This is a genomic window from Adhaeribacter aquaticus DSM 16391, from assembly GCF_000473365.1.
In the GTDB taxonomy this organism is placed as follows: Bacteria; Bacteroidota; Bacteroidia; order Cytophagales; family Hymenobacteraceae; genus Adhaeribacter; species Adhaeribacter aquaticus.
In genome coordinates this window covers 2,368,518-2,426,188 of record NZ_KI421517.1, presented here as the reverse complement: position 1 = coordinate 2,426,188, position 57,671 = coordinate 2,368,518, and the positions used below count along the sequence as shown (strand labels likewise).

Here is a 57,671-nt window from a genome sequence, read left to right as displayed (position 1 = left end):
CGGTGAATTCCATAATCCTATTGAAAAAATAATTCTTACTGCTTCTGGTGGGCCTTTCCGGGGTAAAGATCTTGCCTTTTTGCAAAGTGTAACCAAAGAGCATGCCCTTAAACATCCTAATTGGGATATGGGAGCCAAAATAACCATTGATTCAGCTTCTTTAATGAACAAAGGCTTAGAAGTAATAGAAGCAAAATGGCTTTTCGGGCTTCAGGATAAGCAAATTGAGGTAGTGGTGCATCCGCAATCTATTGTGCATTCGCTGGTGCAGTTTGAGGATGGTTCCATTAAAGCACAGCTGGGCTTACCAGATATGAAACTGCCCATCCAGTACGCCTTAAGTTACCCAGACAGACTAAAGTCTGATTTTCCGCGTTTTAGTTTTACTAATTTCTCCCAACTTACGTTTGAAGAGCCAGATATTGCTACATTCCGGAATTTAGAGTTGGCTTATAAAGCAATGGAGCAGGGTGGTAATATGCCTTGCATCTTAAATGCAGCAAATGAAATAGCCGTTCAAGCTTTTTTACAGGATAAAATAGGCTTTTTGGCCATGTCTGATTTAATTGAAGATTGCATGGCTAAAGCTTCTTTTTTAACGCAGCCCGCCTTAGAAGATTATGCCTTAACCGATGCAGAAACGCGTAAGATGGCAAAAGAATATATAAAATAAATTGTTTTAAACCAAAGCTAGGTGAGATTGTTCTATAAATTGATTTAATTGCACCTACATACAATAAGCGCTTAATAATTTTTGATGGATATTTTAGTAATGGTTGGCCAGTTAATTCTGGGCCTAACAATATTAGTTGGATTACATGAACTCGGTCATATGCTAACGGCCAAGTGGTTTGGGATGCGGGTTGAAAAATATGCTATTGGGTTTCCGCCTAAAGTAATTAGTAAACAAATCGGCGAAACAGAATACATGATCGGTGCCATTCCGTTAGGGGGATTTGTGAAAATTTCCGGAATGATTGATGAATCCTTAGATACGGCTGCTATGGGTCAGGAACCGCAGCCATATGAATTCCGGGCTAAACCAGCCTGGCAGCGCCTGATTGTAATGATGGGCGGCATTATTGTAAATGTTATCACGGGTGTAATCATTTTTATTATCCTTACCAATATGTATGGCGAGCCTTACTTGCCAGCTAAGGAGGTAAAATATGGCGTTGTACCTAATGAGTTGGGCAAGCAAATGGGTTTCCAGACCGGAGATAAAATTGTAAAGATCAACGGGAAACCGTTTGAAAACTTTGATGACATTTATGAACCGGATGTATTGCTTTCTAAGAATGGTTATTATACCGTAAATCGGAATGGGCAGGAGGTAAATATTCCTATTCCAAACGATTTGATGGATAAAATGGCAGACAACAAAGATCAGATGCGCTTTGTAGAAATTATTCTGCCTTTTGAAGTAGGAAGGGTTCTGGCTGGCAAACCTGCCGATAAAGCAGGTTTAAAACCAGGTGATAAAATTGTAAAAGTAAATACGCTTGAAACGCCTTATTTCCATAACCTGCAGTTAGCGTTACTGGCTAATAAAGGCAAGCAGGTTAACCTAAGTGTCGATCGGGCCGGACAAATTATAAACTTAACCGCAAATATTGATGAAGACGGTAAATTAGGGTTTGAACGTGCCCCATTGCTACAGTATTCTATGCGGGATTATACCTTGGCAGAATCAATTCCGGTGGGTACGCAAAAAGCATTTGGCGTTATTACGGCTAATATTAAAGGGTTTGGGAAAATTTTCCGGGGCGAGGCTTCTGCTTCTAAGTCTTTAAGCGGCCCTATTGGCATTGCGCAGGTATTTGGTAGCACCTTTAGTTGGCAAAACTTCTGGTTTATAGTAGGTATGCTTTCTATGGTATTGGCCTTTATGAACTTCTTACCTATTCCGGCTTTAGATGGCGGGCACGTTTTGTTCCTGACGTATGAAATTGTTACGGGGCAAAAGCCTTCTGACAAATTCCTGGAGAATGCCCAAAAGGTGGGTATGGTTTTATTGCTGGGTTTAATGGCATTTGCTATCGGTAACGATGTATTTAAACTGATATTCTAATAGAAATTGATAATACTAGATAACAAGAAAGGGCCGGTACATTTTACCGGCCCTTTCTTGTTATCTAGTATCTTTTCACTCCTTTATCAGTTTTACGTCCTTTAGTTACCACCTTGATTTGGAACCTGACCGGGCGGAGTCTTTGGCTGAATTATCTTGAATTCCACTCGTCGGTTTATCTGTTGATCTTCTTTTGTTTTCTCTTCTTTTAAAGGCATAGAACTGCCATAGCCCCAGGCCTCTATGCGGTCTTCAGGTATTTTGCCTTTATCCATTATATATTTTTTTATTGCATCAGCCCGCTTTTGTGATAAATCCAAATTAAGGTTTGGATCCCCAGTGTTATCGGTGTGGCCCTCTATTTTTAATCCAAACGTTGGATGATCTACCAGAAAATAGATAATTCTGTCCAGGATACCTTCCATGTTGGACTTAATCCTGGCTTTCCCTTCATCAAATTCAATATTTTTAAATATAAGCGGAATGCTATAATCTATAACTGACGTCATGATTTTGAAGATTGTATCCTGTTTCAAGTCGAACTCTTTTTCAATACTAAAGAAGTCCGGGCTTTGAATAATCATCATGTACCGGTTATTGTCAATTAAATCAAAATCAAACGAGCCATCCTCCCGGAGGTATTTAGAGGCAACTTCAACGCCATGATCTAAATCAATAATAGAAATAATGCCGGATAGGGGTTTGTGAGAGGCAGAATCAACCAGGGTGCCTTCTACTTTGGTAACAGCCAGCGGATGTGCTTCCATAGGGAGAGGAAAAGAAAATAGATCCAGGTTTTTAAGATCATTTTCTTCGGAGCGGGCGTAGTAGAGGTTCCTGGAATTGCTGTCAATGGTAAAATAATATTCGCTGCCCTTGCCATTTACCAAAGGGCCTATATTACGGGGTTCCTGCCAACGACCATTAACACGGTACGTTTTATAAATGTCAAAATCACCGTTATTTAATAATTGCCCTCTGGAGCTAAAGTACAATACCTGGTACAGCGGGTGAAAAAACGGGCTAACTTCGCTGTCGCGGGTATTAATAATCGGTCCCATGTTTTGAGCCGGTGCCCATTGACCATTCTTTAGTTTATAGGTAAAATAGATATCTGACATGCCAAAGCCGCCTAACCGATCAGAAGCAAAATATAGGGTGTCTTCGTTTTTTGACAAACTGGGATGAGAGTCCCAGGCTTTGCTGTTTACATTAGGACCCAAATTCCGAATATTACCCCAGGAGCCATCCTTCAATTTTTTAGCCATAAATAAGTCGCAATTGCCATGGCAATCCGGGCATTCGCAACGGGTAAAATATAAGGTTTGTCCGTCTTTGCTCATGCAGGCCGAACCTTCGTTGTACACACTATTGATTGGTTTTGCAAATGGTTTGGCTTCTTCCCAGGAAATGCCATTGTACTCCGAATAAAAGAGATCCTCATTAGCGGTACTATTCATGCCCTTACGGCGTACCCGCTTAGAAGAGAAAATCAGCCGATCATTATTAGGCGAAAGAATGGGCGCATAATCTTCGTATTTGGAATTTACTTCCTGCCCCATATTCAGGTAAATACCTCTTGGCGGATGAAAAGTGTTGATTGATTTTCGATATTCAACCAGTTCGTAATAATGTTTTAGCGGCACATATAAGGTTTTGTTTTTTGCCTCCAGCGAGTCGTAATACAGCTGTATTTTCCGGATGTCCTGCCGGTGGTGTTTTAAAACTAACCGGTAATAAGCTTTGGCTCGGTCTTCGTCGCCTACACGTTCGTACAATTGGGCTAACCGCCAAAGTAAAGGCGTGGTTTTATAAAAATTTTCAACGCCAAAATTTTTGACATATTCTGCTAAAAGGGGTAGTGCTTTTTGCCAGTTATGCCGGCGCTCTAGTTTTTCAATGGCCCGGAGCTTTTTCCGGTCTTCATAAAAAGGAATTTTGTTTACATTCGGGAAATCAATGGCAACTTCCGGTTTAGGGGCAGTTCTGTGGGCGGCGGTGTCTGTTTGTATTCTTTTACTTAAAATTATTTGCGGTTCTTTGGGTGCCTGGGCAAATGAAACAGAAGGCATCCATAGCCAGAAGAGTAAACCAAGTAGCAGATTATTCTTCATTACCGATTTATTGTATTAAATTTATAGTCACCATTCCTAACCCAAATTCAAATTTATCCTTTTTTATCGTATCTCGTTTTATAATCTATTTGATTTTTGAAAGAATAAAGCTAAATTTTTTAAATTTTATATTTTAGTTAACTTTATCCCTTTGACAGTAAATTTATTATTGGCACGGGGCTTGAAATATTATTTGGTTCACCTGAATTAGGCGTGACTTTGATTTATTGCTGCCATTTTGGCACCTATCATATTATATGAATTATACTCTAAACAATTTTCTTCATAATCTTTTGTTAACTGATTTAGCGGGGGAGGATACGGAAGACCTTATTTCAATCATTACCACTGATCCGAATGACGATAATGAGGAAAAAGAAGAGCCTACTACTTTACCCATATTGCCGGTTCGCAATACAGTACTTTTCCCGGGCGTAGTATTGCCGGTAACTGTTACCCGGAAAAAATCCATCCGCCTGGTTAGAAAAGCCTATCGGGGTAATAAAATTATAGGAGTAGTTGCGCAAAAAAATATTACCAGCGATGATCCTGCCGTGGAAGATTTGTATAAGATAGGCACCATGGCCAAAATATTAAAAATGCTGGTATTGCCGGACGGAAATACTACCATTATTATTCAGGGGCAGAGCCGTTTCGAGATAGAAGAGGTTGTGCAGGATATTCCTTTTTTATCGGCTAAAGTAAAATATTGTACGGAGACTTTTCCTAACAAGAAAAGCCGGGAAGTAAAGGCCTTGGTGCAGTCGCTGAAAGATGCGGCGGCCAAAATGCTGAAATTGAATCCTGAAATTCCACAGGAAGCCCAGATTGCTTTAGATAATATAGATAGCCCAAGCTTTTTAACCCATTTCTTGTCTTCCAACATTAATGTGGAAGTACAGCTTAAGCAAAAGCTACTCGAAATTAATGATGGGGTTGAGCGGGGTACTACTTTGCTGGAGCTTATGATGAAGGAAATTCAACTGCTGGAAATTAAGCAGGAAATTCAGACAAAGGTTCATACAGATATTGATCAGCAACAGCGTGATTATTTTCTGCGGCAACAAATTAAAGTGCTCCAGGATGAATTAGGTTTTGACGGGCCCGATCAGGAACTTGAAAAGTTGCGGCAGACCGCAGCTAAAAAGAAATGGCCGGAAGTGGTAGCAAAACATTTTAATAAAGAACTGGATAAACTTTCGCGTATTAATCCGGCAGCGGCCGAATACCCGGTGGCGCTGAATTACGCCGAGTTTATGCTGGAGTTGCCGTGGGGCGAGTACACCAAAGATAACTTTAACCTGAAGCGTACCAAGAAAATATTAGATGCCGACCATTATGGGCTGGAAAAGGTAAAAGAGCGGATTATTGAATATTTAGCAGTATTAAAGCTAAAGAACGATATGAAAGCACCTATCTTGTGTTTATTTGGGCCTCCGGGTGTAGGTAAAACTTCCTTAGGCCGTTCTATTGCTAAATCGTTAGGCCGTAAATATATACGTATGTCCTTAGGTGGGGTCCGCGACGAAGCAGAAATACGGGGGCACCGCAAAACCTATGTAGGAGCCATGCCAGGCCGGATTATTAATAATATTAAAAAAATAGGCTCATCCAACCCTGTTGTGGTGCTGGACGAAATAGATAAAATCAGCTCTGATTTTAGAGGCGATCCTTCATCCGCCTTATTAGAAGTATTGGATCCGGAGCAAAACAGCACCTTTGTCGATAATTATCTGGAAGTAGAATATGATCTGTCTAAGGTGTTATTTATTGCTACGGCAAATGCCCTGGATACCATTCAGCCCGCCCTCCGCGACCGGATGGAGATTATAGATATTACCGGGTACACCATTGAAGAAAAGGTAGAGATTGCGAAGAAGCACCTGGTGCCTAAGCAAAAAGCAGAGCATGGATTGGATGTAAAGGATGTAAATGTATCTACGCCAGCTATTCAGAAAGTAATAGAAGATTACACTCGGGAATCAGGTGTGCGGAATCTGGAGCGTAAATTGGGAGCTTTAGTGCGGAATATTGCCAAATCCAAAGCTCTGGAGGAAGAATATAAAAAGACACTGGAACCGGCTGATGTAGTTAAAATATTAGGCCCGGAAATCTTTGATAAAGAGTTTTACCAGGATAACGAAACCGCAGGTGTGGTTACTGGTTTAGCCTGGACCTCGGTGGGTGGTGATATATTATTCATTGAATCGCTGGTAAGTCGGGGCAAAGGCAAACTAACTTTATCGGGGCAGTTAGGTGATGTTATGAAAGAATCGGCTGTTACCGCAGTTTCTTACTTAAAGGCCCACGCTGAAGATTTACACATCGACTACCGTCTTTTCGATCAGTACGATTTACACATTCACTTCCCGGAAGGAGCCGTGCCTAAAGATGGGCCTTCGGCGGGTATAGCCATATTTACCTCTATAGCCTCAGTGTTTACGCAACGCAAAGTACGTTCGCATTTGGCTATGACGGGTGAAATAACTTTAAGAGGTAAAGTTTTACCGGTTGGAGGTATTAAGGAAAAAATCTTGGCCGCAAAACGGGCAGGTATAAAAGATGTAATTCTTTGTGTTAAAAATAAAAAAGACATTAGTGAAATAGCAGCTGAATATTTAAAAGGTTTAACTATTCATTATGTAGATCGGGTGGAAGAAGTATTGCAAATAGCTTTATTACCGGAAAAAGTTAACAAGCCGTTACAGCTAACAATTCTGGATCAACAACCGGCGCCTGCCAATCCTAATGTAATAAGTTTGTAATAAATTACTGCTGGCGTTAAGTGAAATATGCCAAAATACTGGATATTGTTCTTTTGTTTCCTTCTTGCGTGGCCAGTTATGGCCCAGGTAGGAGGCAAAAGAACATTTCAGGCTTTACACTTACCGCCCAATGCTAAAATAGCCGCTTTAGGTGGCGTAAATATTTCTGCTACTGGTTCTGAGGTAGGTATGTGGCAGGCAAATCCGGGCTTACTTCATCCGGATATGGAGGGCCAGGCTGCTGTTAGTTACACTGATTTTGTTTCAGATATCTCTCAATCTTCTTTTGCTTATGCTGCTCGTTTTAAGAAGGCGGGGTTATGGGCATTGGGCTTAAACTACTTTAGCTACGGGCAGTTTGTGCAACGTGATGCCACCGGGCAGGAAGAGGGAAAGTTTTCTATTAATGATTATGCGCTTAGCCTGGGTCATGCCTCCAGCTTAGGTCCTTTTACCTTAGGAGCTACCGCGAAAATAGCGGTAAGTGGTATAGCAGAATACAAAGCTATCGCCCTTCTCACCGATGTTGGTGGTATATTTAAACATCCGGATCAGGATTTTACCCTTGGGTTAGCTATTAAAAATATAGGTTATCAGGTAAAAGCCTATACAAACAAGAAGGAAGTAGTGCCATTGGATGTACAAGTAGGTTTGACCTACAAGCCGGAACATATGCCCCTCCGGTTTTTTTTTTCAGCCCATCATTTACAGAAGTTTGATATCGTGTACCTGGATACAACAGGGACTGCTGCTTTAAAACAAATAAGAAATAGCTCTCCAACTAAAAAAAGTATAGGAGATAAAATTGCCCGGCATTTTGTAGTGGGTGGGGAGGTCTTACTAACCAAGAACTTTAACGTGCGGGTGGGGTATAATCATTTACGCAGAAAAGAGCTGGTTCTGGAGAATGCCGGCGGAGCAGCCGGATTTTCTTTAGGTACTATGATAAAGGTAAAAGGATTTCAACTGGATTATGCCAGAGGCTTTTATCATTTAGCCGGAAACAGTAACTATTTTACCCTCACCAGTAATTTGCAACGCTTATTTAAAACAAAATCACGCAATACCAGTACTGACAAATCGTAAAGATTATTAGCAACTTGTCAGTTTCATTACCTTTGGCATATTGTATGCTCCTAAAAGACTTTGCCATTTACGCTTTTTAAGATATTATTTCAAAATTGATATTTTCAGCCTGGGCTGAATACATTTTAGAATATGTTAGAACCTACACAATACTTAACTCCGGCTCAGATAGTAGCTGAACTCGATAAATATATCATTGGCCAGCATGATGCAAAACGAAATGTGGCTATTGCGCTTCGTAACCGCTGGCGTCGGATGCATGCCGCACCCGATATGCAAAAGGAAATTGTACCAAATAATATTTTAATGATTGGGGCTACCGGGGTAGGTAAAACCGAAATAGCCCGCCGTTTGGCCAGTATTGCCGATGCGCCTTTTACAAAAGTAGAAGCCTCTAAATTTACCGAAGTAGGATATGTGGGCCGCGATGTAGAAAGCATGGTGCGGGATTTGGTAGAGCAATCCGTGAACATGGTTAAAATGCGGAAGAAGGAAGAGGTAAAAGCCCAGGCCGTGCAGGTAGTAGAAGATATTATTCTGGATGCCTTGATACCGCCTGTTAGTACGGCAGGTTCAAAGCCAGTGGCTGATTATTCTTTAGATGATAACCGTATTCCGGATTCTGATCAGGAGCTGAATGAACGGACCCGGGAAAAGTTTAGGCTTAAAATTAGAAGTGGGGAGCTGGACGACCGAAAGATAGATATAAAAGTGCAGCAAACAGGTTCTCCGGGCGTGGGAGTTATGGGGCCTGGTATTGATGAGGCTTCCATGATGAATATCCAGGAGATGCTGAATGGGTTGATGCCTAAAAAAACCAAGAAACGGAAAGTAACCATTGCTGAGGCTCGCAAAATTTTATTGGAAGAAGAAGCCGTAAAACTCATTGATATGGATGAGGTAAAAGAAGAGGCAATTCAGAAAGCTGAAAATGCGGGGGTAATTTTTATTGATGAAATAGATAAAGTAGCCAGTTCCAGCAATAAAGCCGGCGGGCCGGATGTAAGCCGGGAAGGGGTGCAGCGCGACTTATTGCCTATTGTGGAAGGCAGCACTGTAAGTACTAAATATGGGGTGATTAATACCGACCATATTTTATTTATTGCTGCTGGTGCTTTTCACGTGGCCAAACCTTCTGATTTAATTCCTGAATTACAGGGTCGATTCCCGATTCGGGTTGAATTAAGCAGTTTAACCAAAGAAGATTTTTACCGGATTTTAAAATTTCCGAAAAATGCTTTAACCAAGCAATACGAGGCTCTCTTAAGTGCCGAAGACGTGGAACTTACTTTTGATGATGAGGCCCTGGAAAAACTTGCGGAAATTGCTTTTGAAGTAAATAATGAAGTAGAAAATATTGGAGCACGGCGTTTGCATACAGTAGTAAGCCGCTTATTAAATGATATTTTATTTGATGTTCCGGATAAGATTGGGGCTAATGCTCACATCCAGATTACCAAAGAGTTGGTAGAGGAACGTTTATCGCCAATGGTGAAAAACCGGGATCTAAGTCAATATATTTTATAAAGCTTTTATGCCGATAAAAAAGCCTGAACGAGATTAAACGTTCAGGCTTTTTTGTTCCGTATCAGTATTTAAAAACTGATATTTCGGCTGCGCGTATTAATTATTATAAACAACAACTATGAATTACTATTTTATTACCGGCACCAGCAAAGGTATTGGCAAAGCTTTGGCAGAAGCTGCTTTAGAAGATCAGAACACAATTGTTACCGGTATCTCCCGGAATGTGTCCATTACCCATGAGCGATACCACCATCTGCACCTGGATTTGTCGGATATAACCGCTTTGCGAAACAATATTCATAAGGTGTATCCGGAGTTGCGCGAGCCAGACAAAATTGTGCTCATTAATAATGCCGGGGTAGTAGGCGAAGTTAGTTATATTGGGAGCCAATCCACTGATAATGTAGAGTTTGTTTTTGATGTGAATGTAGTGGCTCCGGCTATGTTTATGGATACGTTTCTGAGTGCGTATCATCATCATAATTGTCCTAAAATTATTATTAATATGAGCTCGGGAGCGGGTAAACGCCCTGTTGATGGATGGGCGGCCTATTGTGCATCTAAAGCGGCTTTGGATATGTTGTCGCTTACCTGCCAGAAAGAACAGGATTTGCAGAAAACCAATGTAAAAGTCTTTGCCTTATCTCCGGGAGTAGTAGATACGGCTATGCAAACACACATCCGGGAAGCTGAAGCGGATCAGTTTAGTGAAATTGAGAAGTTTCAAAAGTTAAAAGAAGAGAACGCGCTAGAGCAGCCTGATAAAGTTGCTGCCAAAATAATGACTTTAGTGAATGAGGCTGATTCCTTTAATGAAGTAGTTTTTAGAATAGACCTGATTAAATAAGAAATGATTTTTTGCTAATAATGCTTTAAATGCTGCTTACCAATTTTTCCAAATTTTGAAGGAGCGCGGATAAGTTAGGCTAAGGCTTATGGCTTAACTATTTAATTTTATAATAATAATTGCCGGTTTAGCTTGTAAAGAAACCTTAAACAATCCTAATCACAATCAAGCGCCTATAGTTAGTTCTGCATTTGGAGTAGAGTTGATGCAACCAATCCTATTTATTTAAAATCTTTAGAAAAAGGATTATAAGAAGCTGGTAATTTCTATTTTATTAGAAACATAACCATATTTATTTTTATTTAACCAATATTTTCCTAACTTAAAACTATATTCAGGGCAAAAGTTTTTTCCAGTTTAAATAAGTGAATGCAATTTAAATTTACCGGGTACTGTATTACATTGCTTTTTTGCCTTTGTTCTTTATCCTTATATTCTCAAAATATAACTACAGTTAAGGTTAGTGGTAACTATAGGAATATTCCGCTTACACAGGTTTTTGAGGAATTGCAGAACAACCATAACCTGCAGGTATATTATAAAAAAGAATGGATTGATACCGTTTTTGTAACAGCCAACTTTCAGCAGGCGGAGTTATCAGCTGTTATGCAAACATTGCTGCGTAAAACCACCCTCACCTATATTCTCTATAATCCGGTTACAGTTGTTATAGTGCCTGCCGACTCTACTGATAAACAACAGGAAAGTCCAGAAAAACCAAATCAAAACAAGCTTGCTTTAGGGGCAAACAAGCGGGTGGTGGTAAAAGGGATAATTAAAGATGCCAGGACTGACGAACCAATAAGCGGCGCCAGCATTTTTTCAGAAGCATCAAAGGCCGGCACCATCTCAGATAAAAATGGTTTCTATGTTATTACCTTACAAGCCGGACAAACCAATTTGGTTGTTACCTACCTGGGTTATGAGAAAGAGAAAAAGGAATTAAACCTGGTACAGAACACTACTCTGGATATAGGTTTGTTTAAAACATCGGCACAATTGGCCGAAGTGCAGGTAACTGCGGGCCGTAAAGCTGATAGCAATGTTTCTGGTGTACAAACCGGGGTGAATAAATTAGAAATGGTTGCATTAAAAAAACTGCCAACTTTTTTAGGCGAAGCCGATGTGATCAATAACATTAAGTTGCTGCCAGGAGTAACATCGGTAGGTGAGGCGGCTACAGGTTTCAATGTTCGTGGAGGTAATATTGACCAAAACCTGATTTTATTGGATGATGCGCCCATTTATAACTCTTCTCATTTATTCGGGTTCTTTTCTGTTTTCAATCCCAATGCCATTAAAGATGCGACCCTTTATAGGGGTGGAATTCCGGCCCAGTTTGGGAGCCGGGTTTCGTCGGTTCTGGATGTAACTCAAAAAGAAGGTAATCTGCAAAAGATTTCGGGTAATGGTGGTATTGGCTTAATCACGGGCCGGTTATCGGTAGAAGGACCAATTGTAAAAGAAAAAACTTCTTTTATTGTAGCGGGCAGGAGCTCCTATTCCAACTGGTTAATGCACCGCCTCCCCAATGCCAGTTTGCGGGAAAGTCAGGCTTCCTTTTACGATTTATCGGGTAAAATTTCTCATGCTATAAATGCTCAGAACAAAATAACTTTATCAGCTTACCAGAGCTCCGACAATTTTGGGTTTGCGGTAGATACGCTTTATAAATGGACCAGTAGAACGGCAAGTTTAAAATATACCCATTTTTTCACCAATAATTTTTTAGTAGATGTTGGGGTTAATTACAGCAATTACAAGTTTAGTTTACTGAATAAGGAAGAGAATAGTGCCTTAGATTATTCTAATGGAATTGCTTCTAAAAATGTAAAAGCAAATTTTATTTATTCTTTCCCCCGGCAAGAATTTAATTTTGGTGCTTCTATTATTAACTATGGGTTTCAACCTGGGCAAGTAGAGCCAATCTCTGAATTTTCGCAAATTACCTCTACCCAAATCCAACGCGAACAGTCCCTGGAGTCGAGCATCTATTTTAACCACGAATATGAATTTACTCCCCGCCTGACGGTAATCTATGGTTTGCGGTACTCTATGTTTAACAATTATGGTAATACTGCTGTTTTTGTGTACGAACCAGGAGTTCCTAAAAAACTAAGAACCATTACCGACACCCTTAGTTACACCGGCTTAAATGTAATAAAAACCTACCATGGACCCGAACCCCGTATCTCAATTAAATATAGTTTATCCGATCTAAGTTCAGTTAAGTTTGGGTTTAACCGGATGCGGCAATACATTCATTTAATTTCCAATACCGCAGCGGCTTCGCCAATTGATATTTGGAAAACCAGTAACACTTATATTAAACCCCAAATAGGTGATCAGGTAAGTTTAGGATATTTCCGCAACTTCTCCCAAAATAAGTACGAAGCCTCCATTGAAGGGTATTACAAGCAAATTAGTAATATTCTGGATTATAAAAATGGAGCTACGTTATTTTTGAATGAGGCCATTGAAGCTGATTTGCTGCCAGGAATAGGTAAAGCCTACGGGGTAGAAATGATCTTAAATAAGAATGCCGGCCGGTTAACAGGTCTGGTTAGTTATGCCTATTCCCGGACATTACTAAAAATAAACGGACCCACCGAAGAAGAGAAAATAAACCGGGGCGAATGGTATCGGGCCAATTACGACAAACCGCATGTTTTTAATATGGTAAGCAGTTATAAGGTAAAAAAAAGAGTTACTTTCTCCACCAATTTTACCTATAGTACCGGGCGGCCGGTGTCAATTCCGTTATCGTATTACATTGTGGGACCGTTTAAAGTGCCTAATTTCGGTGACCGGAATAATTACCGTTTACCAGCCTATCACCGGTTAGACTTAGCCGTTTCGGTTTTAACCAATCATAAAAAAGATAAAAAGTGGGAAGGAAGCTGGAATGTGTCGGTATATAATGTGTATGGCCGTAAAAATCCGTATTCAGTATTTTTCAAGCACATACCGGGTGCGCCCCCGCAAACTTATCAATTGGCCGTGGTAGGCGTTCCGCTACCTTCTGTTAGCTACGAGTTCAAATTTTAAAATTCATTCTGTCATGAAAAAACTATACAGCAGAATAAACCTTTTGTTTTTGTTTTTAATAGCAGGATGTATAGAGCCTTTGGAGGTAAAGATTGATCAAAAAGATGAAAGATTAGTGGTAGATGGCACCATTAATGATGAGCCAGGGCCTTACACCATTACCTTAACCAAAACGCAACAGGTTCCTTATACACCTCAAAAAATTCCGACGGAAGATAAAGCCCAGGTTTCGGTTACTGATGATTTAGGAAGAGTTTATAACCTGCAGCAAACCGGGCCGGGTACTTACCAGACGCCAACTGGGTTCAGAGGGCAAGTTGGCCGTACCTATACCCTAAATATTATTACTGCTACCGGAGAAAGATTTGCATCAGAACCGGAAACTTTACAAGCGGTACCCGAGATAGAAAATATTAGCTACGAAGTAGAAAAACGTATTGCCCTGGACAAAAATAAACAACCGCAGGAAGTATTTTGGCTCAATGCCTACATTAATACCAAAGATCGGGCTGCAGAGAAAAATTATTATAAATGGGAATACGAAGTGGTATACCAGGTAGAAACTCAACCTTGGGATTATTGTGAACCGGCACCATTACAGATTTCCTGTACTCCGCGGCCTAAAAGATGTTGCCAGACGTGCTGGGTTACGATGTTAAACGATGTTATCAGTATTCAGAACGACCGACTGGTAGATGGTAAAGAACTAAAAAAACAGCTGGTAACTAAAATCCCTATTAATAGTCAAACATTTGGCACACGTGTTTATTTAGAGATAAAGCAATATTCGGTTTCCGAAAAGGCCTACGACTTTCTGAACATTCTTAAAACCCAGTTAAATAGTGTGAGTAGCATTCAAAGCCCGCCACCAGCAGCAGTGGAAGGTAATATGACCAACCTTTCAGCTGGATCAGCCAAACCGTTAGGCTTCTTTAGTGCTTCTGCAGTTAAACGAAAAAGTATTTTTATCGATCCCCAGACGTTGGGTCTTCATCTTAGATACTTTGAGTATCCCGATGATTGCCGGGAATTAGCTGGTAGTTCCAGCACAAAACCTTCGTATTGGTAAATTATTTGAGCAGGCAGGATAGAGTATTTTATATTAAGTTAAAGCATTTTAGATGATCTTTTTCCGTTCCTATTTTATTTATATCAGTACGTTGTGCCTGGTGCTAGTCACAATGGCTTTCAAAGCCCTACAAACAACTACTGACGATCCTGTTTTAACAGGGATCATAAGTAAAATAGAAAGCTTTACGAAAGAAAATCAGCAGGAGCAAATATTTATTCAAACAGATAAAACTTACTATTCCGCCGGTGATACCATCTGGTTTAAAGGTTATGTGAGAGCAGCTGATTCCAATGGCCCTACCCAATTAAGCTCTATTTTACACCTTAGCCTGTTGCAGGAAAATAAGCAGGAAATACAGAAACTGCGCTTAGAAATTACTAATGGATTAACATCGGGATTTATTGCATTGCCTGAAAATGCTCAAGCCGGAAATTACACTTTAGTAGCATTCACGCGTTGGATGCGAAATTATCCGGCCAGCTACAGTTTCATAAAACCAATACCCATTTATAATTTTGCTTCGGATAACCCTGGTAAGGTTGCAGCCTCAAAACCTATTAACCAACTATATTTTTTCCCGGAAGGTGGCAATTTGGTAAACGGCCTGGAAAGTAAAATTGTCTTAAAAGCAGTAGATTCATTGGGTAACCTAATGGCAATAACCGGGACACTTCAGGATAACGCGGGCAACACTATTTTAAATTTTAATAGCACGGAAAATGGCTTTGGTAGTTTTTTATTTAAGCCGGAGGCTGGTAAATCGTACACGGCCACAAGTAAATCAAAAAATATATTGCCTGTAGTCTTGCCTCCAGCTTTAGCGTCTGGTTATGTACTTACAGCAAATAATAGCAATAGTACTACGTGTATAGTACAGGTCCAGAAAAGTGGTGGTTCCTTACCCGATAAAGTTTTCCTGGTAGCCAGGTCCCAGAATAAAGTGGTTTTTGCCGATGCCCAATCTTTTAGTGGTGATGCCACTACTATAACCTGGCAGGTATCCAAAAGCAACTTGCCGGAGGGAGTAGTACAATTAACGCTTTTTGCGCAGGATGGAAAGCCTTATGCTGAACGTTTGATATATGTTCATAAGCAATCTCCCTTAGCAGTTGTTGTAAAGCCATCTAAAAATAGTTACAATCCCGGTGAAAAGGTAGACCTGGAGGTAGAAGTGAAAGATAGTAATGGAATGGGTGTTCCAGCCAATATTTCTGTCTCAGTTACCGATGTGTATGCAGCCCTGGCTCCCGAAGAAACTTATTTGTCTTACTTACAGCTGAGTTGGCAGGTAACTGATCCTATCCAGAACCCAATGCAGTTTTTTAAGAATATCTCCCCAGAAACAAAACATGCCCTTGATCTTTTACTTCTGACCGAGGGCTGGCGGCGGTTTTCATGGCCCGAAATATTAAGAGGAGTAAGTACTCCCAAACAATATTTACCCGAAAAAGATTTTATATTTAAAGCCCGGGCTACCACCGCCGAAGGCAAACCAGTTGCCGCAACTCTTCTAAACATTTTATTAATGGGTACTGGTAATACGTATGCTGCATTTACTGATCCCAACGGTGATTTTAGTGTTATCTTACCAGATTATGAAACCACAGGCGACGCCATTCTAAGATTTTATAAAGGCGAAGAGGCCTTGCAAGGAATTAAAGTTACTCCAGCCTTGGAATCGGTGGTGAATTGGTTGCCTAAAGCTGCATCAAGTCCATTATTGGTAAACCATGCTGTTTATCAGCAAAATGCCTACAACCTGTACCGCATTCAAAATGCCTACGGTTTATTGGGGGTAGGTAAAACAAATAGTAATCTTAAAAACCAAAATGCCTTATATAAATTAGGCAGATCCGGTAACAGGAGCTATAATATGGCCAAGTACGAGCAGTTTAACAACATGGAAGAATTGTTTACGGAGGTCATTGCATCTGTAACGCTGAAAAAGACAAAATCAGGGCTTGAAAGTAGGTTATACTCGGGTCAGGCAACAAAGTATTTTGCTAATTCCCCGCTATACCTGATAGATGGTAAACCTACTTTTGATAATCAGGTGGTTTTAAGTTTGCCCATTGAACAAATAGCAAGGGTGGAAGTTTTCAATGATGCCGAGCCTCTCCGGAAATTTGGATTAATGGGCCGAGATGGAGTAATTGCTATTTATACCAAATCTAATAAACTGGATTTACAAAATTTATCGGATACAGTAGTGCCCTTTGAAGGACTTTTTACAAACCGGCAATTTTCTCAACCAGCCTTTAAAATACCCAAAGCAAAAGAAGTTCCTGCTTTTAGACCGATGCTTTATTGGCAGGCAGATTTAAAAACAGATGGGAATGGAAAAGTGAAGGTTAACTTTAAAAATGTTGCAGATATTACCCGGTATAAAATTACAGTAGAAGCTATTACGCAAGATGGTTTGCCGGGAGTGGGAGAAGGTCAGTATGAAGTGGTAAAATTGAATAAATAGCCGCATTATCAGGTATAAAACTAAAATGGTACTTGTAGCTTAATTGTAAAGGAGGTAAACTTATCAGAATTAATTTGGTCCGTTAGTTATCAGAACCTGCCGGTATTTTTCAATTGTCCTGAATATGGCAGGTGTTGGTATTGGAATGAATTTGCTGTAAGAAGTGTATCAGGCAATGATTCTATTTTGAGTAATGTTGGGTACACCTTACTCATCTTCTGGTAAGAAAATAGAATAGGGTATTATAAAATCTAATTTTTTTACCTGTTCTAGCCGTTTGATTAGAAAAACAATTCTTTTTTAAGGTGGTAAAATCCTGCATTACCCATATAAAACTTTGTTGGTTTTACCTTTAACAGATAGTTATAAGATATAAAACAAGAAAGGCTGCCATATGGCAGCCTTTCTTGTTTTATATCCTGTAGGAATTTATAATTAACGTTTATCCCAGAAAATTTTAGTTGTAGCATCGTCACCACCAATAGCAGTTCCTGCCGCATTTACGTTTTGAGTGTTAAGCGTACGCTCAGTTGGCGGGAATGGATAACGTACTGGTACCACGTTGTAAGCTGGTTTGTATTGTGCATCAGGAGCCTTCAGTTGAGGATAATCCAATCTGCGGAATTCTGTCCACGCATGGAATGCCCGCTCATAAAGCGCGATCCATTTCTGAGTACCTAAAGCCTGACGCTGAGCCTCTGTTAGGGCAGCATTAGGAGTAGCAAGAGTTGCCATTTGAGTCACCACTTGTGGTTGAGCCAAATAAGCTGTGATCTGAGCTGCTGGAACATTCCAGAATGTCATGGAAGCTGTAATAGCTTTTCTGAAATGTTCTGGACCTGAAGTAGCAACCCAACCACGTGCAGCAGCTTCCGCTAAGTAAAACTCTACCTCATCGTAACCCAGCACTACAGCCGGCGCATCAGGAGCAGTAATTGTAGTACTTACTTTAGAGAAGTTAGCATAAGTGTTATTATTACCATAGATACCTCCCACATAAGCACCATTGTGCAAAGTGAAGTAAGAAGAACGACGTGGGTCATTCAGGTCATTCATAACGTTTACCAATGTAGCAGAAGGTACAAAGTCATTACGACCGCTCTGTACTAAGTTAGTCCATACAGGGTTTACGTTTGGAGTAGTTGCTGTATATTTAAATACAGCTTGGTCAGCATTTGACGTGAACACATTTGGAGCAGCTTCGGTAACAGCCTTTTGAGCTCTTCCTGGATTTGCATCCGCCATGGTCATACCTAACATTAACTTTAAAGAGTTAGCATATTTAATCCAACGTCCTACATTTCCACCATAAATCAGGTCAGAAGCACCAAAGCTTGCCGCGCTGGAGTTCTTATTCAAAGTAGCAATAGCAGCATCTAATCTGGTTAACAAGTCTTCGTAGATAGCGGCATCATCGTCATACTTAGGATAAATAACTTCCCGGTCTAAAGCCTCTTTGTAAGGAATATCACCGAATGTATTTACCAATACAGACCATGAATAAATCTCCATCACTTCAGTAATGGCCAATTGGTTTTCCTTAACAGCAGCAGTAAGAGACTGGTCAGCAGTTATGATTTTGGAAGTTTCTCTGAAGTCCATCAGCACGTCACGATACATCGCGAACCAGAAGTTCTGCGGAATGTTCCGGGCAACCAGGTCATACCGGCTTTCTTCCGGGTAAGTAGTGTTGGCCCAGTGCTGGGTTAGCAACCTGAATATACCAGAGTTTACGTTAGGGGTAACTATATTGTCTACCAGGTTACGCTGCGCGTTAGCAAAAAGCATTGGGGCTGGAACCGCGGTAGGGTTCTTCGGATCTACCAGATCCTCATCCCAATCTTTTGTACACCCTACAAAGGTTAAGGCGAGCATCAAGAATGCAAATATTTTTTTCATTTTATTCATTATTAAAATCTTAATCTTACGTTAAAGCCTACATTTCTCATAGTAGGATATGCTCCACTTTGGTAACCTAAAGACATAGTACCAGCACTCATACCTTCTTCTGGATCAGAGTATGGTGTGTTCTTGTGGAAGATATACAGGTTTCTACCATAGATTGACAGGTCAACACCTTGAAATACTTTCATTCTAGATACCAAAGACTGTGGCAGGGAGTAGCCTAAAGTTGCTTCTCTTAGTTTTACATAGCTGGCATCGTAAACGAACATTTCTGGAGGATTGGTATAGCCCATGGCAGAGTATACTTCTACACGTGTTGTATTAGGAGTTCCGTTTGCAAGCACACCTGGTACAATTGTACCACCACTGTTAGAAGCGTAGGTTCCGTCGGCATTTCTAACAATTGGGTCACGTACTGGGTTCCCAAGATCGTTATTAAATACAGTGTTATCCGGAATACCTGTGTACTGGCCATAAGCTTGGTCAAGAGAGAATACGCTGCCACCTTTTTTCATATCAATCAGGAAGCCTAATGATACGCCTTTGTACTTAAATGTGTTAGACACACCACCGATCCAGTCAGGGTTGATATCACCAATGTTGGTGTTAGCATCTCTGTTAGATACATATAAACCGTTAGCTCCTACTAAACGTTGACCGTTCTCATGTTTAGCAAAACCTGCACCTTTGATAACACCAAATGGTTCACCTACAGCTGCGTTCAAAGAAACACCACCCTGGAAGGCAGCAATCTGATAGTTTTGGATTGGGCCAAGGTCAAGAACTTTACTTCTGTTTCTGGTCCAGTTAGCATTAATTGTCCAAGAGAAAGCATCTGTTTTAATTGGAGAACCGAATGCACTCACTTCAAAGCCCTTGTTCACTACCTTACCAGCGTTAATCCACATGGCATTAAAACCAGTAGCTCTTGAGATTGGCACGTTCAGGATCTGATCTACAGAGTTTGCATTGTAATAAGTTACGTCAAAACCAGCGCGAGCATCTAAGAAAGACATTTCTACACCAACTTCATAGCTCTTGGTGCGCTCAGGCTTCAGATTAGGATTTCTGCGGGTACCATTTACCGAAGCAATAGATGTAGAACCAAAAGGAGCTAGCAGGTCATAAGTATTGTACACACTAAGTGGACGCGCCATGTTACCTACTTCAGCGTAGTTAGCTCTGATTTTACCATAAGAAAACAGGTAGTTTTTTGGCATTAGCTCACTGAAAACAAAGCTACCTGAAATGGATGGGTAGTAGTAAGTTCTGTTAGCTGCAGGTAGTGATGAAGACTGGTCAATACGAGAAGCTACGTCTAAGAAAGCAAGGTTTCTGAAGCCAAGCGTTGCACTGGCAAAGTAACCATTCACACGCAGACGAGTATCTTCCTCAACTGGAGGGCTTAATGGGTTGCGAGAGTTAGACAAAGAGTAAAGACGAGGTACTACTAAACCACCGTTTGTAGTAGAACGAATCATGGATGTTCTTGTATCGCGGATGTTAGTACCTATTGTGGCTTTGAAGTTAAAGTCTTCAGAGAAGTCTCTGTCTACATTTGCCATCAAGTCGTAGTTAGTTTCGCTGTAACGACCGTTGTGTCTGGTGTAGCTAGGCACACCAATAGAGCCTACTGCAAAGCGCTCTTCACGGATTTCGTCATATGTATCCAGGGAAGCACGTCCCATGATATTTAACCAATCTGTTAATTTGTAGTCTAATCTAAGGTAACCTAACGCACGACGTCTGTTGTCAGTGTTATAGCTCTCGTGACGAACAAAGTAAGGGTTGTCGAAGAACATTGGGCGAAGATCGTTGAAAGCTCTTGGGTTCCAGGTTACGTTTTCACGGTTAGCTAAGTAAGCTCTTTCTTGGTCTTTCACGTCTACGTCAGTACCCCACCACTGTCTGAATCCTTGGTTAGGGTTCAAGCCGCTGTAACCTGTACCATAACGGCCAAGTCCATCTGTTTCAGTGTAGTTCAAAGAAGTAGTGGCAGTTAACTTTTCAACAAGCTTATAAGAGGCTGCAAAGTTTACAAAGTTCTTAGTTACGTTAGAGTTTGGCAGCATACCATTGTTGCTGTTGCGGCCATAGTTTACTTTAAAGTAGCCTTTATCGCTGGCTCCATCAATAGCAAGGCTATGCGATGTACCAGAAGTATTTGTGAAGAAGGAAGTTGGATCATTCTTACCTGCTACCCATGGGGTAGGTTTACCAAAGTTCGGAGAGTTTCTGTCGAATGAATCCCAGTTGTACACCATCAGGTTCGGGTCAAAACGCGGACCGGCAGAACCGTCTTCGTTCAGAACAACAACTCGATCAGGAGTCCCGTCTCCATTAACATCATTGTCATAGAAACCAGGATATGTTTTACTATATTCAGCAAATGGGTAACCTCTACCATACTCCTTCTGGAAGCGGGTATAAGTACTCTTATCCAGGTAGCCCCAGTTAGCACCAGTATTAACAGTTACACCAATACCTTGTCTTTTAGATCCTTTTTTAGTAGTAATCATTACAACGCCGTTAGCGGCACGAGAGCCATAAAGCGCTGTTGCAGCGGCACCTTTCAGAACGGTCATTGACTCGATATCATCCGGGTTGATGTCGGCAGCAGCATTACCGTAGTCATATCCACCACGTCCTGTTGCTTGGTTGGTAGTGTTGTTGGTAGAGTTATCAATTGGAACACCATCAATTACGAATAATGCCTGGTTGTTACCACCAATAGACTTATTACCACGAATAACCACATTGGTAGAACCACCCAGGTTGTTGTTCTGCTGAACCTGCACACCAGCTACTCTACCAGAAAGTGCGTTGGTGAAGTTCTGCTGACGCGTCTGAGCTACTTCCTCACCGCCTACTGACTGAGCAGCGTAAGGAAGTTCGTTCTTGGTTCTTTCGATACCAAGAGCTGTTACTACTACTTCGCCTAATCTCCGGGCATCGGCTGCCAGGGCAATATTAATAGTGCTGGCATTGCCAATTGCTCTTTCGGTAGTAGTATAACCTATAAAGCTAAATACCAATGTTGTACCTCCTTGCGGCACATTAATTGAGTAAGCACCATTAACATCAGTAGCAGTACCTGACTGGGTACCTTTTACCAACACGGTAACACCGGGAAGACCTTCATTGTTACCGGCATCGGTAACTCTTCCGGTAATTGTCCTACTTTGTGCCATAACCTCCTGTAAGAGAGCAGACAAAAAGAGAAGACTCAGGAATAAAAATTTTCTCATGTTTGTTTTTGTTAAGTTAAAAATTTTCGTTTTAACAATTTTAAATATTATGCAGGAGAAAAAAAAATTTTTTTTAATAAAAATCCTGTCTTTTTACAAAAGTTTAGGATTATTAAATTATTAAATAATTAAAGTTTATGGGGAAAAATCGCAGATTTGCTAGAAAAAGAAATTTATGGTTTCATATTTTTTAATAAATACAAAATATGAAACCATAAATTTGGTAAAATCGTAAAATGGCAAGATTTTAAAAATTTATAAAATTTAAAATCTATACATTATAGCACTATTTAGCTTTGCATTAGGAAGGCTTTAATATAATCATCTATATCTCCATCTAAAACGTTCTGTACATCAGAACGTTCTAATCCTGTTCTCAGGTCTTTTACCAACTTGTACGGGTGCAGAACATAATTCCGTATTTGAGAGCCGAAATCTATACGTTTTTTAGTGCTTTCTAGTTTGTCCCGCTCTTCATTTCTTTTATCTATCTCTATCTGGTAGAGCCTGGACCGTAACATGTTAACAGCGTGCTCCTTATTCATTAATTGCGAACGCTCTATCTGGCATTCTATCACAATGCCGGAAGGTTTGTGTTTTAACCGAACCGCTGTTTCTACTTTATTTACGTTTTGCCCTCCGGCACCACCCGAACGGAAGGTATCCCATTCAATATCTGCCATATTGATCTCTATATTAATTGTGTCGTCTACTAACGGATAAGCAAATACGGAGGCAAATGAGGTGTGCCGGCGTCCGCCTGAGTCGAAAGGCGAAATACGAACCAGCCGGTGTACGCCGATTTCCGATTTCAAATAGCCGTAGGCAAAATCGCCGGTAATTTCTAAAGTGGCAGATTTAATGCCGGCGCCATCGCCAGCCTGATAACTAAGTTGCCGAACCTGGTAATTTTGTTTTTCGGCCCACATGATGTACATGCGCATGAGCATTTCTGCCCAATCCTGACTTTCGGTACCGCCAGCTCCGGGATTTATTTCCAATACGGCGCTTAGCTGATCTTCTTCGTTGCTGAGCATTCGTTTAAATTCGAGTTGCTCAATAGCTTTTTCTGCTTTACCGAACTCTGCCTGGATATCGGCTTCTGAAACGTCACCTTCTTTATAGAAATCAAAAAGTACTTCAAATTCTGAGACCGCATTTTCCAGTTCTTCAAACTGGTCAGTCCAGACTTTAACAGATTTAATTTCTTTAAGCAGGATTTCGGCTTTTTTAGAATCGTCCCAAAAGCCAGGGGAGGTGGTTACTTCTTCTTTTTGGGTTACTTCTTCTTTCTTGGCATCGTAGTCAAAGATACCTCCTCAAAGCCTCAGTGCGGGCCTTTAAATCTCTTAATTGTTCTGCTGTCATGGTATATATAAATTGTAGATGAATAATGTAGTCTTATTCCGATCTTACCCGGAAAGGTTCGAATTTAAATTAAAATAAAAAGTTGTAAATAATAAGGTCGGCTCTTTAGTTGCCTAAACCTTACTACTTACAACTTTTTTAAGGGAGTATAAGCAGCTATATTTTTACAATCCAGCCATGCGTATCTGCCACGGCGCCGGAACGAATAGCATCTAAATCTTTGGCAAGTTGTGGCGAATACTGGCGCGATTCAATAGAAGGTAGCTGAAAATCAGTGCCCCGGAAACCAATGGTAACAATGTGCGAAATAAACGCAGCCGTACCACAACCAAAAGCTTCCTGCAAAGTACCGTTTTGAGCGGCTTCCATCACCTCGGCCACCGATACTTTACGCTCTTCTACCTTTATGCCCCGATCTTTAGCTAACTGAATAATGGTATCGCGGGTAACGCCAGACAGAATAGAAGTACTTAAAGCTGGCGTAATCAGGGTGTCGTTAATTACAAACATTAAGTTCATCGTGCCAGACTCCTCGAAATACTCATGCGTTTTACCATCAGTCCATAATAATTGGTGGTAACCTTCTTCCAGGGCTTTTTTAGCCGGATACAAAGAGCCTGCATAATTACCGGCTGCTTTGGCAAAGCCAAAACCACCTTCTACGGAGCGGGCAAAAGTTTCTTCTACTTTAACCCGAAGCGGAGTAGAGTAATATGCGTTTACCGGACAGGTAATAATGGCAAATCTATAACTATCGGCTGGCTTAACACCCAGATAAGCGCCAGTGGCAAACATGTATGGCCGGATATACAAAGAGCTACCTGATGTGGTTGGAATCCAAGCGGCATCCAGGCGTAACAATTCCTTCAGTCCTTCCAGAAAAGTTTCTTCCGGATAAGCAGGCATACACAAGCGGTCTGCTGATAAGTTCATGCGGCGCAAGTTAGCTTGCGGACGGAAAACTGAAATTTCGCCGCTTTCGTTTTTGTAGGCTTTTAAACCTTCAAAAATTGCCTGGCCATAATGTAAAGCCGGGTTTGCCGGACTCAAAGAAAAATCTCCGAAAGGAATAATGCTGGGAGCTTGCCACTCTCCGTTTACATAATCGGCAACAAGCATATGATCAGAGAAAGTCTGACCAAATTCCAAGGAAGCAAAATCTACTTCTGGCAAGCGTGACTTTGCTGTTTTTTGTATCTGAATTTGCTGGGTATCCACCATGGCAATTAAATATTATTTCTTTTATTTCTTTGATTAACGAAAAGTAACCCGTGTAGTAGGAAAATTATTATTCAGGTTTACGTTAATCAGGGCGCAAAAGTAAGAAAAACGATATCGTATTACCTAATTTTACTTCTAAATTCTGTTTCAGCTACATACGGGGCTGCCAGGGTGTTTCTTCCGCGTTAAGTTCTGATGCCATTATGCGGCTTAATACAAACAAGTAATCAGATAATCGGTTTAGGTATTTTATTACTAAATCCGGCACAAAAGATTCTTCCTGTAAAGCTATTACCAGGCGTTCGGTACGGCGGCAAACACAGCGGGCAACGTGACAGAAGGAAACTGATTGGTGACCGCCTGGTAAAACAAATACTTTAAGGGGTGGTAGTTCCTGATCCATGTCATCCATTGCTTTTTCCAACAACGTTACATCGGTTTCAAGTAAGTCAGGTATTTTCATCTTTGATTTTTCCGGATCAGAAGCCAGGGTAGCACCAATGGTAAAAAGACGGTCCTGAATTTCTTTTAATATACGTTTACGTTTAGCGTTTACCGGTTGATCGGCTACTAACCCAATGTAAGAATTCAGCTCGTCTACGGTGCCGTAAGATTCAATGCGGAGGTGCGATTTTTTAACCCGCGTGCCACCAATTAAAGAAGTTAGTCCGGTATCACCGGTTTTGGTATATATTTTCATAGCAGTATAAACGTAGATACAACAGCGGCAAATACAGCAGTTAAATGATTGCCCGGTGCGTGGTAACTTCGGTGTTCACAATATCAGATTCTATTAACCCATCCCGGAGCCGAACAATCCGGTGGGCGTATTTCGCAATATCTTCTTCGTGGGTAACCATAATAATAGTATTGCCTTCGGTATACAGGTTCTCAAACAAATCCATTATTTCGTGAGAAGTCTTGGTATCCAGGTTTCCGGTTGGTTCATCCGCCAGAATTATGCTGGGGTTGTTCACCAAAGCCCGGGCAATAGCCACCCGCTGACGCTGTCCTCCGGATAATTCATTGGGCTTGTGTTTTGCCCGGTCTCCTAACCCCACACTTTCCAGAACCTGCATGGCTTTTTCTTCCCGTACTGATTTTTTGTAACCGGCATAAACCAAAGGCAGCGCTACATTCTCCAGGGCCGAAGAACGGGGTAGGAGGTTAAAGGTCTGAAAAACAAAACCTATTTCTTTATTCCGGATTTCGGCCAGTTCATTATCCGTCAGGTTGCTAACGTCTTTGTTATTGAGAATGTATTGGCCACCGCTGGGCGTATCTAAACACCCAATAATATTCATGAGGGTGGATTTGCCCGAACCTGAAGGGCCCATAAAGGCTACATATTCTCCTTTTGCTACCGAGATAGAAACACTTTTAAGGGCATGAATGGTCTCAGTACCCATGTGGTATAACCGCGACAAGTCAATGGTTTGAATAATGGAATTGCTCATGATTACGATTACCTGTAAAAACGAAGCTTAAGGTATAAAATCTTTTATACTTCCTGGCGCCCATTCTATACATTGGCAAAATTTAACATTTGTTTAAAAAGTCTACCGCCAGTTTTGCAAAGCAGCCTGGCGTTGCGCCAGTTTTTGCTCGTATTGCTTTCGAAAGTTTGCAAATGCTTCTGCCGGAAGCAATTTAGCTAATTCTTCTAAGGCACTCTCGGCAAACCCCGAATAACCAATTTCTATACTTTTTAATATGTAAGCTTGGTAAACCCGGGCGGAATACGGATTATAGGTAATACTATTTAATAAAATATCATAAGCCCGATTATTATCTTTTTGTGCCGAATAAAAATTGGCAGCAGCCAGAACGGTAGGCTCGTGGTAAGGCAAAACCTGTACGGCCACATTATATCTTTTTTTCGCCTCCTGAATTTTATTTTGTTTCTCGGCCAGTACCGCGTTATAATAGTGCTTTACCTTCTGATCGTGGCCTGCCAGGTACATACGCGGCAAGGCTGTTTCTAATTGCGGTAAGTTATTTGTTTTTAATAATATCTGAGCTTGTAATTGGTTTACCTCTGACAGCAAAGCATCTTGCTCATTTAGCTGCGGCAATAAGCCCTGGAGTACCTGGGTAGCAGCATCGTAATTAGCACTTAAAACCAAAAATCTAGTTAGTTCTTTTTGCGCTATTTTTTTCAAGTCAGGATTACGAACCGTACTGGCAACGGCCATATATTCCTGTGGCGAAATAGCAGCAGTATCCTGGTTTAGCTGTAAATATTGTACTTTAACTGAATCGTTGGGCTGTGCCAGTATTTGATTGGTGTGAGCCTGAATCAAGTATTTAACCCGGTTTGCTAATCTGGCTATTCCGGGACTTTCAGAAGCGGTTAACTGATCAGCCAGGAGCAAGGCATCTACTTGTTTATTGTGTTGTAAAGCTAAGGCATATAGTAAATGTACACCGGCATCCGGCCAGTCTTTTGCCTGGGCTTTGGCAAAGTGCTCGGCAGCGGCAGCATATAGCTTTTTTTCCATTAGCTGTAAACCAATAAGGTCTAATAAGTAGGCACTGTATTCTTCATTGGTACCGGCCAGGTTTTCCAGCGTAGTACGGGCTGCCAGCGTATAGCCCCGCCGGGCCTGGACGTGTGCCTTCAGCACTGCTAAATCAAAATGGTAGGGATAATTGTTTGCCTCCTTCAGGTATTGATTTATTTTACCTAAGGTTGCCTGGTCGGAACCAGATTGGCCCAGCATAGCGGCATGGTAAAAGCCGGCAAAGTTTTCAGGAGTTAATTTATGACCTTCGGGTAAGATAAATGTGTTATTTACAAACTTTTTCCCCGTGAAACATTGCAACAACAGCAAATTGCTTTGTAAAGGTAAATAGGAATTTTTCTCCTGATTTTGGGCCAGTTGCAAGGCCTGTTGGCCCAAACCGGAAGTGAGGTAAAAGGCTAGCCGGTTGCTCTGAGCAATTTCTTTTTGCGGCAGGTAGTTCTGAGCTTTCTGGAAAAAATATTCAGCAGAATCAATAATAGCCGTAGTGGCATACAATAAAGCCTGGTTATTTAATAAGTGACCGCTTTTTGGAAATTGGGTAAGGCTGTTTTTTAGCACCGATCGTTGGTTAAAAAAGTACTGGCGATCGGTGTATTTATTAGCTAAATGGGCATAAACCTTAGCTGATGGATAAAACACCAAAGCATCGTTCAGCATATTAATTTCTGCCTGCCGGTAATTTTTATCGTGGTAAATGCCCGCTAAAGCAAAAGCTGATTTTACATTATTATTATCATACACACTGCCTTCGTTGTAAAACCGTTCTGCCAGTAACGTGTCGTGGGTAGCTTTATAATAATCGCCCAGGTAATTATAGTAACCAGCCATCGCTTTGCGGGGCAGGCTATAGTTGGTGCGTAATAATAAGGCTAGCAGTAATACGCCACCCATAACATAAACCATATAAAAAGGAATGGTTTTAGGATCGTACACCACCCGGTATACCCGTAGCTTTTGCGAAAGCAAAGGGCCAAAGTTTATAAAAATGTAGGCAAAGAATATGGCCCCAAAAGCAAGGTGGGTATAAACAATTGTATCAGATGCCGCCCGAATTAAGGGGTCGTTGGCAGTGGCAAAAGCATAACCAATGGTAGTAAAGGTAAGAATGGCAAAAACCAGGTACAGAAAAACAGCACCCCCTTCGTAAGAAAAAAACTTGTTGTAGTGTTGCTGCCGCTGCCTCAGTCCCCACAGCCCGATCAGTGAGGATACTATTAAAATCAGGAAAACATTAATTAGTTGTAAGTCAAAGGAAAATATTCGGGTGTTTTGCAAATAAGTAAGCAGTAAACTGATTAAATATAAGCTGCTGATCAGCATAAATTGCCATAGCCCAAATCGTTTTTCGGGTTGTTTGGCCTGGGTATTAAACCAAAGTAAGCCATGAATATTTTCAAAAGATACCCAGAAAATAAAGAAAACGGCTGCTAAAATACAGCCTTCTGCACTATAATTAGTCAGGTGCAGGGTAGTTTGAGCGGGAGAGTAAGGCGAAGCTTTAAATAAAAATAAGAGTAGGCCACCCCATAAAAAAGTAAATACTATTATTCGGATGCCGAACGAAATGCGGGTAAAGAATGCATGAAACAGAAAAGTTACACCGCCCAAAAGCGTCATTACCGAAATTAAAATATATTGCTTCTGCTCCTGAAAAATGCCCAATACATCAAAGTTGAAAGTAGTAAGAAAGAGCATGAACGGCAGGATAGCGGCAAAAAAGGCAATTTGCCTAAACCGGCTTATAACCGATAAATAGTAAACGAGGCTTATGCTGATAAAGCTCAACGCAAAATAAGCCGCCGTCAGGTTTAACTGGGGCAAATTCACATCGAAGCGCTCTGTAAGCACAAACCCTTTTACCCGCAGATCAAAGTTTTCTAAAAGCAGGTTAAATTGGCCGGCTGGCATGCTTACCTGCTGCAGTTCCGGAACTGTTTGCCAAGGCGAAATTGAATTTTCGCCGGTGAAATAATAATAGACAGCAACGGCTAAGGCCGCAATGGCTATCTGTAATAAAAAAAGAAAAGGATACCAGGTATCCTTTTCTTCAAACTTTATAAACTTCGTAAATTTCATTTAAGGTTTTAATCCAATACTTTAGGTACTCTAAAATAATCAGAATCTTTTTTAGGAGCATTCTTTAAGCCTTCTTCGTGGCTAACCGCGTTAAAAGCCACATCTTCCCGCAACACATTTACTTCTACTGACATATGTGTTAATGGTTCAACGGCTGAAGTGTCTAATTCGTTTAACTTCTCCATCCAATCCAGAATTTTATTTAAATCCTGAAGCATTTCCTTTTCTTTCGTCTCGTCAAACTCCAGACGGGCTAAGTGGGCTAATTTCCGGATGGTTTGTATATCGGTGATCATGTTTATGTTTTATAAATTCAGCGTTAATTATTTCGTAAACTTTGTTCTTCAGGAACGGGATATCTTGCAAAGTTAAACCTTTTGTTTCGATTGGCTCATGAATTATCAATTTTAATGGATGCCAATTTACAATAAATTTACCTGCTACATCGGGCAGGAATATATGATTGAAGGGCATGGAAACCGGAACAACCGGAATTTGCGTTTCAATAGCGAGCTTAAAAGGACCGTCTTTAAACGGTAACATTTCTTCGCCGGCTTTCTCCGAAATGGTGCCTTCCGGGAAAATAGCCAGATTTCGGTTTTCTTCGGTAACTGTTTTTTTAGATCTGATATAAGAGCGGGCACTGCTTACTGGGTTTCTCCGATCTACAGTAATATATAATTTGTTGTAAATAGGACCCCACAAAGGCACTTTAGCTAAAGAGCTCTTCCCTACAAAATTCAGAAATCCTGGAATAGTTTGAAGCAACAGCGGGATATCAATAAAAGAACTGTGGTTAGGTGTAAAAATATACCGCTGGTTTTCCTGCAACCGGCCACGGTGCTCTACTGTAACCGGTAAAAAGTATAACCGCAATTGTACCCAGGACCAGATCCGATTTAAGGTATGTGCATGCTTGTACCAGGCGGGGCGAGAGGTAAAAAGCAGGAAAAACGGGTAAAACAAAAGGAATGGAACCAGAAAGCTAATAACACACCAGGCTCTGTAAACCGTATTTAAAATTGATTTTATTATGCTCATTAAAACCAAATTTAGTAATTTCTAAGCTAAAACCACCGCAACCGCTTTAAAATTCCGCTTGGTGTTATTATAAGGTAGAACGCTTGCGATCCCGTAATATTTTATCAGCTTTTAAAATGCCGGCTACGCTAATGCAGTCGGTTATTTCATTATCCATTACCATTCTAACGGCTTCGGCAAAACTCACTTTCTTAATTTTTAAATCTTCTGTTTCTTCAAACTCGGTTTCGCCGGCAATCAGGTCCTCGGCCAGAAATACAAAACCTTCTTCGTCGGTTACAGAGTTAGAGGTATGCAATCGGGCAATATTGGTCCAGCGCTGGGCCGTGTACCCTGTTTCTTCTTTTAATTCCCGCTTTGCCGATTCCAGAATATCTATTTCAACGGGGCCGCCGCCCATGGGTATTTCCCAGGAATATTCATTTACGGTGTACCGGTATTGCCCAATAAGATAAGTGTTACCTTCCGAATCGATGGGAATAATACCAATAGCCTTATTTTTAAAACTAACTACACCATATATGCCCTGGCCACCACCCGGATTAATAACCTGTTCGTGCCGTACGCTGATCCAGGGGTTGCTGTAAACTTGCTCAGAAGATAAGGTTTTCCAGGGGTTAATGTGTTCATCTTTCATGGTTTGTAGTTTTTTAGCGGAATAATTTATCAGGAGCGGCAGCAAGATTACTTGGTCTTGTCTGCCGCTCCTGATACTTGGATTTTAGCTCCGGGTTACTTAATCCGGTAAATTATGGCGTCTCCAGCTTATTACCGGCTGCTAAATTCTTTTACGGCATCAATGAAGCAACGCACTTTTTCCGGATCAGTATCAGGGTACACTCCATGACCCAGGTTAGCAATGTGGCGCTCAGGGCCAAAAGCATCCAGCATCTTTTTAGTTTCCGTCCGGATAGTATCAAAAGAGCCATACAGGGCGCAAGGGTCCAGGTTGCCTTGTAAGGTTTTACCCGAACCAATTATCTGGCGGGAGGTAGTTGCATCCATGTTCCAATCCAGACCAATGACATCACAGTTGTATTTAGCAAAATCAGACAGCGCAAAAAAAGCGCCTTTGGCAAAAATAGTCACCGGAGCTTCCGTAATAGCATCACAGATTTGGGCAATATACCGGGCAGAAAATTCCTGGTATTGGGCCGGAGAAAGAATGCCTGCCCAGGAATCAAATAGCTGAACCAGGTTGGCACCGGCAGCAATCTGAGTTTTTAGGTATTTTATGGTTGTATCGGTAATTTTCTGGAGTAGGCTGTGCGCTAATTCCGGCTCAGCGTACAGCATTTTTTTAGCTTTAGAAAAAGTTTTAGAACCATGGCCCTCTACCATGTAAGCCAAAATGGTCCAGGGAGCGCCGGCAAATCCTAATAAAGGTACGCGCCCATTCAGGTTCTTTTTAGTTATTCTGATGGCTTCGTATACATACTCCAGTTCCAGGTGCGCATCTGCCGAGCGGAGCGCATCTACATCTGCCTGCGACTGGATAGTTTTCGGGAAAAGCGGACCCCGTTGTTCTATCATTTCATAAGGTAACCCCATGGCTTCGGGTACTACCAATATGTCCGAGAAAATAATAGCGGCATCTACGCCCAGGATATCTACTGGCTGAATGGTTACCTCTGCGGCCAGTTCGGGCGTTTCAGCTAATTCTTTAAAACCACTTACGCTGTTGCGTACGGCCCGGTATTCGGGTAATATACGGCCCGCCTGGCGCATTAACCAAACCGGCGTGCGTTCTGTTTTTTCGCCGCGAGCGGCACGTAAAAGCAAATCGTTTTTTAACTGCATGGCACAAAGATACAGGATGGATACTTAATGGGTAAAACTCTGGTAAATTATTTGTTCCTTTTATAGTTAAAGAATGGTGAAAGGCGCTTAAAATTGTAAAACCGACAGATACAGTTTATCTTTAAGTACTGAAATTCTAATATGGCTATGCGTTTAGTTTATTTAAGTTTATTTTGTTTTGCTACATTTTTACCTTTTAATACAAAGGCCCAAAATAAGACCGATCAGTTTCTTTTCCCGGAATTTAAAACCGGCGTAATAAAATATAAAGCCGGACAACGGAAGCAGGCAAAACTTAATTATAATAAACTAACGGAAGAAATGGTGTTTGATAATAATGGCGTATTGTTAGCCCTTATCGATGATCCTCAAATTGATACCGTTTACCTGAATCAGAAAAAGTTTATCCCCGAAGGCAGGTACTTTTTTGAAGTAAATACCGAAGCGGCTACCCCATTTTTTATTCAGCATCGGTTTGCTTTTATTCCTCCTGCTAAAAAAGTAGGGTACGGAGGCAGGTCCGAAACTTCGGCAACCCAGAGTATGTCGCATTTAACGGAGGGTGGTCAGATATATAATTTACAAGCAACCGGAGATTATAAGCTATGGCCCGCTAACGTTTTAAGGTTGAAAACAAAAAACAAGTATGCGGAAGTAGCTAACTGGAAAGATTTAATTGCGCTTATGCCGGAGAAAAAAGAACAGCTTAAAAACCTTTCTAAATCCCAGAAAATAGATTTTCAGAACGAGGAAGATTTTGCTAAACTGCTAAAGCAATTGTAAGGCTACCGGAATAAATCCGGATTACTGAACAGGCAGTATTTACCTGCTGAATTTTACTTTATGTGTCTGAAAGTTTTGTCAGATAAACTAACTGTGGCGCTATTAAATTATTACCTATACCAGGGTGATCACGTAGGAACATTCAGGAAGTAAGGCATTATGATTAGCTGAAATAGCCTATAGCTAATTTAACGTACTCTTTTGGGTTAAAATTCTTTTTTACCACGTCTAAGGTCTTACTTTTGTTAAAATTTTTTAACTAGTATGATACACGGAGAAACCAGGTTAGGTATATTGGGTGGTGGTCAGTTAGGAAGAATGCTCCTGCAGGCCGGCATCGACCTGAACCTTTACACCTTAATTTTAGATCCGGATCCGGATGCCCCTTGTAAGAAATTATGTAACGAGTTTTATAACGGCAGTTTTGCCGACTTTGATACCGTGTATAATTTTGGAAAGAAATGCGATGTGCTGACTATAGAGATAGAGCATATTAATGTAGAAGCATTATTTAAGTTACAGGAAGAAGGCGTTAAGGTTTACCCAAATCCCGAAGCTATCCAAATTATTCAGGATAAGGGCTTACAAAAGCAATTTTATCAAAAGCATGCTATTCCAACGGCTGATTTTAGGATAGTTGAGCAAAAAACGGAATTAGAGCAGCATCTTGATTTTCTACCCGTTTTCCAAAAACTACGCCGCTTTGGCTACGATGGCCGGGGCGTAGTCAGATTAACCTCTGCCGAAAGTCTGGAAAAAGCTTTTGAAGAGCCATCGGTGCTGGAAAAACTGGTAGACTTTGAAAAAGAAATAGCCGTAATTGTAGCCCGCAACGCCCGGGGCGAAGTAAGCTGCTTCCCGGCCGTAGAACTGGATTTTCATCCGGAGCACAACCTGGTAGATTATTTATTTTCGCCGGCCAATATTTCACCGGAAACAGAAAGTAAGGCCCAGGCTTTGGCCACCCAAGTAATAGAAGCATTTAACATGGTAGGTTTGCTGGCCGTGGAAATGTTCCTGACCAAAGATGGCCAATTATTGGTGAATGAAGTAGCTCCCCGTCCGCATAACAGCGGGCACCATACCTTTAAAGCCAATTTAACTTCTCAATTTGAACAACACCTGCGGGCTATTTTAAACTTACCGTTAGGAGACTCAAATTTACATAGTGCGGCCGTTATGATTAACTTATTAGGAGAAGATGGTTTCTCTGGCGAGGCTAAATACGAAGGAGCTGATGAGGCGCTGGCAATTCCGGGTGTTACCATCCATTTATACGGTAAAAAGTTTACGCGCCCCTTCCGGAAAATGGGCCACTTAACCATTACCGCTTCAACCGTAACCGAGGCCCGGCAAAAGGCTGAGAAAGTAAAGAATTTAGTTAAAGTAAAAGCATGAGCACTGACAATTTAAATAATACCCCAGTAGTAGGCATAATAATGGGTAGCCAATCCGATTTAAAAATTATGGAAGCCGCCGCCGATGCACTAAAGCAATTTAATATTCCTTATGAGCTGACAGTAGTTTCGGCCCACCGTACCCCGCACCGGATGTTTGAATACGCCCAGACAGCACGCGATAAAGGGTTGAAAGTAATTATTGCCGGAGCGGGCGGAGCGGCTCATTTACCAGGCATGGTAGCAGCCTTAACGACTTTGCCGGTAATTGGCGTGCCGATAAAATCAAGTAACTCTATTGATGGCTGGGATTCGGTTTTGTCTATCCTGCAAATGCCGTCTGGTATTCCGGTAGCTACTGTAGCCTTAAATGGTGCTGCTAATGCGGGCTTACTGGCTGCTCAGATTTTAAGCACCTCCAGCCCCGAAATAACCGCTAACCTGGAGAAGTTCCGCGAAGCGCAAACAGAAAAAGTAATGCGCTCAGTAGAGGAGTTAGAAAAACGTTAAGAAAAAAAATCTTTCCATATTAAAGCAAAAAGCCTATCAGTAATCTGATAGGCTTTTTGCTTTAAAGCGGTTTGGCAAAATTAATTAGCTCTTTCTAATCCGCGCTTATTTTTTGCCTGGGCAGTTCCTCCCTGAAATTTAGCGAACTGATCCGGAGTAAGAACCGTTTTATACTCCGCATTATACTTTTCCCGTATCGCCTGCGAACCCTGAATCATGGCTTCGCGGTCGTCGCCGGCTTTGCTCCGCAGCGATTTCATTTCATTTAATTGTTGCAATTGCAAAGCTTTAATGCGGGTAGTTTGATCTGCAGTAAGGTTAAGTTGTTTGGCCATAGCTTTAGTTTGCTGATCGGCACTCTCTGCTAAAGATGGCATACCGGTAGGGGCACCTGCTTGTTTAGCCGGTTTGTTCTGAGCAGAAACCGCTCCGGCTCCTAAAAGAACTACTGCTAATAAAACTAATAATTTATTCATGGTAATTTTAAATTGGATTCGGTTAATTCCTGTTTCAGGTAATAACCGATATATAGTATAAATGATTCCGGCTGAAATATTTCCGAAACTTAGGAATTAAAAAGTAAATATCAAAAAAAGCCGCGTAAGAAAAACCCACAGCTATTTTGGTTTTGATGTACCGGTAAATTATTACTAACAGTGCGAATTACCTCCTCCTATTACTTCTCATTTGTGCCTGGTTAGCTTTTTATTTAGCGTATTGATCGGCTGTTAAAATAGTTTACGGCGTATTATATTTTCGCGTAATGTCTGAGACCCTTACCTCATGTCTTCGCGATCGGCAATGGCCTTATCCTAGATGGTTTGCATCTCCGTAACCCGCACCAGATTTATTTCTTTAATTTTTTCGACTGATCAGCTGAGAGTCCTGATTGCTCCGTCATCAAAGCTGTTTGTCATTCTGCTCTTTCCGCAGGAGTGCCCGACAGTCCTTATGGTAGGAGACTTTTAAGAGCTGTCATTAATATTCCTGTTTCTCCCAATAAAAGTGCTGCTAGTAGTGTTAGCTTTCTCATGGTGAAATAGTTTCTGTTCATAGAGGTTTACCAGCCAAAATAGAGTAATTGGACATGATGATAGGTGGCCGTTATTTTAGAACAGAAGCTCCGAAACAATTAAACCAGTTTCAGAACTAAATTTCCAGGCTTTCATTGCCCGAAGTATTGCTTAAACATCTCTCCTTATCCCTTTCTGCTTCCGGTACTATGATGGTGTTCATTCTATTTTTAAGCTTCTTGAAAAATATTTTAAATTTTTTTTCTGCCCTCAGGCAACCATAAAGGCACTTTTTATATCTATACAGTACCTTAGTTAAAACACTACCTTGCTTTGCATAGTACTGTATAATATCTTTGTTGCGAAATAAAAACCTAGCCAACGGTGCAGGGAAGAAAGAGAAGCGGTAAAGGGTTAGGTAAGGCAGTAAATTAAAATTAGAACGACAAAAGGTGCGGTCTTATGAAAACAAAAGCTTTCTACATGCTAAATCTGATCGGGATTTTTTTAACCCTATGGACCAACACGGTGGTATATGCAGGAAAATCACCTGTACCTACTTCAGAAAAAAAAGAAGAGGCAACGCCTTCTCCGGGCACACTTTCTAAAAAACAACAAATACAAGATGCCGAGTTTCTTCCTGACACGCCGGAAAGCCAACTCAAAACAAAAAAGAAGAAACCTTTACCGCCAGACCCAGACAAACCTGCTGGCACATTAAGAGGGGCTGTTTTAATCTTAAACCCTGGAGCCGACATATTGCCTTAGGTATCACCTGAACCGGATAAAATAAATTAACTCTAAATCTGAAACTATTAGGCTTTAGCCTGGTGAACCTAAGCAAACTAATAAAAACTTTAGTAGTAAACCGGACACTCCTGTACCAAATACGAACACTTTTTTAAGTTGTAAAAATTGTAAAGGTCTGAAAATCAATATATAGAATTTTGGCACCGTTCTTACTTCTTAAATTATCAGTGTAAAACAGCACACACATACCAGCTTATTATTAAAACCATGAAAAAAGATTACATCCTTCCCCTGATTTTTTTGTTGACGCTCCTGGTAAACATGAGCTTCGCTCAAACCTCCGGATTATTAACGGGTACTCTTAAAGATGAAAAAGGTAATGCGGTAGGTTACAGTACAGTTGCCATTTTACAAGGGAGTAATGCGGCAGTGGTTACCGGGGGTATTACCGACGGCGACGGCCGGTTTAGCATAAAAACGCCGGCAGCGGGTAGATACTTCCTGCGGTTAAGCGCTATTGGCTATACCCAAACCGATACCGCTCCTTTCGAGGTTACCTCAGCTACCTTTAGCAAAGACTTTGGTAATTTATTGCTGAAAGAAGATACTAAAATGCTGAAAGAAGTGGTGGTACAGGCTATGCGGCCAACTGTCACTAACCACGCGGATAAAATGGTAGTGAGTGTAGAAAATACAGCTCTGGCTGCCGGTAGTACTATTTATGAAGTGCTAGCAAAATCTCCGGGAGTATTCATCGATCAGGATGGTAATATTCAATTAAATGGTAAAGCCGGCGTACGTATTATGATTGATGGCAAACTTACATACTTATCCGGTAAAGACTTGCAAAGTTTGCTGCAAGGCATGACAGCTGAAAATTTAAAGGATCTGGAAATAATTACCAACCCGTCGGCTAAATACGATGCAGAAGGTACCTCTGGTATTATTAACCTGAACCTGAAAAAGAATACCATAAGCGGCATGAATGGCAGCATATATGGGGGCGGACAATTTAATGGTATGTATGGCTTTTCCAACGGCGGAAACATTAACTACAAAAAAGGCAAGTGGAATTCTTTTGCTAACCTGGATATAGCCCGCCGGACGAACCTGCGCATTAATACCATGACCCGGGAATTCAATTCTGAAACCAGCAGTGTCAGTTTCGACCAAAGCGGCCGGGAAGAAGGCATCCGCTTTTTGCCCACCCTACGCCTGGGCACCGATTTCGATATTAATAAAAAGCACAGCATTGGCGTAATGGCTAACCTGATGCACTTCCAGGCCGATAATAAATTTGTAACCTCTACTTATTTAAGCAATGGCATTGCTGCTCAGGATTCTCTTATCCGGTCTACTAACCTGATAAACGGTTCCTTTAACAACGGTACGTTTAATGCACATTACCTGGGTAAATTAGATTCTGCCGGCACCACTATTTCCGCTGATTTAGATTATGTAATAATGGCTGATAACCGGAACACCAGGTTTATGAATTTAAGCAAGCAGATAAACGAAGCCGGCGAAGGCAACCTGGATGTTTCTACGAGCAAAAATATACCTAACTACCATATTTATTCGGCTAAAGTAGATTTTGCCAAACCATTCAGTAAAACCACCAAATTAGAAGCTGGTTTAAAAGCCAGTCACGTAGTTTCTGATAACGATTTGCGATTTTATAACCTTACCGAAAATAATACCGAGGTAGTAGACAACAGAAGAACCAACCATTTTATTTACACTGAAAATGTATTTGCCGCTTATTCTAATTTTAATACCAGCTTCGGCGATAAGTGGAGTGTACAGGCTGGTTTACGGGCCGAGCAAACCAATGCGGAAGGTCGTTCGGTAACTAAAAATACAACTAATCCTTTCAACTACCTGAATTTGTTCCCCAGTGTGTTTGTGTCGCAGAAAGTAAATAAAGATTACCAGCTTACTTATAACTACAGCCGTCGGATTAGCCGCCCCCGGTACGAGGCCTTAAATCCATTTATCTTTTTCCTGGACAAGTACACGTATGCGCAGGGAAACCCGAACCTGAAGCCGCAGTATACCGATGCCTTCCAAGTAACTCAAACCATTAAAGGGGTATATAATTTATCTTTAAGCTACAACCATACTACAAACTTTATTGCTGAAATTCCGGAACAGTTTGTAGAAACCAACACTACTATATTTATGCAGCGGAATGTAGATAAATTTAAAAATGTAAGTGCTACGCTGGTGGCCCCCATTAAGGTTTCTCCCAAGTGGGATATCAATAATAACGTAACCATTGCGCACCAGAACTATACCATAAAAATGAATGATCAGGCGATGCGCAACGAACAATTGTTTTTCTACGCCCAGGCTACCAATAATATTATGCTCCCCAACAAAGTACGCATGGAGCTGAATGTTGGATATCAGGGACCAAATGCGTATGGTTTATATAAAATAGGTGCTAATTGGGGCGTGGACCTGGGAGTAAAACGAACTTTCCTGAATGATCAGTTAGATTTAAGCTTAAATGTAACCGATGTTTTCAGAACCCGGCGGGTAATCGGGAAAGCTAATTACAACGGTAACATCAACGAGTTTAACCAATATTTTGGTCAACAAAGTGTACGCTTAAACTTACGTTACAAATTCAATAAAGGAGCCAAGTTCGAAGCTAAAAAGCGGAACAACAGCCTGGAAGAATTAAACCGGGCTGGCGGAAATTAATTAGATCTTATCTTAATTTATCAGAAGTACCCGGTGCAGTAGCCGGGTATTTTTGTTTTAATCCTTTTGGATTATAAAGAATATAGAACCCTACCTAACAATACAGTTCTAGTTATACTTAATGATTTTTTTGTTCCTTTTCCATTCCAAATCCTTTGGCTTACTACCTTTTTTAATTTATGGTGGATTCAGTTTTAGCTTATTGCCTCCTTTTACCTCTGAAATAGCCGTCCCGCTGCAGTAAGTAATGTTACTATTAAGCTGTTTATCAGTGGTTTTAAAGGGTTAATATGCTGTAAAGCAACGTTGTAGCAAGAGGTTTTGTATAAAAGCTTATAAAAAGCTGATGTTATTATTATATGTAAAAAGTCCTTTTTAAAGTAAGTATATTTCTATAAACTTCTTATAGTTAAGTGAGGTCAAAAACATTAATAGGAATACAAATCCCAAAGTTGCTTTTAAACCATAAGTAAATTGATATGAGAGAGGGAAAGGGATCAACTATGGGGGCTGCTGCAATAGCCCCAATTTCCGGGCTGGAAATATACCAGGAGCTTTGTGAACTGTGGCAAACCCAGAATTATAGTTCAGCAAAATCAGATTTTGATCTATATTTTAAAGCCAACCCAGCTTTAAATTTTATTTTCAATCATGGTCCTTGTGTTACCTGGATTTTGGATATCCGGCACCAGCAATTTGAGTACATTAGCCAAAATGTGGGCGAATTAGTTGGCTACGAGTCGGAGCAGTTCTTAAACAAGGGTTTGAACTTCTTTAACCAAATTGCCCACCCTGACGATCTTTCCAAAACCTGGATTTCTGCCCGTCAAACCTGGGAGTTTTTACTTTCTCAAACCCCAAATCAACGCAAACAATTTAGGTTTACCAATAGTTACCGCGTTCTAAAACCTACTGGCGAGGCGGTTGAAATTCTGGAGCAGAACTCGGTTCTTCAGTTGGATAGCTTAGGGAATATTACCCATTTATTGGGAGTGTGTTCAGATGTTACCCAAATAAAACAAGGTGGAAATTTTGCAGTTCCTATTGCTGCTCCCGTTTCAGATACAGGTTATTTTCCTGCTCCTACAGTTGACTCGGACATTGGTAAGCCCATTTTAAGCAAGCGGGAGTTAGAAATTGTAAAGCTAATTGCAGCTGGTTATGGTAGTAAATATATTGCCGACAAGCTGTGTATTAGCTTTCATACCGTTAACACCCACCGACAAAAAATCATAGAGAAAACCCAGGCCAAAACAGCTGGCGGGGTTGTGCAATTTGCCATTAATCAAGGGCTTATCTAAAAGAATACTGAATTTTCAGTATTTCTTTAGAGGGAAGATATAGTTAAATTTAGTTAATTACATCTCTAAAGCTACTATTATGAAAATCATGAATAATAGTGTTCTTCTAACCAACTATACTAATTTGGAAGAGGCCATCGGCAACCGGTGGATAGCAGAAAATACGGCTATTTTAGTAGTGCATGGTATCGGGAACCAAAACCCCTTGGAAACCTTGGATGGATTTACCCGAGGCTTAGCCGAAACCTACAAAGCTGCAGGTTACAATTTGGCAATTGAACACCATCTGGCTCGGAAAAGTGCTTCTGATAGTTCTACACCCTGGTTCGATAATTTTCTGCGGCTTCGGGAAGAAGGAACCCAAGGGCCTCACCTGGATATTTATGAATACTATTGGGCGCATGAAACCGAAGGGCAGGCTACCTTGAAAGATTTAAATACATGGTTGAATAACGTAACCCGGGGAGCCCGGAAATTTTATAAGAACAATGTAGTTTTTGCTAATGCTAACGAAGATCAAAGTATCTTTATTAAAGATGGCAAATTCAACCCTGTTACTTATTGGTTTTGTGTAAGCTTTATTCCGCAACTTTTTCTTTTTCTTAATTGGGCCATCGATGCTTTGGTTAAACTTTTCTCGGCTATTCCAGTAATTGGTCCGTTTGTGTCACTCTTTTTTCAGGGAAAGCTAAACGGAACACTGGATAAATTATCCAATATCCTGAATGATATTTCTATTTATAACACTACGGATGCTAAATCTAAATTTTTCGTATTCGGAATTGCATTTTGGATGGTGCTGTAAATGCCTTGCGGTATTTATTGGAAGCCACCCCTGATCCGCAAACCGGGAAATTGGAATTTCAATACGACCAGGTGTTATTAGCTGGCCATTCCTTGGGCAGTTAGGTGGCTTTTGATGCTGTAAACCGCATTAACCATTTAGTAAACCAGGGCGAGCTAAAAGGATACAATAAGAAGGGGGAAAGCCTGAATACTACTCCAATCCCAAAAGGACTAGGTGTAGCAGGACGTTTAATTGGGTTGGTCACATTTGGCAGCCCCCTGGATAAGATTGCCTTTTTTTCCGGGAGCAGGTGCCGGAAACCGAGTATTTGCGTTTCCAAATTATCAACCATTTCCACGGGTTTAAACAACGCAATTGGGCCGATCTTTCTAATATAGCCAATGGTACTTACCCCAAAGTAAAACCCTGCGAAGAAAGGTTATTCGAAAAAGTGACTTGGCGAAACTATTTTGATATTCGGGATTATGTAAGTGGTTCCTTGGATTATTACGATGGAGTAACTAATGTAAACTGTAGCTTTCCATCTAAGTTCCATAGTTTCACCCACAGCCGGTACTGGACCTGCACCAACATGTTTGCAGAAATAATTGACTATTTTCTGGCGCCTAAGATTCAAAAATTACACTTGGCTTCAAAGGTTGTTAAAGTTGAGATTCCAAAAGCAGAAGGGACTATCCAATCTACACCGAAACTTGCACCCGAAGAAACAACCTTCCATCAATTCTAAATTATCAGGTTATAATAATAAGTTGAGAACATAATCAGGAACGGACAAATCCTTCTGATATTTAATTTAAACCTTGGCTTATATAAAAGCCACGAGTGATACATGAATATTAAAATGTTTGTTATTAGATAAAGGAGAAGGCAGGTAGGTTAACGGCTCATTTGCTATAAAGGAGCCTGATTTTAACAAAATTATTTATTGTTGTATTATGTGGATTTTAAAGCTAATAAAAGATTGGTATATCTGCATCCATATCATATTCACAATAAAAGTAAAAAGCCTTTCTAGTTTCCCAGAAAGGCTTTTTACCATAAACAAATCTACAAATTACTTGTTACTATCTACTTCTTCGTAGTCAACATCAGTTACGTGGTCGGCGTTGCCTTGGCCGTTACCGTTGGCATTAGGTTGTCCATTACCACCTGGCTGACCACCGAAACCGGCGTCAGGACCTGGTTGACCAGCACCACCGGTAGCAGCGTACATTTCCTGCGAAGCAGCTTGCCACGCGTTGTTCAGGCTTTCTAAAGCGGCATCAATACCAGCTAAGTCTTTAGAGCCATGTGCCGTTTTTAACTGAGCTAAGGCACCTTCAATAGCTGATTTATTACCGGCAGAAAGTTTATCACCGTATTCTTTCAGCTGTTTCTCGGTCTGGAAGATCATCGAGTCAGCGCTGTTCAGCTTTTCAATTTCTTCTTTCGCACGTTTATCCGCTTCTTCGTTGGCTTTCGCCTCGTTACGCATCCGCTCGATTTCTGCTTCGGATAAACCAGAAGAAGCTTCGATCCGGATTTTCTGCTCTTTACCAGTGCCTTTATCTTTAGCCGATACGTGCAGAATACCGTTGGCGTCGATATCGAAGGTTACTTCGATTTGCGGAACACCACGTGGCGCTGGTGGAATATCAGATAAGTGGAAACGACCGATGGTGCGGTTATCGCGGGCCATTGGGCGCTCACCTTGTAATACGTGAATTTCCACGCTTGGCTGGTTGTCAGAAGCCGTTGAGAACGTCTCTGATTTCTTGCTCGGAATGGTTGTGTTAGACTCAATTAATTTAGTCATTACACCACCCATGGTTTCAATACCTAAAGAAAGTGGCGTTACATCTAATAAAAGAACGTCTTTTACTTCACCGGTTAATACACCACCTTGGATAGCAGCACCAATTGCTACTACTTCATCCGGGTTAACACCTTTAGATGGTTTTTTACCAAAGAATTTCTCTACTTCTTCCTGAATTCGTGGAATACGGGTAGAACCACCTACCAGGATTACTTCGTCGATATCGGAAGCCGATAAACCAGCGTCCTGTAAGGCTTTGCGGCAAGGCTCCATCGAACGACGAACTAAATCATCGGCTAATTGCTCGAATTTAGCACGCGATAATTTACGTACTAAGTGTTTCGGGCCGGTTTGCGTAGCGGTAATATAAGGTAAGTTGATCTCGGTCTCGTTAGAGCTGGATAATTCAACCTTTGCTTTTTCTGCCGCTTCTTTTAAACGCTGTAAAGCCATTGGATCCTGGCGCAGGTCCATGTTTTCTTCGGCTTTAAACTCATCGGCTAACCAAGCTATAATCACCTGGTCAAAGTCATCACCACCTAAGTGCGTATCACCGTTAGTAGAAAGTACTTCAAATACACCGTCACCTAATTCCAGGATAGAGATATCGAATGTACCACCACCTAAGTCATAAACGGCAATTTTCTGGTCGCTATGTTTTTTATCTAAGCCGTAGGCTAATGCCGCAGCAGTTGGTTCGTTTATAATCCGTTTTACTTCTAAACCTGCAATAGCACCGGCTTCTTTGGTAGCCTGACGCTGGGCATCGTTGAAGTAAGCAGGTACAGTAATAACCGCTTCAGTTACCGTTGTACCTAAATAATCTTCGGCAGTTTGCTTCATTTTTTGCAGAACCATTGCCGAAATTTCTTGTGGTGTATACTGACGGTCGCCAATCCGTACGCGTACGGTATTGTTGCTACCACTTTCTACATTGTATGACACGTGCGATGTTTCGCCGGTTACTTCAGAATAACCACGACCCATAAAACGCTTAATAGAAGCGATTGTATTTTGTGGGTTGGTGATAGCCTGACGCTTAGCCGGATCACCTACCTTGCGTTCTCCGTTACCATTGTCCAGGAAAGCTACGATAGAAGGTGTTGTTCTACGGCCTTCGCTGTTTGGTATTACCACTGGCTCGTTCCCTTCCATTACGGCCACGCAGCTGTTGGTAGTACCTAAGTCAATTCCTATTATTTTTCCCATTATCTATATAGTTTTAAATTCTTATTCCACAGTTTTAATTGCTAAGAGGTACTTAACAAGCAGCGTGCCATCTCAAAAAATATTGTTTTCTGTGACAGTTTGTCATTTTATTTCTGCCTCTATTTTAGTTTCTGCCGAATATTCTAAAATATTTTAGCGGGCTGTTTTTTTACTGACATAAGTGCCTTTTTATACCGGGTGTTTAGGTTTAAGGTTTATTTTTAGTTTTAATAGGTAATTGGGAGATGACGTTGAGTAGTTTTTAATGCTTAAGATTTTACAAGGTTTTATTTGTCAATCGACTGGTGCTGATAGGTGGCAGCTACCTAAGTTTGCTAACGGTCGCAGGGTCTCAGACGGCCTCACTGGATGTTCTTTTCTTTACCCGTTTTGCTTTAAATGCTAGCACCAGAATGCCGGCAGATATTGCTGCTAAAAGCTAGTCATTGGCAGAACTAGCGATTGGCAGAATGGTATTAGTTCTTTTTTCTTGTTGAGCAGTTTTCCTTTTAAAAGATGTTTCGGTCGTGGGCAACTTTACTCCTGACGATTTTCCTCTGCCTCTGCCTGCAAATGGTGCAGATAAATCTTATCTGGTCTGTGGGTATACTGGTGAGAGACTAGAAACAGGGAAGGCCTTGGAGAGGACGCCCGCGTAATCCTTATATAGGAGTTTTTGTAAATTTAAGTTTTCTCCTTTCTTTAAAAACATAGTTTATTAGTAAAAGTCATTCCGAGCCTGTGGAGGAATCTAAGGGTTACCGGGCATTAACTCAGGGTTCCCGGACTTTAAGATAAGAGCACTGGCGGTATGTAGTAGATCCTTCGACAGGCTCAGGATGACTGGTCGGACGTTTAAAAACGGGGAAGCTTTTATAATTCAAAATTTGGGAGAGGGAGCCTTTGCGCAGGGGGTTATCGGCTTTCTAGTGGTGAAGTATGAGCCCTTTGGAGGAACTCGATAAGAAAAGGTTTGTAGCCTGAATAAGCAAATGGAGCCACGCGGCTGTCAGCGTACTTAAGTTTAAGAACCAAGTGGAACTATACCATTAAAGGAATAAAGATTTAAAGAGGAAAGGCGGAAGTAGCCAGAACCTGGAAGTAATTAATACTTAAGTGAGGGGGTAGAGATAGTAAATATAAATTAAATGAGGTGAAATTACTTTTTCATGTTATTACGAAGCGATTTAATCTCGGCAGGGGTGAGAGGGCGGTATTCGCCGGGTTGCAGATTGCCCAGTAGTAAGGTGCCAATGGCAACCCGGATGAGGCGTAAAGTAGGAAAGCCTACCGCGGCGGTCATCTTACGCACTTGCCGGTTCATGCCTTGGGTAATTTTTATTTCTACCCAGGTGGTGGGTATGTTTTGCCGGAACCGGATAGGTTTAGAGCGTTCCCAAACGGTGGGCGCAGGCGTTATAATGCTGGCTTTGGCCGGTAAGGTTTTTACATCTTTCAGGTACACACCGGTTCGTAATTGCGCTAATGCTTCTTCGGTAGGGATCCCTTCTACCTGTACCCAATAGGTTTTCTCTATTTTAAATTTAGGATTAGCCAATTTATGTTGTAGGATCTTATCATCAGTTAATAAAACCAACCCTTCACTATCATAATCCAATCGACCTACCGGATAAATATTGGGTACTTTTACAAAATCTTTCAGGGTGGCCCGGCCATTTTCATCTGAAAATTGGGTAAGTACTTCGTATGGTTTGTTTAGAAGAATGTAAGTAAATTTTTCCATTGCAGATTTTCCGGAGGGCCTGGTTTCTGGGGCAAAGTTACGGTTTTGTTTAACGGTAAGAAGTTTCAATAGGCTAAACTACCAATACCACTATGTCTGATAACGCTTCACAAACAATTAAATAAATACTTTGGCCTATCGAGTATGGACTCTGAAACTGTTAAAACGTGCCGTAATATTTGCGCAGAAACCATTCTACAGAAACCAGGGCCAAAACTATAAAAAACAGCCACTCAAGGTTTATGAGATCTTCCAGATTTTCATTGGAGTAAATAATATTTTTATAATCAGCTTTTAGCAGGTCTTGTTGTAACTGTTCCAGTTGAGTAGGGTAATACAAATGGCTTCCGGTTTTTTGAGCTAACTGGTGCAGTAAGTCATGATCAGCCAGGGAATTAATAGTTTCCAATTGTAATTCCTGTACCACAAACTCACCTTTATCCTGTTGGGTTTTACCATCAATAGAAGCGGAGGCCGTATAGGTATAAACACCTCCCGGTAAACTGCCCACATTTAAACCAGTAAATCCTTCGCCGTTCACAAAGCTAAAAGAACGGTTTTTGTTTTTCTCGTCCGTAATCCGGAGGCTAATATTCTGGCCGTAAATCTTTTCATAAATAGCATTGTAAACATCGGCCTCAAAACGGATTTCGTCGGAAACATAAAACTCGTCTTGTACCGGATACACATTTAATCGTTTTTTATTCTGTTGGGCAGATAAAAGCTGAACCACGCCAACCATCAGCTTGTCAAAAGCCTCGGGTTTTTCATTTTTAGTAGTAGCCGATTCGGTTAAGCGCCACTGCCAGATACCATCTGCTACCAGCACTACACTGCGTTTATCGTTGTTTACCTGGGAAGTAAGCAAGGGTTTAGTTGTTTTTACCCGGCCTACCTGCTGAAATAAAATTACCTCGGTATTGGGCGCCAGGGCAAAGTCGGCAAACGGAACTTCAGCCGGCGGATAGCGGGTAAAATCAGCCGAAATGGTTTCGTCTATCTGAAATTTTGTAAAGTTAGCGTTTAGGGCAGGTGTTACCTGGTCGGTTTGGGAGCCGCGTCGGTTTATGGTAATGCCGGCCCTTAAATTGTTAAAGGCGCCAATGTCGGTTTGTGAACCAACAATGTACAGGGCCGGAATATTTTTGTCCCGGATAAATGTTAACGCTTCGTCGCTGGCTTTTAAGCGAGACGGAATCTGGTGTAGTACGGCTACATCGTATTTGGCAGCTTTAAGTGGCAGAATTCCCGGAATGTAAAGCACCGTTTCAAAATTGTCATTCGTTTCAATGGCGGCGCGTAAGGCTTTAATATCGGGGTGTGGAGCCGCAGCGGCAATCAATACCGTTAATTTACCTTTTATAATATCCAGGTAAGCGTGTTTGGTGTTGTTTACGGTAGTGTATTCTCCTTTTTGGGGCAGGGCGGTTATTTCATAATGTTTTTTGCCTGGTTCTGCAGCCGTTAAAGTAAATTCTACCCGGGTAGATGATTGGTTACGGGATAAGGTAACGGTTTTTCGGTCCAGAATACGGCCGTTTTCTTTTATAACCACCGTAGTAGTGCCACCCTGAAAGCCTTCTGAATTAATCTCGGCTACCACCGGGAATTTATTGCCGCTGTAAGCTATTTTATTGTAGAGCAGCGATGGTATGTAAATATCTTTCTTGGGTATGGTGTCGCCGATAGCTACCGGAAAAATATTAAAATTATAATTAGAATAAACCGGCGATTTGCCTTTATTAACAATACCATCTGATAATAAAACTACACCGGCCAAATTCTGGCTTGCGTACATGGCCTGGGTTTCACTTAATAATTCGTCCAGGTTAGTGGTGGCATTGGTAAATTTTGTTTCGCTTGGTTTTAAGTCTGTGTTGTTGTTCGGCAAAAGATCCAGCGTTTTTACCTTTACATTAAAATCATGGTCCTCCAGTTTCTGAATTAAATCATCTAATCCTGTAGTGGTGTTGGCCAGGGTATTTTTATCGGTAAATAAACCGACAGATTGTGAGTTATCTATGGCTACAACAATGGTTGGCTTTTCGGTGGTATTGGTTACGGCCTTAACGTAAGGGCCCAGTAATAAAAAGCAAAGAAAGCTGATTACTATAAACCGGATGCTGGCCAAAAAATAATTCAGTTTAGGCGACCAGGGAGTTTTTTTTGAATACAACAGCCAGGCATACAACGCGCCAACAGCCAGGCAGGCCAGTATGAGCCAAGGAGAATACGTGGTTAATAGCTTAAATTGACCCAACGTTCGTTTTGTTATACATTAAACCTTTAGGGGAATAAATATAATTTATACGGATTAAAAGACTAAATATTATTTTGATCAACACTTAATATAAATAAAATAATATGTAGCTATTGGTTACCCCTTAAGGTAGGAAATAAAACTTTAATCTGTTTTACTTATTTTGAAAAAAGCCTTTTCTCTTTCTGATTCTACTTTTAGAAAATAGACGGCGAGTTTAATACGGGAAGTATCGAATTATAGCAGGCTTTTTTTGGAATTTTTTCATGCTTCCTGTTTTCATTAATCAGGAATGAGGCAAACTCTCTGATTTCCCATCCAACAGAAGGGGCTATTATAACGGCATCGGTAAAAGGAAGAATCAAAAATTGGCAATAAATAAAAAAAATCCTCCTCCACAAAATTAACTCATGTGAAGGAGGAAGTCTGGATACTTAAAATGTATAGAAGTTAAGATGCCGGTTAAACCAACAACAGTAAGTTAATTTATTTTTTAGGTAAGCATACCGCCATCTACCTGCAGTACTTGCCCGGAAATATAAGCTGATAAATCGGAGCCTAAGAAAACAGTTGCATTGGCTACGTCATCTGGCGCACCTGCTCTTTTTAAAGGAATCGCTTGTTTCCAGCCATCTACCACGGCCGCGTCTAATTCGCCGGTCATTTCGGTTTCGATAAAGCCCGGTGCAATAGCGTTGCTGCGAATGTTGCGGGATCCTAGTTCCAGCGCCACAGATTTAGTAAAACCTATAATACCGGCTTTGGAGGCTGCATAATTAGCTTGTCCGGCATTACCTTTAATACCTACTACCGAAGTCATGTTGATAATAGAGCCACTTTTCTGGCGCATCATTGGTTTGGTAGCTGCTTTTGTTAAGTTAAATACCGATTTCAGGTTTACATTTAATACGGCATCCCACTGTTCTTCTGTCATCCGCATCAATAAACCGTCTTTGGTTATACCGGCATTATTTACCAGAATATCCAGGCGGCCAAATTCTTTTACTACATCTTCCACTAATTTTTCAGCCTGAGCATAATCAGATGCATCAGAACGGTAGCCCTTTACTTTTACGCCGCCAGCGGCTAATTCTTCTTCTAAGGCTTGCCCTTTTTCTACACTTGATAAGTAGGTAAAGGCTACCTGAGCTCCATTTTCTACAAACTTTTGGGCAATAGCACGACCAATACCTTTAGACGCGCCCGTGATTAAAGCTATTTTTCCTTCGAGTAGTTTCATGGGTTAAAGGTATTAACTACTATCAGATTTGACAATTTTTTCGGGACGGAAGAGTTAAATATTTGTCTGGCGTGGTTAATTTTAACTAAAATTGCAGTGAAATTAAATTTGTTGATGAGGAGCGTAGTTGTATTTATAATGCTTTTGTCTCTAAAGCTAAGTGTTCAGGGGCAGTCGGTAGAGCGGCTAGATAAAAGATATGGTTTCAGGGATGTTACTTTTGGTACTCATTTAAAGTTCTTCAGAAGAATAAAACTGGATTCTCAGGAAGGAGATGATAAAAACTATCGAAGGGTAACCGATAAACTATCCATCAATGGGATGCCGCTTACCGAGATTGTGTATGGCTTCTATAAAAACAGGCTGACACATATTTATTTAACCTCCCCGGGTATTGAGAATAGCCGGCAGTTATTACAGTTTTTTCAGGGTATTTACGGAGAAGGGGAACGGGTGTATGACGAGACCGAGGAGTTTGATAACATGATAGAATGGATGGGAAAGAAGGTTGGCTTCACGTATAGTGAAGTAGCCAGCAAGAAAGAAGGCTTTTTCCACTTTTTTGTCATCGATAAATAAAACCTAGTGAGATTTAATAAGGTGCTCTTAAATAAAAGTTAACTCATTTTCTAAAAGAGGAAAGTCGTTAGACAAAAAGAGGCCGCTGCTTATAAAGCAGCGGCCTCTTTTTGTCTGGATGTAATTATTTACAATATTTCTTTAAAGCTTTAGACGCACGCGAATCGGTTTCAGCTATTTTAGACCAATCTTCACAAGCCCCTTTATCGTCTTTGGTTTCATATTTCATTAAGCCCCGGTAATAATAAGCATCATTGTATTCCGGGTTTAACTGTAAAACAATATTATAATCCTGAATAGCGCCTTTTAGGTTGTTTAATTCCATTTTGCAAATGGCCCGGCTGTTGTACGCTTCAAAATCCTGAGGCTTTAATTTGATAACTTTTGACATGTCGGCCATTGCGCCCCTATAATCGGCTACCTGCATTTTAGCCACTCCCCGGTTATAAACTGCGTCGATATTAGCAGGGTTGTAGCGAATAGTTGCCGTATAATCTTTAATGGCTTCTTTATAGTTCTTTAATTCAGCATAAGCTATGGCACGTTTCTCATACGCAGAAGCATCCTTGGGATTAACTTCTAAAGCCCGGGTGTAGTCTTTAATATCCTTTTTAAAATCTGCATTACGTTTAGACGTAACAACTCCTGTGTTCTCGGCTACTAAGTCTTGAGAATTAGCTGTCAGGGTAAAGCATAGCACACAGATTAATAGTAAAGTTCTTTTCATGGGTACTAATATTTTGAGTTTGAAATTTTAATATCAGATCAAAAGGATAAGTGATTTTAACAAATTTAATTGGAATAATAATATTCGACAAGGTAATCCTGTAATTAAATTGTTATTTATGTTATTTATATCAAAATAGCAGATATCTCTCTTTTTTCTTCTGAATTAACTAAAAACTTTATAGTTAAATTAGAAGATATTGAAATAACAACCTTTTAATTTACATGCTGTTACGGGGTTTATTAGAAATGGATATGCTAAAGTATATATTTTAATAGAAATATATTTAAAAATAATAGGAGCCAAAAATATCCGTAATATCTGGTTTTTAAGAAGGGTTTTGCCAATTATTAGGTTTAATTTATATATGAAAAATTATATTTATAAAGGTTTATATAAATATATAAATTATTATATGTTTATATAAATTTTACTATAAGTCAGGTATCGGTAATAAATTCTTAAATCAGGTGCATAAAAGTTGCAGGTTATTTGATAAACTTAGAAAGGTGCTTACTTTAGCAGTTGTTCTAAAAATTATTTGCAGTACTTTCTAAGAAAGCTCTCTGCTTTTTCAATTCCTTTTTCCAGGGCTAATTTCCAGTCCTGACAAGCTTCCGGATCTTTCTTTAAATTTTTATGGGTAATGCCACGGTTGTAATAAGCTTCCGCCAGGTCCGGATTTAAGTCTAAGGTTTTATTGTAGTCCAGAAGGGCTTCGGAATAAATTTTATTACGGAGTTTGGCATTAGCCCGGTTTAAATAGGCAATGGCATAATCCGGGTTTAACATAATAGCTTTATTGTAATCTGTAATTGCACCAGATACATCTTTAAGTTTGGTTCGGCAAAAGCCCCGGTTGTTATAAGCCGTGGCATAATCAGCATTTAAACTCAGGGCCTGGTTGTAATCTGCTACGGCACCTTTAAAATCTTTCAGGTTAGTTTTTATATCGCCACGGTATTTAAAGGCTTCGGCATCGTCACCTTTTAAGACCAACGATTTATTAATATCCTGGGCGGCACCATTAAAATCCTGAAGTTCGTATTTGGCTATGCCTCTCAACTTATATAATTCCGGATTGTCTGGTTTCAGCGTAAGGGCCTTGGTGTATTCTTCTATGGCGCCGGCAAAATCTTTTGTTTCTGCTTTTTCCAGGCCGCTTTTAAAAAAGTATTTAGCTGTTTTTCGGGTACAGGCACTTGTAATTAGTAATATAAAAAATAAATAAAAAAAGAAGGTTCTCATGTAATTAGGTAGATGACCAGGAATTTAACGCTTGTTTTTATCAGTTAATTATAAATTTAAAATCCAGGAGTATTTAGTTTTTGTTGCCCAGTTTGTTCTTATATACGGGTAAGCTAATATTTTGGGTATTCAGTTTTGCAGCAGCTCCATGCAATTGACATTTGTGAAATAAAGATATTCGGGTAAATTTGCGCCAACTTAACAAACGATAAATTGCTAATACAATGGCATCAACATCATACGATTTAGTAGTAATAGGCAGCGGTCCGGGCGGATACGTAGCCGCTATCCGGGCTTCGCAACTAGGGATGAAAGTGGGCGTGGTAGAGAAAGCCGAATTAGGTGGTATCTGTTTGAACTGGGGTTGTATCCCAACCAAAGCATTATTAAAAAGTGCACAGGTATTTGAATATATTCAGCATGCAAAGGATTACGGCATTAACGTAAGTGAAGCCTCTGCCGATTTTGGTGCTGTTGTAGCCCGGAGCCGGGGGGTAGCTAACGGCATGAGTAAAGGGATTCAGTTTCTTTTCAAGAAAAATAAAATTGATCAGATTGCCGGCTTCGGTAAATTAATTGCCAATAATAAAGTAGAAGTTACGGCGGCTGATAACGCTAAGAGTACAATAGAAGCCAAGCACATTATCCTGGCTACCGGTGCCCGTTCGCGCGAATTGCCAAACTTACCAATTGATGGTAAAAAGATTATTGGCTATCGCCAGGCCATGGTGCTGGAAAACCAGCCAAAATCAATCGTAGTAGTGGGTTCCGGTGCTATTGGGGTTGAGTTTGCTTACTTCTATAACGCGATGGGTACTAAAGTTACTATCGTGGAATACCTGCCAAACATTGTTCCGGTAGAAGACGAAGAAGTATCAAAGCAATTAGAGCGTTCGTTCAAAAAATCAGGTATCAATATTATTACCAATGCTTCAGTAGAGGCGGTAGATACCAGCGGCGAAGGCTGTAAGGTAAGAGTAAAGAAAGCTAACGGCGAAGAGTTTATTGACTGTGACGTTGTTCTTTCGGCTGTAGGGGTAGTTACTAACTTAGAAAACTTAGGTTTAGAAGAATTAGGTATAAAAGTAGAAAAAGGCCGTGTAATAACCGACGATTATTATGCTACCAATGTACCGGGCGTTTATGCCATTGGTGATATTGTAAAAGGTCCTGCTTTGGCTCACGTTGCTTCGGCCGAAGGTATTATTTGCGTAGAGAAAATTGCCGGTCATCATCCGGAGCCTTTGGATTATAAAAATATTCCGGGCTGTACGTATGCTTCTCCAGAAATTGCTTCGGTTGGATATACCGAAAAAGAGGCCCGCGAATTGGGTAGAGAAATTAAAGTAGGTAAATTCCCGTTCTCGGCTTCGGGGAAAGCTAGTGCCGGTGGGGCTAAAGATGGCTTTGTTAAAGTTATTTTTGATGCCAAATACGGTGAGTTTTTAGGAGCGCATATGATTGGAGCCAACGTAACAGAAATGATTGCCGAGGTAGTGGTAGCCCGTAAACTGGAAACTACCGGCCACGAAATTATTAAATCGGTTCACCCGCACCCAACTATGTCTGAGGCTTTAATGGAAGCTACTGCTGCTGCTTACGGCGAAGTAATCCATATTTAAGGTGATAAGTAATTAGTTTTAAGTTATAAGGGTGGAAAGGTTTTTCCACCCTTTTCTTTTACACAAGCTTACCGAATTCTAGTTGCCTTTATTAATATTCCCGTATAACTTACCACTCATAACTTAAAATTTAACACTTCTTTGAATACGCCTAAAATTCCCTTGGCCGAGCGCATGCGGCCGCATACTTTAGATCAGTTTGCCGGACAAAAACATTTAGTTGGGGAGAAAGGTATTCTGCGTCGCTACATTGAATCAGGCATGATTCCATCCATGATTTTCTGGGGGCCGCCTGGTGTAGGTAAAACTACCTTAGCCAATATTATTGCTTCGCAGTTAAAATTGCCTTTTGAAGCATTAAGTGCCATAAATGCTGGCGTAAAAGATATTCGGGAAGTAATAGAACGGGCAAAGAAGAGACCCGGTACTATTTTATTTATAGACGAAATTCATCGGTTTAGTAAATCGCAACAAGATGCCTTGCTGGGAGCAGTAGAAAAAGGTACAGTTACTTTAATTGGGGCCACTACCGAAAATCCTTCGTTTGAAGTAATATCGGCTTTGCTTTCCCGGTCGCAGGTGTATGTTTTGAAACATTTGTCTAAAGAAGATTTAATTGATCTGATTAATAAAGCGATTGCAGAGGATGAGTTTCTGAAAGTGAAAAAGGTGGAAGTAAAGGAATACGATGCCTTGCTGATGCTATCGGGGGGCGATGCCCGGAAACTATTAAATTTACTTGATATTGTAGTAGAAGGTGCAAATGCTGCAGAAGTAGTTATTACGGATGAGTTTGTAAAAGAAATGGCGCAGCAAAATATTGCGCTTTACGACAAGTCCGGCGAAATGCATTATGATATTATTTCGGCCTTTATTAAATCGATGCGCGGCAGCGACCCAAATGCTGCCCTGTATTGGCTGGCCCGCATGATAGAGGGAGGCGAAGACCCTAAATTTATTGCCCGCCGAATGCTTATCCTGGCTTCCGAAGATATTGGCAATGCCAACCCAACCGCTTTAATTATGGCCAATGCTACGTTTCAGGCGGTGCAGGTAATAGGTTATCCTGAAAGCAATATTGTTTTAGCACAAACAGTTGTTTACCTGGCTACTTCGCCTAAAAGTAATTCGTCGTATATGGCCATATGGGAGGCGCAGGAGTTGGTTAGAAAAACCGGTAGTTTACCGGTGCCTTTGCACCTGCGCAATGCACCGTCTAAGCTCATGAAAGAAATGGGCTATGGCGATAATTACAAATATGCCCACGATTATGACCAGAATTTTGTGCAGCAGGAATTTCTGCCGGAACAACTAAGTAATTTTAAATTCTTTGAACCTGGTAATAATGCCCGGGAAAACGAGATGCGTAAAAACCTGAAAAACATGTGGGGTGACAAATACAAATATTAGTAGCTTGCCTTTGGATTATGTTTTATCTAAAAATAAAGCAGGTAAACATTTATTGGTTATAATAGAACTAATAAATGTTTGTACCGATATTAGCAAAAGCAATTTCTGTATTAAGAAATAAAACAAGATGTTACAATTTTTAAAATTTACCCTGGCTACCGTTGTGGGGCTGGTTATTTTCTTTTTTATCACCATTTTACTTTTAATGGGCATTGTAGCGGCGGCAGGTTCCGACAGCGAGGTGAAGGTTGAAAAGAATTCTATATTGGAGTTGAAGTTAGATAATGCCATTTCAGAACGGGGTTCTAAAAATCCTTTTGAAGAACTGGATTTGCCTATTGGTTCTATGCCTACCGCTTATGGGTTAGACGAGATAAGAGCTTCTATTCGTCAGGCTAAAATGGATGAGAATATAAAAGGGATTTTCCTGAATGTAGAGGTATTAACGGCGGGTATGGCAAGTGTACAGGAAATACGGGATGAGTTGTTGGCGTTTAAAAAGTCCGGTAAGTTTATTGTGGCTTATAACGATATCTGCTCCGAAAAAGCCTATTACCTGACCTCTGTTGCCGATAAACAATATTTAAATCCGCAGGGAGCTTTAGAACTGAATGGGTTAAGCTCCGAGGTAATGTTTTTTAAAGGAACCCTGGATAAACTGGATATTAAGCCTTACATCTTTAAAGTAGGCGAATTTAAGAGTGCGGTAGAGCCTTTTATATTAGAAAAAATGAGTGCACCTAACCGGTTACAGGTTACTTCCTTTCTGAATTCATTAAATAATTATTCGCTGGAGAATATTGCTAAGTCCCGGGGTAAGACTTTTCAGGAAATGAAGCGGGTTTCTGACTCGATGCTGGTGCGTACGCCGGAAGACGCTGTTAAATACGGGTTGGTTTCTAATGTAGGGTATTACGACGAAGCACTGAGTTACATGAAAAAGCGTTCCGGGCTTAAAGAAGACGACAAGATGTACCTGGTGTCTTTAAAGAAATATAAAAAAGCAGCTATGAAGAGTGAATCTGAATATGCTAAAAACCGCATTGCTGTTATTTATGCCGAGGGGGAAATTGTAAACGGCGAAGGCTCGGACGACAATATAGGCGGAACCAAATTTGCTGAAGAAATAAGAAAAGCCCGGAAAGATAAAAATGTAAAAGCTATTGTATTGCGCATCAATTCGCCGGGCGGAAGCGCTATGGCATCTGACGTAATCTGGCGGGAGGTAATGCTGGCTAAAAAAGAAAAACCGGTAATTGCCTCAATGTCAGATGTGGCGGCTTCTGGTGGGTATTACATTGCGATGGCCTGCGATACTATTGTGGCACATCCGAATACCATTACCGGAAGCATTGGGGTGTTTGGTATGTTTGCCAACCTGGAAAGCTTTTTAAATAATAAATTAGGTATAACAGTAGACCGGGTTAAAACCGGGCCGTATTCTGATTTGCCTTCTTTTACCCGCAACCTAACCCAGGTAGAGCAAAAAATTATTCAGGACCAGGTAGAGCGGATTTATACAGATTTTACCACCAAAGCCGCTCAGGGGCGGCGGATGCCGGTAGCCCAATTACAGAAGGTGGCTTCTGGTCGTGTTTGGTCGGGTCTGGAAGCAAAACAAATTGGCCTGATAGATGTTTTTGGAAATTTAGATGATGCCGTAAAAATTGCGGCCAACCGGGCCGGAGTAGGCAAAGAATATCGTTTACGCCACTTGCCAGTCAGGAAGGGTTTCTTTACTGAATTAATGTCTGGCATGGAGGCCAAGGCACGTACCCAGTTTTTAAAAACTGAGTTAGGGGATTTATATCCACAATACGAAAAGCTAAAAGCTGTAAAACAAATGGAAGGCATTCAGGCCCGGATGCCATTTGATATGTACATTCAATAGACCACTATCCCAAACCGATGGGCTCCAGTGGACCTGGTACAGAGATGGTACTTATAACTTGATCTTTTAGAGGATTATCCACAACATAAACTATGAAAGAATTACAGGAAGCAGTTGCGTATTTAAAAGAGCAAACGCAAAATTATCAACCTGATTTTGGTATAATACTGGGTACTGGCCTCGGTGCTTTGGTAAATGATATCAAGGTGAAGTACGCCATTCCTTATGAAGCCATTCCGCATTTCCCGGTTTCTACTGTAGAAAGTCATTCAGGTAAACTCATTTTTGGGTTGTTGGGAGGCCGTCAGGTAGTCGTGATGCAGGGTCGGTTTCATTATTACGAAGGGTATACCATGGAGCAGGTCGTTTTTCCGGTACGGGTAATGAAACTGCTGGGTATTCAGAAGTTATTTGTTTCAAATGCCGCGGGAGGTTTAAACCCCGATTTTAATACCAGCGATTTAATGGTTATTACCGACCATATAAAC

Annotated in this window: 41 protein-coding genes (2 of these 41 cut by a window edge); 22 read left to right on the top strand and 19 right to left on the bottom strand. The window is 40.8% G+C overall.

The annotated features are described in order from the left end of the window. Together ADHAQ_RS0112720 and rseP are read left to right on the top strand one after the other, a co-directional pair. Window positions 1-673, top strand: the 3' portion of a protein-coding gene (locus tag ADHAQ_RS0112720; protein WP_026463260.1) for a 1-deoxy-D-xylulose-5-phosphate reductoisomerase. The gene continues 488 nt to the left of window position 1, outside the view; 673 of the gene's 1,161 nt are visible here — the last part of the coding sequence; its start codon lies beyond the left edge, outside the window; it ends in the stop codon at window positions 671-673. A gap of 84 nt (window positions 674-757) precedes the next feature. Continuing rightward, window positions 758-2,071: an RIP metalloprotease RseP gene (gene rseP, locus ADHAQ_RS0112715; protein ID WP_026463259.1), complete on the top strand. Its 1,314-nt coding sequence runs from the start codon at window positions 758-760 to the stop codon at window positions 2,069-2,071. A gap of 101 nt (window positions 2,072-2,172) precedes the next feature. On the opposite strand, the gene ADHAQ_RS25560 is transcribed toward rseP, so the two are convergent. Beyond that, the gene (locus tag ADHAQ_RS25560; RefSeq protein ID WP_245590607.1) at window positions 2,173-4,185 is read right to left on the bottom strand and encodes an OmpA family protein; all 2,013 of its coding nucleotides are present in this window, start codon (window positions 4,183-4,185) and stop codon (window positions 2,173-2,175) included. Window positions 4,186-4,442: 257 nt separating this feature from the next. On the opposite strand from ADHAQ_RS25560, the gene lon reads away from it, so the two are divergent. From lon to ADHAQ_RS0112675, 7 genes are all read left to right on the top strand, one after another. Continuing rightward, the gene (lon, locus tag ADHAQ_RS0112705; RefSeq protein WP_034256797.1) at window positions 4,443-6,950 is read left to right on the top strand and encodes an endopeptidase La; all 2,508 of its coding nucleotides are present in this window, start codon (window positions 4,443-4,445) and stop codon (window positions 6,948-6,950) included. A 27-nt stretch (window positions 6,951-6,977) separates the two neighbouring features. Then, on the top strand, window positions 6,978-8,036 hold the full coding sequence (porQ, locus tag ADHAQ_RS0112700) for a type IX secretion system protein PorQ (protein ID WP_026463257.1): 1,059 nt from the start codon (window positions 6,978-6,980) through the stop codon (window positions 8,034-8,036). Window positions 8,037-8,168: 132 nt separating this feature from the next. Continuing rightward, window positions 8,169-9,563 (top strand): ATP-dependent protease ATPase subunit HslU, encoded by a 1,395-nt coding sequence (gene hslU, locus ADHAQ_RS0112695; RefSeq protein ID WP_026463256.1) that lies wholly within the window; start codon window positions 8,169-8,171, stop codon window positions 9,561-9,563. 118 nt (window positions 9,564-9,681) lie between these two features. Next, on the top strand, window positions 9,682-10,410 hold the full coding sequence (locus tag ADHAQ_RS0112690; RefSeq protein WP_026463255.1) for an SDR family NAD(P)-dependent oxidoreductase: 729 nt from the start codon (window positions 9,682-9,684) through the stop codon (window positions 10,408-10,410). A gap of 507 nt (window positions 10,411-10,917) precedes the next feature. Next, window positions 10,918-13,458, top strand: a complete 2,541-nt coding sequence (locus ADHAQ_RS0112685; RefSeq protein ID WP_169727998.1) for a TonB-dependent receptor — start codon at window positions 10,918-10,920, stop codon at window positions 13,456-13,458. A 13-nt stretch (window positions 13,459-13,471) separates the two neighbouring features. Next, window positions 13,472-14,527, top strand: a complete 1,056-nt coding sequence (locus ADHAQ_RS0112680) for a DUF4249 domain-containing protein (RefSeq protein WP_026463253.1) — start codon at window positions 13,472-13,474, stop codon at window positions 14,525-14,527. A gap of 52 nt (window positions 14,528-14,579) precedes the next feature. Then, a complete protein-coding gene (locus tag ADHAQ_RS0112675; protein ID WP_084523841.1) occupies window positions 14,580-17,000 on the top strand; it encodes an MG2 domain-containing protein in 2,421 nt (806 codons plus the stop codon). A 435-nt stretch (window positions 17,001-17,435) separates the two neighbouring features. On the opposite strand, the gene ADHAQ_RS0112670 is transcribed toward ADHAQ_RS0112675, so the two are convergent. The 11 genes from ADHAQ_RS0112670 to hemE form a co-directional block, all read right to left on the bottom strand. Continuing rightward, a complete protein-coding gene (locus tag ADHAQ_RS0112670) occupies window positions 17,436-18,899 on the bottom strand; it encodes a SusD/RagB family nutrient-binding outer membrane lipoprotein (protein ID WP_026463251.1) in 1,464 nt (487 codons plus the stop codon). Between the two features lie 11 nt (window positions 18,900-18,910). Further along, the gene (locus ADHAQ_RS0112665) at window positions 18,911-22,153 is read right to left on the bottom strand and encodes a SusC/RagA family TonB-linked outer membrane protein (RefSeq protein WP_026463250.1); all 3,243 of its coding nucleotides are present in this window, start codon (window positions 22,151-22,153) and stop codon (window positions 18,911-18,913) included. Window positions 22,154-22,443: 290 nt separating this feature from the next. Continuing rightward, window positions 22,444-23,521 (bottom strand): peptide chain release factor 2 gene (gene prfB, locus ADHAQ_RS0112655; protein ID WP_157433410.1). Its coding sequence is split into 2 segments (ribosomal slippage): window positions 22,444-23,460 and window positions 23,462-23,521, totalling 1,077 coding nucleotides; the frame shifts between segments, so codons are not numbered across the junction. A 156-nt stretch (window positions 23,522-23,677) separates the two neighbouring features. Beyond that, window positions 23,678-24,742, bottom strand: coding sequence for a branched-chain amino acid aminotransferase (locus tag ADHAQ_RS0112650; protein WP_026463248.1), 1,065 nt, complete (start codon window positions 24,740-24,742; stop codon window positions 23,678-23,680). 151 nt (window positions 24,743-24,893) lie between these two features. Then, on the bottom strand, window positions 24,894-25,442 hold the full coding sequence (locus tag ADHAQ_RS0112645; RefSeq protein ID WP_026463247.1) for a cob(I)yrinic acid a,c-diamide adenosyltransferase: 549 nt from the start codon (window positions 25,440-25,442) through the stop codon (window positions 24,894-24,896). A gap of 40 nt (window positions 25,443-25,482) precedes the next feature. Beyond that, the gene (locus ADHAQ_RS0112640; RefSeq protein WP_026463246.1) at window positions 25,483-26,199 is read right to left on the bottom strand and encodes an ABC transporter ATP-binding protein; all 717 of its coding nucleotides are present in this window, start codon (window positions 26,197-26,199) and stop codon (window positions 25,483-25,485) included. A gap of 102 nt (window positions 26,200-26,301) precedes the next feature. Next, window positions 26,302-29,346: a tetratricopeptide repeat protein gene (locus tag ADHAQ_RS0112635; protein WP_026463245.1), complete on the bottom strand. Its 3,045-nt coding sequence runs from the start codon at window positions 29,344-29,346 to the stop codon at window positions 26,302-26,304. 8 nt (window positions 29,347-29,354) lie between these two features. Beyond that, window positions 29,355-29,642, bottom strand: coding sequence for an Asp-tRNA(Asn)/Glu-tRNA(Gln) amidotransferase subunit GatC (gene gatC, locus ADHAQ_RS0112630; RefSeq protein ID WP_026463244.1), 288 nt, complete (start codon window positions 29,640-29,642; stop codon window positions 29,355-29,357). Continuing rightward, on the bottom strand, window positions 29,584-30,387 hold the full coding sequence (locus ADHAQ_RS25555; RefSeq protein ID WP_084523839.1) for a lysophospholipid acyltransferase family protein: 804 nt from the start codon (window positions 30,385-30,387) through the stop codon (window positions 29,584-29,586). Before ADHAQ_RS25555 ends, gatC begins: the two co-directional genes overlap by 59 nt. Before the next feature lie 67 nt (window positions 30,388-30,454). Beyond that, window positions 30,455-31,024, bottom strand: coding sequence for an NUDIX domain-containing protein (locus ADHAQ_RS0112620; protein ID WP_026463243.1), 570 nt, complete (start codon window positions 31,022-31,024; stop codon window positions 30,455-30,457). 131 nt (window positions 31,025-31,155) lie between these two features. Continuing rightward, window positions 31,156-32,187 carry a uroporphyrinogen decarboxylase gene (gene hemE / locus ADHAQ_RS0112615; RefSeq protein WP_026463242.1) on the bottom strand — a complete coding sequence of 344 codons (1,032 nt, stop codon included), beginning with the start codon at window positions 32,185-32,187 and terminating at the stop codon, window positions 31,156-31,158. A gap of 141 nt (window positions 32,188-32,328) precedes the next feature. On the opposite strand from hemE, the gene ADHAQ_RS0112610 reads away from it, so the two are divergent. The 3 genes from ADHAQ_RS0112610 to purE all read left to right on the top strand — a co-directional run bounded on the left by ADHAQ_RS0112610 (window position 32,329) and on the right by purE (window position 34,877). After that, complete coding sequence (locus ADHAQ_RS0112610; protein WP_026463241.1) at window positions 32,329-32,970, top strand: hypothetical protein; 642 nt, start codon at window positions 32,329-32,331, stop codon at window positions 32,968-32,970. A gap of 264 nt (window positions 32,971-33,234) precedes the next feature. Next, window positions 33,235-34,368 carry a 5-(carboxyamino)imidazole ribonucleotide synthase gene (locus tag ADHAQ_RS0112605; RefSeq protein ID WP_034256794.1) on the top strand — a complete coding sequence of 378 codons (1,134 nt, stop codon included), beginning with the start codon at window positions 33,235-33,237 and terminating at the stop codon, window positions 34,366-34,368. Continuing rightward, a complete protein-coding gene (purE, locus tag ADHAQ_RS0112600) occupies window positions 34,365-34,877 on the top strand; it encodes a 5-(carboxyamino)imidazole ribonucleotide mutase (protein WP_026463239.1) in 513 nt (170 codons plus the stop codon). Before ADHAQ_RS0112605 ends, purE begins: the two co-directional genes overlap by 4 nt. A gap of 80 nt (window positions 34,878-34,957) precedes the next feature. On the opposite strand, the gene ADHAQ_RS0112595 is transcribed toward purE, so the two are convergent. Next, a complete protein-coding gene (locus ADHAQ_RS0112595; RefSeq protein ID WP_026463238.1) occupies window positions 34,958-35,353 on the bottom strand; it encodes a hypothetical protein in 396 nt (131 codons plus the stop codon). A gap of 999 nt (window positions 35,354-36,352) precedes the next feature. Here ADHAQ_RS0112595 and ADHAQ_RS0112585 point away from each other — a divergent pair. The 5 genes from ADHAQ_RS0112585 (at window position 36,353) to ADHAQ_RS0112550 (ending at window position 42,185) form a co-directional block, all read left to right on the top strand. Next, a complete protein-coding gene (locus ADHAQ_RS0112585) occupies window positions 36,353-36,658 on the top strand; it encodes a hypothetical protein (RefSeq protein WP_026463236.1) in 306 nt (101 codons plus the stop codon). A 249-nt stretch (window positions 36,659-36,907) separates the two neighbouring features. Further along, window positions 36,908-39,349: an outer membrane beta-barrel family protein gene (locus ADHAQ_RS0112580; RefSeq protein ID WP_026463235.1), complete on the top strand. Its 2,442-nt coding sequence runs from the start codon at window positions 36,908-36,910 to the stop codon at window positions 39,347-39,349. A 479-nt stretch (window positions 39,350-39,828) separates the two neighbouring features. Further along, on the top strand, window positions 39,829-40,650 hold the full coding sequence (locus ADHAQ_RS0112570) for a response regulator transcription factor (protein WP_026463234.1): 822 nt from the start codon (window positions 39,829-39,831) through the stop codon (window positions 40,648-40,650). A gap of 79 nt (window positions 40,651-40,729) precedes the next feature. Next, window positions 40,730-41,455: a hypothetical protein gene (locus tag ADHAQ_RS0112565; RefSeq protein ID WP_157433409.1), complete on the top strand. Its 726-nt coding sequence runs from the start codon at window positions 40,730-40,732 to the stop codon at window positions 41,453-41,455. Window positions 41,456-41,747: 292 nt separating this feature from the next. Then, on the top strand, window positions 41,748-42,185 hold the full coding sequence (locus ADHAQ_RS0112550; protein WP_157433408.1) for a hypothetical protein: 438 nt from the start codon (window positions 41,748-41,750) through the stop codon (window positions 42,183-42,185). 327 nt (window positions 42,186-42,512) lie between these two features. Here the strand turns inward: ADHAQ_RS0112550 and dnaK are convergent, their stop codons facing one another. From dnaK to fabG, 4 genes are all read right to left on the bottom strand, one after another. Beyond that, window positions 42,513-44,462 carry a molecular chaperone DnaK gene (gene dnaK, locus ADHAQ_RS0112545; RefSeq protein ID WP_026463230.1) on the bottom strand — a complete coding sequence of 650 codons (1,950 nt, stop codon included), beginning with the start codon at window positions 44,460-44,462 and terminating at the stop codon, window positions 42,513-42,515. A gap of 1,159 nt (window positions 44,463-45,621) precedes the next feature. Next, window positions 45,622-46,206, bottom strand: a complete 585-nt coding sequence (locus ADHAQ_RS0112535; RefSeq protein WP_084524013.1) for a pseudouridine synthase — start codon at window positions 46,204-46,206, stop codon at window positions 45,622-45,624. Between the two features lie 160 nt (window positions 46,207-46,366). Next, window positions 46,367-48,466 carry a vWA domain-containing protein gene (locus tag ADHAQ_RS0112530; protein ID WP_026463228.1) on the bottom strand — a complete coding sequence of 700 codons (2,100 nt, stop codon included), beginning with the start codon at window positions 48,464-48,466 and terminating at the stop codon, window positions 46,367-46,369. Between the two features lie 493 nt (window positions 48,467-48,959). Continuing rightward, complete coding sequence (gene fabG / locus ADHAQ_RS0112525) at window positions 48,960-49,706, bottom strand: 3-oxoacyl-[acyl-carrier-protein] reductase (protein WP_026463227.1); 747 nt, start codon at window positions 49,704-49,706, stop codon at window positions 48,960-48,962. 114 nt (window positions 49,707-49,820) lie between these two features. On the opposite strand from fabG, the gene ADHAQ_RS0112520 reads away from it, so the two are divergent. Then, window positions 49,821-50,285, top strand: a complete 465-nt coding sequence (locus tag ADHAQ_RS0112520; protein WP_026463226.1) for a hypothetical protein — start codon at window positions 49,821-49,823, stop codon at window positions 50,283-50,285. 124 nt (window positions 50,286-50,409) lie between these two features. On the opposite strand, the gene ADHAQ_RS25550 is transcribed toward ADHAQ_RS0112520, so the two are convergent. Further along, window positions 50,410-51,012 (bottom strand): tetratricopeptide repeat protein, encoded by a 603-nt coding sequence (locus ADHAQ_RS25550; RefSeq protein WP_051359893.1) that lies wholly within the window; start codon window positions 51,010-51,012, stop codon window positions 50,410-50,412. Between the two features lie 537 nt (window positions 51,013-51,549). Next, on the bottom strand, window positions 51,550-52,260 hold the full coding sequence (locus ADHAQ_RS25545) for a tetratricopeptide repeat protein (protein WP_051359892.1): 711 nt from the start codon (window positions 52,258-52,260) through the stop codon (window positions 51,550-51,552). A gap of 224 nt (window positions 52,261-52,484) precedes the next feature. On the opposite strand from ADHAQ_RS25545, the gene lpdA reads away from it, so the two are divergent. The 4 genes from lpdA to ADHAQ_RS0112490 all read left to right on the top strand — a co-directional run. After that, window positions 52,485-53,882 carry a dihydrolipoyl dehydrogenase gene (lpdA, locus tag ADHAQ_RS0112505; protein WP_026463225.1) on the top strand — a complete coding sequence of 466 codons (1,398 nt, stop codon included), beginning with the start codon at window positions 52,485-52,487 and terminating at the stop codon, window positions 53,880-53,882. Between the two features lie 174 nt (window positions 53,883-54,056). Continuing rightward, window positions 54,057-55,292, top strand: a complete 1,236-nt coding sequence (locus tag ADHAQ_RS0112500; protein ID WP_211240623.1) for a replication-associated recombination protein A — start codon at window positions 54,057-54,059, stop codon at window positions 55,290-55,292. Between the two features lie 127 nt (window positions 55,293-55,419). After that, on the top strand, window positions 55,420-57,183 hold the full coding sequence (gene sppA / locus ADHAQ_RS0112495; protein ID WP_026463223.1) for a signal peptide peptidase SppA: 1,764 nt from the start codon (window positions 55,420-55,422) through the stop codon (window positions 57,181-57,183). 92 nt (window positions 57,184-57,275) lie between these two features. Further along, window positions 57,276-57,671, top strand: partial view of a purine-nucleoside phosphorylase gene (locus tag ADHAQ_RS0112490; RefSeq protein ID WP_026463222.1) — the 5' end (the start) only. 420 nt of this gene lie beyond the right edge of the window; only the first 396 of its 816 coding nucleotides appear in the window; the start codon lies at window positions 57,276-57,278; its stop codon lies off the right edge, out of view.

Excerpts from the sequence above, each read along its gene's own strand:
- ADHAQ_RS0112650 (WP_026463248.1), bottom strand. The coding sequence starts at position 24,742 with ATGGTGGATACCCAGCAAATTCAGATACAAAAAACAGCAAAGTCACGC.
- porQ (WP_026463257.1), top strand. The coding sequence starts at position 6,978 with ATGCCAAAATACTGGATATTGTTCTTTTGTTTCCTTCTTGCGTGGCCA.
- ADHAQ_RS0112665 (WP_026463250.1), bottom strand. The coding sequence starts at position 22,153 with ATGAGAAAATTTTTATTCCTGAGTCTTCTCTTTTTGTCTGCTCTCTTA.
- ADHAQ_RS0112610 (WP_026463241.1), top strand. The coding sequence starts at position 32,329 with ATGGCTATGCGTTTAGTTTATTTAAGTTTATTTTGTTTTGCTACATTT.
- ADHAQ_RS0112585 (WP_026463236.1), top strand. The coding sequence starts at position 36,353 with ATGAAAACAAAAGCTTTCTACATGCTAAATCTGATCGGGATTTTTTTA.
- lpdA (WP_026463225.1), top strand. The coding sequence starts at position 52,485 with ATGGCATCAACATCATACGATTTAGTAGTAATAGGCAGCGGTCCGGGC.
- ADHAQ_RS0112570 (WP_026463234.1), top strand. The coding sequence starts at position 39,829 with ATGAGAGAGGGAAAGGGATCAACTATGGGGGCTGCTGCAATAGCCCCA.
- ADHAQ_RS0112565 (WP_157433409.1), top strand. The coding sequence starts at position 40,730 with ATGAAAATCATGAATAATAGTGTTCTTCTAACCAACTATACTAATTTG.
- ADHAQ_RS0112690 (WP_026463255.1), top strand. The coding sequence starts at position 9,682 with ATGAATTACTATTTTATTACCGGCACCAGCAAAGGTATTGGCAAAGCT.
- ADHAQ_RS0112580 (WP_026463235.1), top strand. The coding sequence starts at position 36,908 with ATGAAAAAAGATTACATCCTTCCCCTGATTTTTTTGTTGACGCTCCTG.
- ADHAQ_RS0112640 (WP_026463246.1), bottom strand. The coding sequence starts at position 26,199 with ATGAGCAATTCCATTATTCAAACCATTGACTTGTCGCGGTTATACCAC.
- ADHAQ_RS25555 (WP_084523839.1), bottom strand. The coding sequence starts at position 30,387 with ATGAGCATAATAAAATCAATTTTAAATACGGTTTACAGAGCCTGGTGT.
- gatC (WP_026463244.1), bottom strand. The coding sequence starts at position 29,642 with ATGATCACCGATATACAAACCATCCGGAAATTAGCCCACTTAGCCCGT.
- ADHAQ_RS0112520 (WP_026463226.1), top strand. The coding sequence starts at position 49,821 with ATGAGGAGCGTAGTTGTATTTATAATGCTTTTGTCTCTAAAGCTAAGT.
- ADHAQ_RS0112670 (WP_026463251.1), bottom strand. The coding sequence starts at position 18,899 with ATGAAAAAAATATTTGCATTCTTGATGCTCGCCTTAACCTTTGTAGGG.
- ADHAQ_RS0112620 (WP_026463243.1), bottom strand. The coding sequence starts at position 31,024 with ATGAAAGATGAACACATTAACCCCTGGAAAACCTTATCTTCTGAGCAA.
- fabG (WP_026463227.1), bottom strand. The coding sequence starts at position 49,706 with ATGAAACTACTCGAAGGAAAAATAGCTTTAATCACGGGCGCGTCTAAA.
- sppA (WP_026463223.1), top strand. The coding sequence starts at position 55,420 with ATGTTACAATTTTTAAAATTTACCCTGGCTACCGTTGTGGGGCTGGTT.
- ADHAQ_RS25545 (WP_051359892.1), bottom strand. The coding sequence starts at position 52,260 with ATGAGAACCTTCTTTTTTTATTTATTTTTTATATTACTAATTACAAGT.
- ADHAQ_RS0112535 (WP_084524013.1), bottom strand. The coding sequence starts at position 46,206 with ATGGAAAAATTTACTTACATTCTTCTAAACAAACCATACGAAGTACTT.
- rseP (WP_026463259.1), top strand. The coding sequence starts at position 758 with ATGGATATTTTAGTAATGGTTGGCCAGTTAATTCTGGGCCTAACAATA.
- hslU (WP_026463256.1), top strand. The coding sequence starts at position 8,169 with ATGTTAGAACCTACACAATACTTAACTCCGGCTCAGATAGTAGCTGAA.
- ADHAQ_RS0112500 (WP_211240623.1), top strand. The coding sequence starts at position 54,057 with ATGCGGCCGCATACTTTAGATCAGTTTGCCGGACAAAAACATTTAGTT.
- ADHAQ_RS0112635 (WP_026463245.1), bottom strand. The coding sequence starts at position 29,346 with ATGAAATTTACGAAGTTTATAAAGTTTGAAGAAAAGGATACCTGGTAT.
- ADHAQ_RS0112645 (WP_026463247.1), bottom strand. The coding sequence starts at position 25,442 with ATGAAAATATATACCAAAACCGGTGATACCGGACTAACTTCTTTAATT.
- ADHAQ_RS25550 (WP_051359893.1), bottom strand. The coding sequence starts at position 51,012 with ATGAAAAGAACTTTACTATTAATCTGTGTGCTATGCTTTACCCTGACA.
- hemE (WP_026463242.1), bottom strand. The coding sequence starts at position 32,187 with ATGCAGTTAAAAAACGATTTGCTTTTACGTGCCGCTCGCGGCGAAAAA.
- purE (WP_026463239.1), top strand. The coding sequence starts at position 34,365 with ATGAGCACTGACAATTTAAATAATACCCCAGTAGTAGGCATAATAATG.
- dnaK (WP_026463230.1), bottom strand. The coding sequence starts at position 44,462 with ATGGGAAAAATAATAGGAATTGACTTAGGTACTACCAACAGCTGCGTG.
- ADHAQ_RS0112675 (WP_084523841.1), top strand. The coding sequence starts at position 14,580 with ATGATCTTTTTCCGTTCCTATTTTATTTATATCAGTACGTTGTGCCTG.
- ADHAQ_RS0112605 (WP_034256794.1), top strand. The coding sequence starts at position 33,235 with ATGATACACGGAGAAACCAGGTTAGGTATATTGGGTGGTGGTCAGTTA.
- ADHAQ_RS25560 (WP_245590607.1), bottom strand. The coding sequence starts at position 4,185 with ATGAAGAATAATCTGCTACTTGGTTTACTCTTCTGGCTATGGATGCCT.
- ADHAQ_RS0112595 (WP_026463238.1), bottom strand. The coding sequence starts at position 35,353 with ATGAATAAATTATTAGTTTTATTAGCAGTAGTTCTTTTAGGAGCCGGA.
- ADHAQ_RS0112680 (WP_026463253.1), top strand. The coding sequence starts at position 13,472 with ATGAAAAAACTATACAGCAGAATAAACCTTTTGTTTTTGTTTTTAATA.
- lon (WP_034256797.1), top strand. The coding sequence starts at position 4,443 with ATGAATTATACTCTAAACAATTTTCTTCATAATCTTTTGTTAACTGAT.